The 57671-nt window shown below is 42.2% G+C and carries 59 protein-coding genes, 2 pseudogenes and 1 other annotated feature (2 of these 62 cut by a window edge); of the genes and pseudogenes, 12 read left to right on the top strand and 49 right to left on the bottom strand.

Annotated elements, in window-relative coordinates:
- The 5 genes from uvrA to IRY55_RS07725 form a co-directional block, all read right to left on the bottom strand.
- A protein-coding gene (gene uvrA, locus IRY55_RS07705) for an excinuclease ABC subunit UvrA (RefSeq protein WP_194562730.1) crosses the window boundary here: on the bottom strand, positions 1-1823 show its 5' portion. 1060 nt of this gene lie to the left of the window's left edge; 1823 of the gene's 2883 nt are visible here — the first part of the coding sequence; the start codon lies at positions 1821-1823; its stop codon lies off the left edge, out of view.
- Positions 1824-1829: 6 nt separating this feature from the next.
- Positions 1830-3812: an excinuclease ABC subunit UvrB gene (gene uvrB, locus IRY55_RS07710; RefSeq protein ID WP_194562731.1), complete on the bottom strand. Its 1983-nt coding sequence runs from the start codon at positions 3810-3812 to the stop codon at positions 1830-1832.
- Between the two features lie 175 nt (positions 3813-3987).
- Complete coding sequence (locus tag IRY55_RS07715) at positions 3988-4218, bottom strand: IDEAL domain-containing protein (RefSeq protein WP_194562732.1); 231 nt, start codon at positions 4216-4218, stop codon at positions 3988-3990.
- A gap of 121 nt (positions 4219-4339) precedes the next feature.
- The gene (locus IRY55_RS07720; protein WP_194562733.1) at positions 4340-5548 is read right to left on the bottom strand and encodes an ABC transporter permease; all 1209 of its coding nucleotides are present in this window, start codon (positions 5546-5548) and stop codon (positions 4340-4342) included.
- Positions 5541-6281 carry an ABC transporter ATP-binding protein gene (locus IRY55_RS07725; protein ID WP_194562734.1) on the bottom strand — a complete coding sequence of 247 codons (741 nt, stop codon included), beginning with the start codon at positions 6279-6281 and terminating at the stop codon, positions 5541-5543. Before IRY55_RS07725 ends, IRY55_RS07720 begins: the two co-directional genes overlap by 8 nt.
- A 126-nt stretch (positions 6282-6407) precedes the next feature.
- Here IRY55_RS07725 and IRY55_RS07730 point away from each other — a divergent pair, with 126 nt between their 5' ends.
- From IRY55_RS07730 to IRY55_RS07750, 5 genes are all read left to right on the top strand, one after another.
- On the top strand, positions 6408-6827 hold the full coding sequence (locus IRY55_RS07730; protein ID WP_194562735.1) for an HIT family protein: 420 nt from the start codon (positions 6408-6410) through the stop codon (positions 6825-6827).
- Between the two features lie 187 nt (positions 6828-7014).
- Positions 7015-7380 (top strand): YtxH domain-containing protein, encoded by a 366-nt coding sequence (locus tag IRY55_RS07735; RefSeq protein ID WP_194562736.1) that lies wholly within the window; start codon positions 7015-7017, stop codon positions 7378-7380.
- Between the two features lie 156 nt (positions 7381-7536).
- Positions 7537-8127 (top strand): HTH-type transcriptional regulator Hpr, encoded by a 591-nt coding sequence (locus IRY55_RS07740; RefSeq protein ID WP_194562737.1) that lies wholly within the window; start codon positions 7537-7539, stop codon positions 8125-8127.
- Between the two features lie 66 nt (positions 8128-8193).
- Complete coding sequence (locus IRY55_RS07745; RefSeq protein WP_194562738.1) at positions 8194-8379, top strand: hypothetical protein; 186 nt, start codon at positions 8194-8196, stop codon at positions 8377-8379.
- Between the two features lie 114 nt (positions 8380-8493).
- Positions 8494-9348 carry a peptidylprolyl isomerase gene (locus IRY55_RS07750; RefSeq protein ID WP_194562739.1) on the top strand — a complete coding sequence of 285 codons (855 nt, stop codon included), beginning with the start codon at positions 8494-8496 and terminating at the stop codon, positions 9346-9348.
- A gap of 43 nt (positions 9349-9391) precedes the next feature.
- On the opposite strand, the gene yhaM is transcribed toward IRY55_RS07750, so the two are convergent.
- From yhaM to IRY55_RS07775, 5 genes are all read right to left on the bottom strand, one after another.
- Complete coding sequence (gene yhaM / locus IRY55_RS07755) at positions 9392-10327, bottom strand: 3'-5' exoribonuclease YhaM (protein ID WP_194562740.1); 936 nt, start codon at positions 10325-10327, stop codon at positions 9392-9394.
- Between the two features lie 62 nt (positions 10328-10389).
- Entirely contained in the window at positions 10390-11646 is a 1257-nt protein-coding gene (locus tag IRY55_RS07760; protein WP_194562741.1) for an ABC transporter permease, read from the bottom strand.
- Complete coding sequence (locus IRY55_RS07765; RefSeq protein WP_194562742.1) at positions 11639-12538, bottom strand: ABC transporter ATP-binding protein; 900 nt, start codon at positions 12536-12538, stop codon at positions 11639-11641. The genes IRY55_RS07760 and IRY55_RS07765 overlap by 8 nt, the downstream gene beginning before the upstream one ends.
- A 48-nt stretch (positions 12539-12586) precedes the next feature.
- Positions 12587-12793, bottom strand: a complete 207-nt coding sequence (locus IRY55_RS07770) for a helix-turn-helix transcriptional regulator (RefSeq protein ID WP_194562743.1) — start codon at positions 12791-12793, stop codon at positions 12587-12589.
- Between the two features lie 6 nt (positions 12794-12799).
- On the bottom strand, positions 12800-13168 hold the full coding sequence (locus tag IRY55_RS07775) for a hypothetical protein (RefSeq protein WP_194562744.1): 369 nt from the start codon (positions 13166-13168) through the stop codon (positions 12800-12802).
- Positions 13169-13325: 157 nt separating this feature from the next.
- On the opposite strand from IRY55_RS07775, the gene IRY55_RS07780 reads away from it, so the two are divergent.
- From IRY55_RS07780 to IRY55_RS07790, 3 genes are all read left to right on the top strand, one after another.
- Positions 13326-13511 (top strand): YhzD family protein, encoded by a 186-nt coding sequence (locus IRY55_RS07780; RefSeq protein WP_194562745.1) that lies wholly within the window; start codon positions 13326-13328, stop codon positions 13509-13511.
- 26 nt (positions 13512-13537) lie between these two features.
- Positions 13538-13942: a methylglyoxal synthase gene (gene mgsA, locus IRY55_RS07785; protein ID WP_268920780.1), complete on the top strand. Its 405-nt coding sequence runs from the start codon at positions 13538-13540 to the stop codon at positions 13940-13942.
- Positions 13943-14027: 85 nt separating this feature from the next.
- The gene (locus IRY55_RS07790; protein WP_328799640.1) at positions 14028-14954 is read left to right on the top strand and encodes a PD-(D/E)XK nuclease family protein; all 927 of its coding nucleotides are present in this window, start codon (positions 14028-14030) and stop codon (positions 14952-14954) included.
- A 52-nt stretch (positions 14955-15006) separates the two neighbouring features.
- Here the strand turns inward: IRY55_RS07790 and trpA are convergent, their stop codons facing one another.
- The 7 genes from trpA to IRY55_RS07825 form a co-directional block, all read right to left on the bottom strand.
- Positions 15007-15771 carry a tryptophan synthase subunit alpha gene (trpA, locus tag IRY55_RS07795; RefSeq protein ID WP_194562746.1) on the bottom strand — a complete coding sequence of 255 codons (765 nt, stop codon included), beginning with the start codon at positions 15769-15771 and terminating at the stop codon, positions 15007-15009.
- Between the two features lies 1 nt (position 15772).
- A complete protein-coding gene (gene trpB / locus IRY55_RS07800) occupies positions 15773-16963 on the bottom strand; it encodes a tryptophan synthase subunit beta (protein WP_408015150.1) in 1191 nt (396 codons plus the stop codon).
- Positions 16963-17580 (bottom strand): phosphoribosylanthranilate isomerase, encoded by a 618-nt coding sequence (locus IRY55_RS07805; RefSeq protein ID WP_194562748.1) that lies wholly within the window; start codon positions 17578-17580, stop codon positions 16963-16965. Before IRY55_RS07805 ends, trpB begins: the two co-directional genes overlap by 1 nt.
- A complete protein-coding gene (gene trpC, locus IRY55_RS07810) occupies positions 17567-18346 on the bottom strand; it encodes an indole-3-glycerol phosphate synthase TrpC (protein ID WP_194562749.1) in 780 nt (259 codons plus the stop codon). Before trpC ends, IRY55_RS07805 begins: the two co-directional genes overlap by 14 nt.
- Positions 18343-19359 (bottom strand): anthranilate phosphoribosyltransferase, encoded by a 1017-nt coding sequence (trpD, locus tag IRY55_RS07815; RefSeq protein WP_194562750.1) that lies wholly within the window; start codon positions 19357-19359, stop codon positions 18343-18345. Before trpD ends, trpC begins: the two co-directional genes overlap by 4 nt.
- A gap of 2 nt (positions 19360-19361) precedes the next feature.
- A complete protein-coding gene (locus IRY55_RS07820) occupies positions 19362-20735 on the bottom strand; it encodes a chorismate-binding protein (RefSeq protein WP_194562751.1) in 1374 nt (457 codons plus the stop codon).
- A gap of 60 nt (positions 20736-20795) precedes the next feature.
- Positions 20796-21011: a binding site (T-box leader), on the bottom strand.
- Positions 21012-21123: 112 nt separating this feature from the next.
- Positions 21124-21330 (bottom strand): hypothetical protein, encoded by a 207-nt coding sequence (locus IRY55_RS07825; protein WP_194562752.1) that lies wholly within the window; start codon positions 21328-21330, stop codon positions 21124-21126.
- A gap of 134 nt (positions 21331-21464) precedes the next feature.
- Here IRY55_RS07825 and IRY55_RS07830 point away from each other — a divergent pair, with 134 nt between their 5' ends.
- Together IRY55_RS07830 and IRY55_RS07835 are read left to right on the top strand one after the other, a co-directional pair.
- On the top strand, positions 21465-22691 hold the full coding sequence (locus tag IRY55_RS07830; protein ID WP_194562753.1) for a hypothetical protein: 1227 nt from the start codon (positions 21465-21467) through the stop codon (positions 22689-22691).
- Between the two features lie 201 nt (positions 22692-22892).
- Entirely contained in the window at positions 22893-24602 is a 1710-nt protein-coding gene (locus tag IRY55_RS07835; protein WP_194562754.1) for a putative bifunctional diguanylate cyclase/phosphodiesterase, read from the top strand.
- A 24-nt stretch (positions 24603-24626) separates the two neighbouring features.
- Here IRY55_RS07835 and IRY55_RS07840 read toward each other — a convergent pair whose 3' ends face one another.
- The 9 genes from IRY55_RS07840 to IRY55_RS07880 all read right to left on the bottom strand — a co-directional run bounded on the left by IRY55_RS07840 (position 24627) and on the right by IRY55_RS07880 (position 35049).
- Positions 24627-24803: a hypothetical protein gene (locus IRY55_RS07840; RefSeq protein WP_194562755.1), complete on the bottom strand. Its 177-nt coding sequence runs from the start codon at positions 24801-24803 to the stop codon at positions 24627-24629.
- A 250-nt stretch (positions 24804-25053) separates the two neighbouring features.
- Complete coding sequence (locus IRY55_RS07845) at positions 25054-25506, bottom strand: OsmC family protein (protein WP_194562756.1); 453 nt, start codon at positions 25504-25506, stop codon at positions 25054-25056.
- 57 nt (positions 25507-25563) lie between these two features.
- Positions 25564-26316, bottom strand: a complete 753-nt coding sequence (locus tag IRY55_RS07850) for an EAL domain-containing protein (protein ID WP_194562757.1) — start codon at positions 26314-26316, stop codon at positions 25564-25566.
- A 346-nt stretch (positions 26317-26662) separates the two neighbouring features.
- Entirely contained in the window at positions 26663-29272 is a 2610-nt protein-coding gene (gene acnA / locus IRY55_RS07855; RefSeq protein WP_194562758.1) for an aconitate hydratase AcnA, read from the bottom strand.
- 13 nt (positions 29273-29285) lie between these two features.
- The gene (locus tag IRY55_RS07860; RefSeq protein WP_194562759.1) at positions 29286-30419 is read right to left on the bottom strand and encodes a PrpF domain-containing protein; all 1134 of its coding nucleotides are present in this window, start codon (positions 30417-30419) and stop codon (positions 29286-29288) included.
- 90 nt (positions 30420-30509) lie between these two features.
- On the bottom strand, positions 30510-32474 hold the full coding sequence (locus tag IRY55_RS07865) for a methyl-accepting chemotaxis protein (RefSeq protein ID WP_194562760.1): 1965 nt from the start codon (positions 32472-32474) through the stop codon (positions 30510-30512).
- Between the two features lie 309 nt (positions 32475-32783).
- A complete protein-coding gene (locus IRY55_RS07870; protein WP_194562761.1) occupies positions 32784-33131 on the bottom strand; it encodes a hypothetical protein in 348 nt (115 codons plus the stop codon).
- Positions 33128-34054 (bottom strand): ribokinase, encoded by a 927-nt coding sequence (locus IRY55_RS07875; protein ID WP_194562762.1) that lies wholly within the window; start codon positions 34052-34054, stop codon positions 33128-33130. The genes IRY55_RS07870 and IRY55_RS07875 overlap by 4 nt, the downstream gene beginning before the upstream one ends.
- 11 nt (positions 34055-34065) lie before the next feature.
- Positions 34066-35049, bottom strand: coding sequence for an asparaginase (locus IRY55_RS07880; RefSeq protein ID WP_194562763.1), 984 nt, complete (start codon positions 35047-35049; stop codon positions 34066-34068).
- A 39-nt stretch (positions 35050-35088) separates the two neighbouring features.
- On the opposite strand from IRY55_RS07880, the pseudogene IRY55_RS07885 reads away from it, so the two are divergent.
- A pseudogene (locus tag IRY55_RS07885) lies at positions 35089-36012 on the top strand (RNA-guided endonuclease InsQ/TnpB family protein); the annotation flags it as partial.
- A 244-nt stretch (positions 36013-36256) separates the two neighbouring features.
- Here IRY55_RS07885 and IRY55_RS07890 read toward each other — a convergent pair.
- The 10 genes from IRY55_RS07890 to IRY55_RS07935 all read right to left on the bottom strand — a co-directional run bounded on the left by IRY55_RS07890 (position 36257) and on the right by IRY55_RS07935 (position 45492).
- Positions 36257-37756, bottom strand: coding sequence for a CoA-acylating methylmalonate-semialdehyde dehydrogenase (locus IRY55_RS07890; RefSeq protein ID WP_194562764.1), 1500 nt, complete (start codon positions 37754-37756; stop codon positions 36257-36259).
- A gap of 304 nt (positions 37757-38060) precedes the next feature.
- Positions 38061-38732 (bottom strand): hypothetical protein, encoded by a 672-nt coding sequence (locus IRY55_RS07895; protein ID WP_194562765.1) that lies wholly within the window; start codon positions 38730-38732, stop codon positions 38061-38063.
- Positions 38733-38792: 60 nt separating this feature from the next.
- Positions 38793-39092 carry a hypothetical protein gene (locus IRY55_RS07900; RefSeq protein WP_194562766.1) on the bottom strand — a complete coding sequence of 100 codons (300 nt, stop codon included), beginning with the start codon at positions 39090-39092 and terminating at the stop codon, positions 38793-38795.
- Positions 39093-39156: 64 nt separating this feature from the next.
- Entirely contained in the window at positions 39157-40191 is a 1035-nt protein-coding gene (locus tag IRY55_RS07905; RefSeq protein ID WP_194562767.1) for an Rpn family recombination-promoting nuclease/putative transposase, read from the bottom strand.
- Positions 40192-40634: 443 nt separating this feature from the next.
- The gene (locus tag IRY55_RS07910) at positions 40635-40781 is read right to left on the bottom strand and encodes an AbrB/MazE/SpoVT family DNA-binding domain-containing protein (RefSeq protein ID WP_194562768.1); all 147 of its coding nucleotides are present in this window, start codon (positions 40779-40781) and stop codon (positions 40635-40637) included.
- Positions 40782-40906: 125 nt separating this feature from the next.
- Entirely contained in the window at positions 40907-41098 is a 192-nt protein-coding gene (locus IRY55_RS07915) for a hypothetical protein (protein ID WP_194562769.1), read from the bottom strand.
- Between the two features lie 93 nt (positions 41099-41191).
- A complete protein-coding gene (locus IRY55_RS07920; protein WP_194562881.1) occupies positions 41192-42901 on the bottom strand; it encodes an acyl-CoA dehydrogenase family protein in 1710 nt (569 codons plus the stop codon).
- 16 nt (positions 42902-42917) lie between these two features.
- Entirely contained in the window at positions 42918-44396 is a 1479-nt protein-coding gene (locus IRY55_RS07925) for a class I adenylate-forming enzyme family protein (RefSeq protein ID WP_194562770.1), read from the bottom strand.
- Between the two features lies 1 nt (position 44397).
- Positions 44398-44778, bottom strand: a complete 381-nt coding sequence (locus tag IRY55_RS07930; protein WP_194562771.1) for a MerR family transcriptional regulator — start codon at positions 44776-44778, stop codon at positions 44398-44400.
- Between the two features lie 108 nt (positions 44779-44886).
- Positions 44887-45492, bottom strand: coding sequence for a hypothetical protein (locus IRY55_RS07935; RefSeq protein ID WP_194562772.1), 606 nt, complete (start codon positions 45490-45492; stop codon positions 44887-44889).
- Between the two features lie 240 nt (positions 45493-45732).
- Between IRY55_RS07935 and IRY55_RS07940 the strand changes: the two genes are divergently transcribed.
- Positions 45733-47490 (top strand): hypothetical protein, encoded by a 1758-nt coding sequence (locus IRY55_RS07940; protein WP_194562773.1) that lies wholly within the window; start codon positions 45733-45735, stop codon positions 47488-47490.
- A gap of 44 nt (positions 47491-47534) precedes the next feature.
- Here IRY55_RS07940 and IRY55_RS07945 read toward each other — a convergent pair.
- From IRY55_RS07945 to IRY55_RS08005, 13 genes and pseudogenes are all read right to left on the bottom strand, one after another.
- Positions 47535-47648, bottom strand: a pseudogene (locus IRY55_RS07945) (flagellin); the annotation flags it as partial.
- A 358-nt stretch (positions 47649-48006) separates the two neighbouring features.
- Positions 48007-49170, bottom strand: a complete 1164-nt coding sequence (locus IRY55_RS07950; protein ID WP_194562774.1) for a flagellin N-terminal helical domain-containing protein — start codon at positions 49168-49170, stop codon at positions 48007-48009.
- A 163-nt stretch (positions 49171-49333) separates the two neighbouring features.
- On the bottom strand, positions 49334-50512 hold the full coding sequence (fliB, locus tag IRY55_RS07955) for a flagellin lysine-N-methylase (protein ID WP_194562775.1): 1179 nt from the start codon (positions 50510-50512) through the stop codon (positions 49334-49336).
- 66 nt (positions 50513-50578) lie between these two features.
- On the bottom strand, positions 50579-50794 hold the full coding sequence (gene csrA, locus IRY55_RS07960; RefSeq protein WP_194562776.1) for a carbon storage regulator CsrA: 216 nt from the start codon (positions 50792-50794) through the stop codon (positions 50579-50581).
- A complete protein-coding gene (gene fliW, locus IRY55_RS07965; RefSeq protein WP_194562777.1) occupies positions 50795-51226 on the bottom strand; it encodes a flagellar assembly protein FliW in 432 nt (143 codons plus the stop codon).
- 121 nt (positions 51227-51347) lie between these two features.
- A complete protein-coding gene (locus IRY55_RS07970) occupies positions 51348-51911 on the bottom strand; it encodes a DUF6470 family protein (RefSeq protein ID WP_213086687.1) in 564 nt (187 codons plus the stop codon).
- Positions 51912-51960: 49 nt separating this feature from the next.
- Entirely contained in the window at positions 51961-53007 is a 1047-nt protein-coding gene (flgL, locus tag IRY55_RS07975) for a flagellar hook-associated protein FlgL (RefSeq protein WP_194562778.1), read from the bottom strand.
- A gap of 18 nt (positions 53008-53025) precedes the next feature.
- Entirely contained in the window at positions 53026-54726 is a 1701-nt protein-coding gene (gene flgK / locus IRY55_RS07980; RefSeq protein WP_194562779.1) for a flagellar hook-associated protein FlgK, read from the bottom strand.
- A 14-nt stretch (positions 54727-54740) separates the two neighbouring features.
- Positions 54741-55244, bottom strand: coding sequence for a flagellar protein FlgN (locus IRY55_RS07985; protein WP_194562780.1), 504 nt, complete (start codon positions 55242-55244; stop codon positions 54741-54743).
- A gap of 27 nt (positions 55245-55271) precedes the next feature.
- Positions 55272-55532, bottom strand: coding sequence for a flagellar biosynthesis anti-sigma factor FlgM (flgM, locus tag IRY55_RS07990; RefSeq protein ID WP_194562781.1), 261 nt, complete (start codon positions 55530-55532; stop codon positions 55272-55274).
- Positions 55533-55690: 158 nt separating this feature from the next.
- A complete protein-coding gene (locus IRY55_RS07995; RefSeq protein ID WP_194562782.1) occupies positions 55691-56101 on the bottom strand; it encodes a TIGR03826 family flagellar region protein in 411 nt (136 codons plus the stop codon).
- Positions 56101-56715, bottom strand: coding sequence for a ComF family protein (locus IRY55_RS08000; RefSeq protein ID WP_194562783.1), 615 nt, complete (start codon positions 56713-56715; stop codon positions 56101-56103). The genes IRY55_RS07995 and IRY55_RS08000 overlap by 1 nt, the downstream gene beginning before the upstream one ends.
- A protein-coding gene (locus IRY55_RS08005) for a DEAD/DEAH box helicase (RefSeq protein ID WP_194562784.1) crosses the window boundary here: on the bottom strand, positions 56712-57671 show its 3' portion. 411 nt of this gene lie beyond the right edge of the window; the window shows 960 of its 1371 coding nt (coding positions 412-1371); its start codon lies beyond the right edge, outside the window; its stop codon occupies positions 56712-56714. The genes IRY55_RS08000 and IRY55_RS08005 overlap by 4 nt, the downstream gene beginning before the upstream one ends.

The raw sequence follows: 57671 nt of genomic DNA on the forward strand, positions 1-57671 counted from the left end.
TTTCCTTCGCGTCGTTCAGCGGGCACTGGGATAAATCTTTCTCCTTTTAAATATTGACCCGTTAAAGAGTTCGGGTCATTCATCACTTCGTCAGGTGTCCCTTGAGAGACGATTTCTCCTCCCGCAACGCCCGCTCCTGGGCCGATATCGATTAAATGGTCTGCCGCCAGCATCGTGTCTTCATCATGTTCGACGACGATTAATGTGTTGCCGATATCACGCATGCTTTTCAACGTATTAATTAAGCGATCATTATCGCGTTGATGAAGACCGATCGACGGCTCATCTAAAATGTAGAGCACACCTGTTAAACGTGAGCCGATTTGTGTCGCGAGTCGAATTCGCTGCGCTTCTCCTCCTGACAATGTGCCAGCTGCTCGACTCAATGTTAAATAATCGAGTCCGACATTGCGTAAAAAGGACAAGCGCTCTTCGATTTCTTTCAAAATCAGTTTCGCAATTTGCGCATCTTTTTCAGACAATTGTAAGTGATCAAAAAACGCACTCGCTTCGGTAATCGAACGTTCTGTTACGAGGCCGATATGTTCTCCCGCTACTTTCACCGCTAATGATTCTGGTTTTAAACGGTAGCCATCACACGCTGGACAGTTATGAACCGCCATATACTTCTCCATCTGGTCGCGTACATAATCGCTCGATGTATCATGATAACGACGAGCGACATTGCGCAACACACCTTCGAAATAGATGGAATTGTCACGCGTATTCCCAAACTCATTCGTATAGACAAAACGAATCTTTTCTTCTCCTGAACCGTTCAAAATAATATCTATCGCTTCATCGGATAACTCTGATACAGGAACGTCAAACGGAATGTCGAAATGATCACAAACCGTCTTTAATAAAGAAGGGTAATAATTCGAACTCGTCGGTTCCCACGGCGCAATCGCATGTTCTTCTAATGTTTTTGACCAATCAGGAATGACGAGTGACACGTCAACTTCCAGTTTCGTTCCGAGACCGTCACAGTCGGGACATGCCCCGAACGGACTGTTGAATGAAAACATGCGCGGTTCTAATTCTCCGATTGAAAATCCACAAATTGGACAAGCGTGATGTTCGCTAAATAAGAGCTCTTCTACGCCGATGACGTCGACGAGTACCGTTCCTTCTCCGAGCGCTAAAGCGGCTTCTAACGAGTCACTTAAACGAGACTCGACGCCTTCTTTCACGACGATCCGGTCGATGACGACTTCAATCGAATGTTTTTGGTTTTTATTTAATTCAATTTCTTCTCCTAAATCGTACGTCTCTCCGTCGATGCGTACACGGACATATCCTTTTTTACGCAAGTCGTCTAATAAACGGACGTGCGCTCCTTTACGCCCTTTTACGATCGGTGCGAGCACTTGAATCCGGCTTCTCTCTTCTAACTGCATAATGCGGTCGACCATCTGTTCAATCGTTTGAGAAGAAATTTCGATGCCGTCATTCGGACAGACCGGCTTTCCGATACGCGCATATAATAATCGTAAATAATCATAAATTTCCGTCACTGTCCCGACAGTAGAGCGAGGGTTGCGGCTCGTCGTTTTTTGATCGATTGAAATAGCTGGTGATAATCCTTCAATGACATCGACATCCGGCTTATCCATCTGCCCTAAAAACTGCCGGGCATACGCCGATAAACTTTCAACGTAACGACGCTGTCCTTCCGCATAAATCGTATCGAATGCGAGCGATGACTTCCCCGAACCAGACAAACCCGTCATGACGACGAGTTCATCTCTCGGAATATTGACATTAATATTTTTTAAATTATGTGCTCGTGCACCTTGAATGACAATCTCTTTATTTTTCATGTACAACTACCTTCCTGACTGCAATTCTAATAACGCGTCGCGCAATTGAGCAGCCCTTTCGAAGTCGAGCGCTTTCGCCGCTTCTTTCATATCTTGTTCTAACGTCGCCATTAAAGCGTTTTTCTCATCTTTCGATAATTTTCCGCCTTCTGTAAGACGTGTAATGTAATCTTCACCGTCTTCCGCCACTTCTGTCGCCCGGATGACGTCACGAATTTCTTTTTGAATCGTCTTCGGTGTAATACTATGTTTTTCGTTGTATGCGATTTGAATTTCACGACGACGCGCCGTCTCGCTGATCGCTTTTTCCATTGAATCGGTCACTTTGTCCGCATACATCACGACATAACCGTTCGAGTTACGTGCTGCTCGACCGATCGTTTGGATGAGCGAGCGTTCCGAACGTAAAAATCCTTCTTTATCTGCATCTAAAATCGCAACGAGCGATACTTCCGGTATGTCAATTCCTTCACGCAATAAGTTAATCCCGACGAGTACGTCATACGTTCCGAGACGTAAATCTCGTATAATTTCAATTCGTTCCAATGTTTTAATTTCAGAATGCAAATATTGCACTTTAATGCCGAGCTCTTTTAAATAATCCGTTAAATCTTCACTCATTTTTTTCGTCAATGTCGTAATTAATACACGCTCATTTTTTTCAATGCGCGCATTGATCTCTCCAACGAGGTCATCGATTTGACCATGAATCGGACGCACTTCAATGACGGGATCCAACAAGCCCGTCGGTCGAATAATTTGTTCCACCATCTTCGGCGTATGTTCTAATTCATAAGGGCCTGGCGTTGCGGAAATATACATCGCCTGATGTATGTGTTGCTCAAACTCTTCAAACTTCAACGGGCGGTTGTCGAGCGCGCTCGGCAAACGGAACCCATGATCGACGAGCACTTGCTTACGCGCTTGGTCGCCGTTATACATCCCACGTATTTGGGGCAAAGTAACATGACTTTCATCGACGACGATGACGAAATCATCTGGGAAGTAGTCAAGCAATGTGTACGGTGTCGCCCCCGCTTCACGCAATGTTAAATGGCGTGAGTAGTTCTCGATTCCCGAACAAAAGCCCATCTCTTTCATCATTTCTAAATCGTAACGCGTACGTTGTTCTAAGCGTTGAGCTTCCAACAACTTCCCTTCTTCATTTAATACGGAGAGACGTTCTTCTAATTCTTTTTCAATGTTGATGATTGCTTTTTCCATCTTTTCAGAACGGGTAACGAAATGAGAGGCTGGATAAACAGCAATATGTTCACGATCCCCGATAATTTCTCCTGTCAGTGCATCCACTTCTCGAATGCGGTCAATTTCGTCTCCGAAAAATTCGATTCGAATACAATGTTCATCGCGAGATGCCGGGAATAGTTCGACGACATCTCCACGTACACGGAATGTTCCGCGTGTAAAGTTTATATCGTTGCGCGTATATTGAATGTCGACTAATTTACGAAGCATCTCATCGCGCCCGATTTCCATTCCGACACGCACAGAAAACACGAGCTCCTTATATTCTTCTGGATTCCCGAGTCCGTATATACAGGAGACAGAAGCGACGATCAATACGTCTTGCCTTTCAAATAATGCACTCGTTGCAGAGTGACGTAATTTATCAATTTCATCGTTAATGCTTGCGTCTTTTTCTATAAAAGTATCCGTCTGCGGCACATATGCTTCTGGCTGATAATAATCGTAGTAACTGACGAAATATTCGACCGCATTATTCGGAAAAAACTCTTTAAATTCACTATATAGTTGTCCTGCTAATGTTTTATTATGAGCGATGACTAAAGTAGGTTTATTGATTTCAGTGACGACATTCGATACGGTAAATGTCTTTCCCGTCCCAGTCGCTCCGAGTAACGTTTGATGCTTTTCGCCGCGCTCAATCCCAGCGACTAATTCACGGATCGCGTGCGGCTGGTCCCCTGCTGGTTCATAAGGCGACACTAATTCAAATCGTTCTGACAATCGAATCACTCCTTCATTTCCATAGCTCTATTTTAACACACTTTTTACGAACGTACGTTTTTTAACTCTTCCCTCTTTACGAATAAAAAAACATCAAAAAAACGGTTGAATCTCCCCTAAGATTCAACCGTTCTCTATGTATGAGGCTGCTTTGCTTACACAAAACAGCACTCCTTCATTCCTTCTCTAATGTCCCCAGTAACTCACTGTATTGTTGAAAGGCTTCGACATCTCTGTCGTCCAATGCTTGATCGATCAATCGTTCAATTCTTGCAATCGTCTGTTCTTGATGGACCGATTGTAAAAATAAATCCGTGTAAATATCCGAAAGCAATTGATTCGTTTCTTCCTGAAATTGTCTCTGCGCAGTAGTCGGTAATTGTTTGTAAAAATATTTATTTTCCATTCCCATCACCTCTGTCAGCTTTTTTCTATTATAGAAAAACTTACTCCAAAATGCAATCTATTTTTCTGAATATTTCGTTTTTAGTACAAACAACCTACCATTAATAGGTAGATTGTTCGTGTCAGGACTTCGGTCTTGTCGAAAACATCGTCATTGCGCTAATCGCTTGCAACAGAACGAATAATAATAAGCCTTCTACCATTTTATCCCGTACAAAAAATGCGATGATGACAATAATAAATATTTGAATCGTTCCGAGTTGGAAAACAATTTTTTCTACTGCATCTCGGCGCCCTTTCTGTTCGATTGGAAACAGTCGGTCCATTTTGAAATGTTTCGTCTGGCTTAAATACGCTAGTAGCTGACTGACGAGCGCAAATTGCAAACTTCCAACAAACACAATCATTAAAAGTTGCGACTCAATGAAAGCAACACCGAATGCCATAAGAACGAATAGCCTTAAATAAAGCCTAAATAATTCGTCTGTTCTCACAAATGTACGGCTCAATAAATATTGAAAGCTTTTTTCTTTCTCGAAAGGCTTCGACGCCGTCATTAAAAATGACGCATACGCTCGACGATGCACTTTCCCTTGAATGTGCGGAACATCTGTAAATAAATTCGCAAACCGATAAAAACGCATCATTCGATTTTTTTCAAGTTCGATAAAATGATCGAACGGAAACGGTTCTGTCAATGCCCGCTTTTTCCAAACTCCCTGTGAACTATATCCATATACGACAAGAACAGCCGCTGCCACGACATACCAATTCATTAACAAGGCGTAAATGAGCCCCCAACTTAATGCGTAATGAATAATGTACAACACGTACATGTTGCGCCCACGGTGACTATGGCGATAATACCATTCTCCGCGTGTCAATAAAACGTGCCAAGCGAATAATATAGCGAAAAATATAAATATTTCGAGTGGTGCAAATGCGTACTTCGTATTAATAAGCGGAAGTAAAACGATCGCCGTGACGATAGGCAAAATAAATTTCGTTCCCGTCGTCCAGCGAAGCGAAGCGTTCGTATACGTCGTCAACTGGTGTTCTAACGGTAAAAAATAGACGGCGTCGGCCTCTCGAAACAATGTCGCCGGATTGCGAAAGATGAACGTGAGTGCTAATAAAGTTGTCGCGATAAGCGCCACTGGAAATTGTTCGGGTATGACTTTTAACCATTCACTATAAGCGAGTCCACCCGCCCCTAAAGCAAAGACAATCACAATCATTAAATGCCCTGTGAAGACGTACTTTAAATATTTTTGAGTCTCCATTTGATATTCAGCGAAGCGGCGTTTCCAAATGCTTTGTAAACTATCCATTAGCCTGCTCCTTCGTCATCGCAATGTACAGGTCATCCAATGAAGCTCCCTCCATGCCAAAGCTCGCTCTTAGATCATCCATCGTACCGAACGCCTTGACACGACCTTCATGTAAAAATACAATTTTGTCACAATACTTCTCCGCAGTCGACAACATATGCGTCGACATTAACACCGCTGCTCCTCCACGTTTTCGCTCTTCAATTTGTTCGAGCAATGAATGAATACCGAGCGGATCAAGTCCGACAAATGGTTCGTCGATAATATACAAAGCAGGATTCACTAAAAATGCACTCATGATCATCACCTTTTGTCGCATCCCTTTCGAAAAATGCGCTGGAAACCAACGAAGTCGTTTCTCCATATGAAATTCCTCCAACAATGCCTTCGAGCGGACGGTATAATCATCTTCCGATAAACCATATGCCATCGCTGTCAACTTCAAATGCTCTTCCAAAGTCAATTCTTCATATAAAACGGGTGTTTCTGGTATGTATGAAAATGACTGACGATACCCTTCCATGTTTCCTTCTAACGTATGACCTGCAATTTCAATCGTTCCGGCATGTTGACGCAATAAGCCAATAATATGTTTAATCGTCGTACTTTTCCCCGCTCCGTTCAAGCCAATCAAGCCGACTAACTCCCCTGCTTCTACTTCAAATGCCAAATCATGTAAGACAGGTTTCCGCGTGTAACCTCCTGTCACATCTGTTAATTTTAAAATTGCCATGAGATCCCCTCTCTTCCTTTCTCCATTTTAGCAAATCTAAACAGAAAGTTACATTGATACAAGGACGCTTTCCATGTTTTATGCTACACTGAAAGGAGATAAAAACGACTAAAAGGAGTGGTTATGATGGTTTCTTGTATTTTCTGTAACATTATTAACGGTACGATTCCGAGTGAAAAAGTGTACGAAGATGAACATGTTTATGCGTTTATGGACATTACGCCTGTCGCGAAAGGGCATTTGCTCCTCATTCCGAAAGTTCATCGTGAAAACGTTTACGACATGACGGAAGACGAAGCAGCTCATTTATTCCGCGCTGTCCCGAAAATTGCGAACGCTTTAAAAGCAGAGTTTCAACCAGCGGGTATGAACTTATTGCAAAATAATGGTTCACATGCTGGACAGACCGTGTATCACTTCCACTTACATTTCATCCCACGTTACGATGAAAAAGACGGCTTCGATTGGACATGGAATCCACAAGTCGATACGTTTACACCTGAAGTACTCGGCGATCTCGCTTCTCAATTACGCGAACGTTTGTAAAAAATGAAGTGAAGAAAGAAATATCCATGTAACACGGTTATTTCTTTCTTCACTTTTTTAATTATACAAACATAATAAAAAAGTCCATATCATTCGTGCGTTTCCTTAAAAATGATTTGATTGTCATCTTATAACATGCTTTAATAGATAATAATTCATTACTTGAAGAAAGGCGTTGACTTACATTATGAAACAATCCAACTTTTTACTCGGTGTACTTGCAGGTTCGATTACTGCATCTGTTGCAGTGCTATTAACAACTTCTCAATCAGGCGAACAATTGCGCAATAATTTCAAAACGAAATCGTGCCATTTACAATCTATGGCAGAGGATATTAAAGTGAAAGCGAATGAACTTGTCGGATCGATCCAACATTTAACAGCGGAAGCGAAAAATAATTTGCCTGAAACAATCGAAGAAATTAAACAATCTGTCATGACATGGCAACAATCAACAGAACCAAACAAAAATAACTTGACGAAGGAAATTGATTCGATTCAACGCTCTATCGAACAACTCGAACAACAAATTGCCAAACAGCAAAATCATTAAGTTTTTTCGAAGCTATTTCCTAAAAATAGCTTCTTTTTTCTAAACTATTGAGAAAATAAAGATATTTTTGAATTATTTTTGAATTCGAACTTCTTATCTCTTTGTTTTTTTGGTATAATGTAAGGAATATTTCAATTTAGGAAGTGGGTGTTTTCAATGACAGAACAATCCTTCTCTCAAAAGGAGGCTATGATCTACAGCCAACGTATCGCACAAATGGCCAAAGCGTTATGGAAAGCGGTCGAAAAAGATTGGCAGCAGTGGATTAAACCGTATGACCTTAATATTAATGAACATCATATTCTTTGGATCGCCTATCATTTGCAAGGAGCGACGATTTCTGACATCGCTAAATTCGGTGTTATGCACGTTTCGACAGCTTTCAATTTCTCAAAAAAGCTCGAACAACGTGGATACTTACATTTCTTCAAAAAAGACGACGACCGTCGTAACACATACGTCGCTGTAACAGATGAAGGAGAAGATTTAATTTTAACGATGAACGTTCATTATCATGATACGAGACATCTCGTATTAGAAGGTTCACTCCCGATTAAAGATTTATATGGAAAATTCCCAGAATTTATCGAAGTGATGTCCGTAATTCGTAATATTTACGGAGATGACTACATGGAGATTTTCGAAAAAGGTTTTAAAAATATCGATCAATGTTTTGAGGAAGAGAACGGACAGTTATTAGCTACTCCTTTACCTAAAAATGAATGCGCTTCCGAAGTGAATTCATAACCTATCTTTCTTCTTTTCTGCTATGATAAGAAGAATAGCTTTTCTGATGTAAAGGAGGTCATACGATTGATCTTAGCATTAACGGTCTTTGCAGCATTGTTTTTTTTATTCCAAATAAATCGAATGACATACGCGCTAATTGTCGCACGTGAAATTGATGAAGCAAAACAACCGCGTGTTTATAAAACAGTTAATCTGTTAATTTTAGCTTTGATGATTTTGTTTTATTTGCAAGTGTATTACAATATTTAAATGAACACTGAGCGCTTGTCGTTCAGTGTTTTTTTATCATTGGAACATTTTTGTTTCCGAAACGTTTATATGGTATAGTACTACTGTCTTATGAAAAGTGAGGAGAGAATAGTTATGAAGAAATTTGTCTTAGCTGGTGTATTATCAGCTAGTTTAGCAGTACTCGCAGCATGTGGTGGAAGCGGCGATGCAGAAAGTAAAGTCATCGCAACGACAGCATATGGCGACATTACAGAACACGATCTTTACGAAGAAATGAAAAACGCGGTCGGTTTACAAGCTTTCCAAGAAATCGTTTTAAACAAAGCATTGAGCGAAAAATTCCCTGTCACAGATGAAGAAGTAGAAGAAGCAGTGAAAGCTCAGAAAGAAATGATGGGTGACATGTTTGAAATGTCTTTAGCGAACGAAGGCTTGACTGAAGAAACATTCAAACAACAAATGAAACCACAATTAATGAAACAAAAATTCCTCGCTTCTGTTGAAGTCGATGAAAAATCAGTGGATGAAGCAGTGGAACGTGCTAAAAAAGAAATTCACGCACGCCATATTTTAGTAGAAGATGAAAAGACAGCGAAAGATCTCATTAAACAAATCGAAGACGGTGCAGACTTCGAAAAATTAAGTAAAGAACATTCAACAGAACCACAAGCTTCTGAAACAGGTGGCGATCTTGGATGGGTCCAACAAGGCATGATGGTACCCCCATTTGAAAATGCGCTATACAGCATGAAAAAAGGTGAAGTATCGAAAGAACCTGTGAAGTCAAACTTCGGCTACCACATTATCGAAGTTCTCGACATTCGCGATACAGAAGAGCCAAAACCTGAAGAAGAAATTCGTGCAAAAGCAAAAGAAACATTAGCAAACATCCAAACAGAAGAACGTCTCGCTGAATTAATTAAAGAAGCGAAAATCGACACTAAAGACGATGCATTCAAAGATGCGTTCAAAGGAATGAACGAATAAAATAAAAGCGTTATTCGAGAATGAACTCGAATAACGCTTTTTCTTATAGTGTCGGCTTATAAAATGAACGATTGTCGAGTGCGAATACACGCTCTGAAAATGTTCCTTCTTCCGTCGCAGCCATCATTGTGCCAAACATTTGCATTTTCGCATCGATATTGTCGATGTAATGTAAAATTTCCGCTTCCATTAACATCGGACGCTTCGGACTGCCCCACTCTTCTTTGCCGTGATGCGATAAAACCATATGTTGGAGGAGCATCACTTCTTCTCCTTCAATGTCTAACTCTTTCGCCATGAGTAAAATTTCGCTCACCATAATCGAAATATGACCGATTAAATTTCCTTCTACTGTATACTGCGTCGCAATCGGACCAGATAATTCCGTCACTTTTCCAACGTCATGTAAAATGATACCGGCATACAATAAATCTTTGTTTAAAATTGGATATAGTCGTGCAATTTGCTCTCCTAATGTGAGCATCGAGACCGTATGATCAATTAAACCTGACACGTAATCGTGGTGATTGCGCGTCGCTGCAGGATAAACGAGAAACTCGGCTTCGTATTTTTTAACGAGCGCCTTCGTTAAACGACGAATCGCATCATTATCCATCGCATCGATAAAACGTGTGACGATCTCATATAGTTCTTCTTTCGGGCGTTCCGCAGACGGCAATAAGTCTTCCAATGTCACACCGTCTGACTCTTTCGCAGGACGAATGCTTTTTACGCGCAATTGGGTGCGACCGCGATAATCGTGAAGCTCTCCGCCCACTTTGACGATATTTCCCCCCGCATACGTCACCGCATGTTCTTCGGACGTATCCCATAACTTCGCTTCCACGTCCGCTGTTTTATCTTGTAAAATAACCGTCATATACGGTTTGCCTTGTTGCGTTACTGCTTGAATCGACTGCTTAATGAGTAAAAACATTTCAATCGTATCACCTACGCGATAATCGATTAAATTTTTCAATAGGATCACCTTCAACTTCGAAACGAATGTTCGATATTCTTACTCCTATTTTAACATACGAACTACTCTTTTCCGAGGTCGATCGCTTTTTTAATATCTTTCAATGAACGAGACGGTCCATACATGAGGACACCCCCACGATACACACGGGCCCCGAACGTTCCAAGAATGAAAATCGTCACGAGCATAATTCCGACCGATAATAGCGGAACCCAAAATGGAAGATCGAGTAAACCGACGCGTAAAAACATGACGAGCGGTGTGAAAAATGGGAAATACGAAGCCCATGTGACGAGTGCCATCTCTGGATTGTTCAAACCAGTTACCGCGATGATAAATGCAATAACAATTAATAAAGTCATCGGCATAATTAACTGCTGCACATCTTCCGTACGGCTAACGAGCGAACCAAGAAGTGCCGCAAGTGTCGCATATAAAAAGTACCCGAGTACGAAAAAGACGAGCGCATAAATTAATGTCGTTTTGCTCACTTCTGAGAAGCTAATGAGATCGGTAAATGTGCTCGCCGTTTGATTCGAACGGATGGCGATAAACCCTGCAACTCCGAGCGTCACCAATTGTAATAATCCGAGCATGCCAATCCCGAGCACTTTCGCAAACATATGTTTTACAGGCGAGATGCTCGAAATTAAAATTTCCATGACACGTGAAGATTTTTCAGTCGCTACTTCTGTCGCAATCATGCTGGAATACATAATAACTGCGAAATAAATGACGAACATTAATACGTAGACGAGAATCGTCGCTTGCACATATTCCTCATCTGATTTTGCGGTTGGGGATATGTTTTTAGATTCCATTTGAACCGGTGTGAGTAACTGTGAAACTTGTTCTGTGGATAAGTTTAATTGTTTCGCTTGTGCTTCTGTTTGTACCGCTTGTAAAATGGTTTCAATTTCAGTCGGTAATTGAACGTCGATAATACTCATCGATGAATACGTCGCTTGAATGACTTTTTGTTCATCTTGACGCACTTCTAACAATCCTGTAAATTTCTCTTCTTTTAACTCTTCTTCTAATTGTTCTTTCGACTGACTTTCGTCACGCGCGAACATAAAGGTATGTTCTCCTGACTGGTGCGTTTGGATAATTTGTTCATACAGTGCTTCATCTTCCGTTACAAGAAAGACGACATCTGTTTCATCTCCACCTGTTAATGACGTAAATCCATCGATCACACGGTTCAAATTCGCCATTAAAAAAAGTGCTAGCACCATAATAATCGTCGTAATGATGAACGATTTCGTTTTTGCCTTTGTCATAAAAGCTTGTTTAAAGACGAGCCAAAATTCACGCATGGGCATTCCCTACTTTCTCGATGAAAATATCGTGGAGGGATGGTTCTTCCATGACGAATTGACGAATCGGGCCACGTTTCATCGCTTCTTCTAACAATTGTTGAGCGACGATATCGTCTGAAATTTGGAATACCGCCCCTTCGATCGATGGCGTCATCTTTTCCACTCCTGGCATAACGGCTAATTCACTTAAATCAAAGTCTGCATGAATGCGCACATCTTGCTTCCCGTAGCCACGTTTCACTTCTTTTAACGAACCTTGTACGAGTTGCTTGCCGTGCGCCATAATCGATAATTGCTCACACAATTCTTCGACATGGTCCATTCGGTGACTCGAAAATAGAATCGTCGCCCCATCATTGCGGAAGTCGAGAATCGCTGCTTTTAACATTTCGACATTGACGGGATCCAATCCAGAAAACGGCTCATCCAATATGAGCAACTTCGGATTGTGCATTAACGAAGCGATCACTTGAATTTTTTGCTGGTTTCCTTTCGACAGTTCTTCCACTCGTTTCGTACGATATTGTGGAATTTCAAAACGGTCGAGCCAATGCGTTAATGCTTGTTTTGCATCCTGCTTATTCATCCCGCGTAATTGCGCTAAAAAAATGAGTTGCTCTTCCACTTTCATTTTCGGATAAAGACCACGCTCTTCTGGCAAATAACCAATATGGGGACTCGTCGCGTATGAAATCGTCTCCCCTCGCCATGTAATATGTCCTTCATTTGGCGTAAGTAGTCCGAGAATCATACGGAAAGTCGTCGTTTTCCCTGCGCCGTTCGCCCCGAGCAAACCGTACATCGTTCCTTGTTCAATTTCGATATTTAACTGATCGACAGCTGTAAATGTGCCGAACTTTTTCGTCACTTGATCAATTTGTAATGTCATAATCTTCGCCTCCTTCTTCTCTTATACGGAATCATTCGTGCATGCGTTTCATTTTTCGAGTTCTTTTTCAAAATCGAACAATTGCTCAATCGTACAACCGAACAATTGCGAAAGTTTGTAAGCGAGGATGAGAGAAGGATTGTAGCGCCCTCGTTCGATAGAGTTGATCGTCTGGCGCGACACGTCTAACCGTTCACCTAATTCATCTTGCGTCCACCCTTTTTCGATGCGACGTTCTCGCACACTGTTCTCCATTTTCTTTCACACCTTTCGAACGGCGATTACTTGAGTGATGGCAATCATCGCAATATAATACGCAATCATGCTTTTCACTAACAACAGTAATGATAAATCAATGTCCCACAATAAAACAACAGTCAATAAAATGAACAGCCCAAGTCCGATACTCGTTATAAAATATTTCCCAGCGAGTAAACGGATATACTGTGCTCGTTCGTCTTCTCGTTTCACATGCGGCCACGTGTAACAATAACAGAGCGCTGACAAAAAGAGCGCGAGAAATACAAATTCATCTCCTCTCGGGAATATTCCACCTGTGACGGATGAGGCGATGATTAAAATGCTCGCAAAACCGAAAAAAATTGCGAGAAATTTCCACGGATTTTTCATATACACTCTCTCCTTCTCTCATTTTTATACGTAAAGCTTACTTTACACGAATAATTATGTCAAGGTTCCTTTACACGAAAAAGAGAAATAAGTCGGTTGAGATACAAATTTTTCTGAAAAGATAGTATAATGAGGAATGAAAGGAATGGTGATGGAAATGAAAACTTACAAACTTACAGCATATGAGGCGGATGGAACCGTATTGTTCGACGAATCAATCGAAGCAGCGAACGATTCAGAAGCGAAACAAAAAGGGGAACAATTTATCGCTGAAAATAATTTAGAAGAACGTACACATCGTCTCGCTTCACCTACGGGTAAACTCATTTTATTCCATTCGTAATACATCTTTTTTCGGAGGGACTTTCATTGAAAATCGCACTTATCGCACATGATCAGAAGAAAGATGAAATGGTCAATTTCACGATTGCTTACGAACACATTTTTCAAAAGCACGAATTATTTGCGACTGGCACGACCGGTCAACGTATTATGGGAGAGACAGAACTTTCGATTACACGTCTACAATCTGGTCCGCTTGGGGGCGACCAACAAATTGGCGCGATGATCGCTGAAAATGGACTCGATCTCATTTTATTTTTCCGCGACCCGCTCACTGCACAGCCCCATGAACCTGATGTAACGGCGCTTTTACGCCTCTGTGACGTTTACGGAATTCCGCTCGCAACGAATATTGCAACAGCGGAAATTTTACTCCAATCATTAGAATCTGGACTCATGTCGTGGCGTGATCTCGTCCATAAATACAAATGATGCGAAAGAGTGTTAGACGAATTTGTTCTAACGCTCTTTCTTTTGCTTTTTACAACATTCTTATAAGGAGGCGTTTATTTTCGAGATTAAACAATATCCAGAATTTTCGTGGTCGCTTGCGCGTCAGCAAACATTTCAAACGTGCCACCGCCAGTATGCGTATCATTATTACTATTCGCATAACGGCTGGCTCCAATACAATGTCGACGAAGAAACGAAACATGTGTATCGCTTAAAAAAGATCACATCTTTACCATTACTCTTTGGAACCATTGTCCACGATTTGATTGCAAAATCACTCCAACATTTTTTTCAATCTCGTCTTCAACCTTCTTTACGTCAACTCGTAGAAGAAGCGAGACATTTATTAAATGAGGCCTATTTAGATTCTACAATAAGACGAGAAGCATGGTTTGCACGCCCGAGCCGTTATACGATGTTGACGGATTTTTATTACGGAGACGGCTTTGACCCAGAGCAAGTCGCTACGTATCGTGAACGTCTAGAACCAACATTCCGCAACTTTTTACAAAGTGAAACTTGGCGCATGATTGAACGGGAGCCTGAACGTTTTGAGTTTAAACAACTGGAAGATTTCGCGACTGTTTCGATTTTCGATACGAAAGTATTCGTCGTTCTCGACTTATTACTGTTCGATCGAGAATTAAATCGCTATATCATCATCGACTGGAAAACGGGAAAACCTTCTTCCAATGACTATCAACAACTCGTGTTATACAGTATCTATGTGCTACTCAATTACGGCGCTTCTTTAGATGACATCGACTTATGCAATGAATATTTAAAAGATGGGACACGCGCCGTACATCAGCCTACCCAACTCGAATTACAACATATGACGGATGTTTTTCAAATGAGTGTGGAAGAGATGTTGCACTACGTCGCCGATCCTTCGATAAACGCACCGCTTCCGCTCGAATCGTACGAACGGACGACCGATGAATGGAAATGTCGTCAATGTAATTATCGTGAAATTTGTTTGCCGACATGATGAAATTAAAAAATGTCTGAAATCTCTTTTGATTTCAGACATTTTTATGCATTTAAGCATATGCGACAAATAGTTGCTCGAGCGCTTCTCGATCTTGTTCGTATAAAGCGCGGACGATCGCACTGCCGACGATCACACCGTCCGTATGAGCATTCATACGCTCTACATCTTCCGCTGTCGTAATGCCAAACCCTGCATAAACAGGCAAGTCCGTCATTGCTCTCAACGTATCGAAATGGTCGAGTGGCGAATCGTTCAATTGATTTTGATTTCCTGTAACTCCGTTAATCGTCACCGCGTAAATGAAACCTTCCGCTTCTTGAACGAGTTTTTCGATTCGCTCTTTCGGGCTCGTCAAAGCGACGAGTGGGATCAGTGCAATATCGTGCTGTTGAAATGGCCCTGCTACGAGGTCGCGCTCTTCGTACGGCAAGTCGGGGATGATTGCACCGCGAATGCCGACTTGTTGAGCACGTTTCGCAAAACGCTCAATTCCATAGGCGAAAATCGTGTTCACATAAGCCATCGTTAAAAGCGGGATGCGAACGCGTGTAAACGTCGCGACCGTTTCGAGTATTTGATCTAATGTCACACCCGCTGCGAGCGCTCGCTCTCCTGCCTCTCGAATGACGACACCGTCTGCGACAGGGTCCGAATACGGGATACCGAGCTCAATGGCTGTCGCCCCGAGGTTTTGCAAACGGACGATTGTTTCTTCTAACTGTTCGAGCGGACCGTCTCCTGCCATAATATACGGAACGAATGCTTTTTCGTTTTGCTCTTTTAACTGTTTCATCTCTTTCGTTAATGTCGTCATCTTACTTCCCTCCTAATCGCGCGAAGACTGAGTCGATATCTTTGTCGCCACGTCCTGATAAGCTGACGATAATCGATTTTCCTTCGCCCATCTCTTTCGCTTTTTTCACGACATATGCAATCGCATGTGAACTTTCGAGTGCCGGAATAATTCCTTCAATTTTCGACAACAATTGAAACGCTTCTAACGCTTCTTCATCGGTCACCGAATCATACACGACACGCCCGATATCGTTCAAATGACAATGTTCCGGGCCGATCGCTGGATAATCGAGTCCTGCCGAAACAGAATACGTCTTTCCGACATTGCCTGCCTCATCTTGCATGACATACATGTACGCCCCGTGCAACATCCCTTCTGTTTTTGTCGCCATCGCAGCGGAATGCTTCCCTGTTGGAATGCCGAGTCCACCGGCTTCGACTCCGTACATTTCGACCGTCTCATCCTCGACGAATGGCGCAAACATGCCGATCGCATTACTTCCGCCTCCGACACAAGCGATGACTGCATCGGGCAATTTCCCCGTACGTTCTAAAAATTGTGCGCGTGACTCATTACCGATAACACTTTGGAATTCACGAACAATTGTCGGGAATGGATGGGGTCCTAAAGCTGAACCGAGCACGTAATGCGTGTCATCAATATGTGTCACCCAGTAACGTAACGCTTCATTTACCGCATCTTTCAACGTGCGTGAGCCGTCTTCAACCGCGACGACTTTCGCTCCCATTAATTCCATGCGGAATACGTTCAATTTTTGTCGTTCCACGTCGACCGCTCCCATAAAGACCGTACATTCCATACCGAATAATGCACATACCGTTGCCGTTGCGACACCGTGTTGACCTGCGCCCGTTTCAGCGACAATTTTCTTTTTTCCCATACGTTTCGCAATTAAAATTTGTCCGAGTGTGTTGTTAATTTTGTGCGCCCCTGTATGGTTTAAATCTTCACGTTTTAAATAAATGTCCGCGCCACCCGCGTACTCTGTTAAACGTTCCGCAAAATAAAGAGGCGTTTCGCGTCCAACATAGTCTTTCAAATAGTAGTTTAACTCTTCATGAAACTTCGGATCCTTCATCGCTTTTTCAAATGCTTCCTCTAATTCATTTAATGCCGTCATTAATGTTTCTGGGACGAATTGTCCTCCGTATTTTCCAAATCGGCCTTTTTTCTCTATCGTTTGTGTCATCATCTATTCTCTCCTTCACTCATCTGTCGAACGGCACGAACAAATTCGCGCATTCGCTCCTCATCTTTTCTACCTTCTCGTTCTACTCCGCTCGATACGTCGACACCCCAAGGGTTCAATTGTTGAATCGCTAACCCGACATTCTCTGCGTGTAAACCACCTGCGAGAATATATTCGCTCGGTACCTCTTGCATAAGCGACCAATCGAATGTCTCGCCTGATCCGCCACGATACGCTCGACCTGGCGCGTCGTAAACGAAACGTTCACACGGGAAATGTTTCGATTGTTCAATGTCGTCCAACGTCCGAACCGAAACAGCTTTCCATACAGGAACGGCTAGACGTTCACTCAATGCGACTTCTTCTTCTCCGTGCAGTTGCACAATGTCGAGTGACACTTCTCGTATAACCTCCTGTACAAACGTTTCGCTCGGATTGACGAACACTCCGACGACTTTTATTTCTTTTCCGACATGCTCGCGTAACTTTTTCGCTTGCTCGGTGTTCACTTGCCTCGAACTCGGAGCGAAGACGAAACCGATGTAATCGACTCCGAGTTCACTCGCATACGCTACATGTTGCACTTCTTGTAAGCCGCATATTTTAATTTTTGTCATGGAGCGTCACCTGCAATTGTTCGATTGTACTCGCGACATCTTCTGCGCGCATTAACGTCTCTCCGACGAGAACACCTGTCGCTCCTGCATCTCTCACACGCTCGACTTCCTCACGATGTTTTAAGCCGCTTTCACTTATGAGAACACGTCCTTCACCGAACGGAAACTGCTCTGCAATTTGTTCCGTCGTCGCTAAATCAACTGTGAACGTTTTTAAGTCGCGATTGTTCACACCGATCAACTTCGCATCGATCGCTAATGCCCGCTTTAACTCTTCTACCGTATGCACTTCGACGAGTACGTTCAATCCGAGCGATGTCGCATACGTATACAATCGCTGCAACACTTCATCATCGAGCGCTGCTACAATTAATAAAATGACGGACGCCCCCGCATCGTAAGCGACTTGAATTTGCACTTCATCCATCATGAAGTCTTTGCATAGAACAGGTACATCTACTGCTTTCGCCACTGCGCGCAAATCATCGAATGACCCTTTAAAATACGTCTCATCTGTCAACACACTAATCGCAGTAACGCCCCCTTGCGCATAAATGGACGCTTGTTTCACTGGATTGACCGTTTCATGAATCATCCCTTTTGAAGGGGATGCCCGTTTCACTTCCGCAATAATATTCATCCGTTCACTTTGTTCGAAACGGTCGACGAGTGACACGATGTTACGTGGTTCATGTTGGAATGGATAAGCACGGAGCGCCGCAACTTCTTGTCGCTTCGTCTCCATAATCTTTTGTAAAATCGTCATCGTGCGACCTCCTTCACGCGGAAACTACGCGCTCGTTCTAACGCTTCATACGCACGACCTGAGCGAATCGCTTCATGCGCTAAAGCGATGCCGTCTTCTACCGATTGAACGACTCCTGTCGCTAGCAATCCGAGTCCGACATTTAAGACGACTGTATCGCGATGTGGGCTCTGTTCATTTTGTAAAATGCGCTCCGTAATGCGAGCGTTATATGTTCCGTCGCCACCGCGAATCGCTTCTAGTGGCGCTTCTTGTAAACCGAACTGCGTCGCGCGAAAGACGTAAGGAACGATTGCTTCTTCCGTCACGAAAACGAGTTTATTTTGACCCGTTAATGCCGCTTCATCTAATCCGACATCATTCGTAATGACGAGCCCTTGCAATCCTAATATTTGCATCGCTTTCGCATATTCCATCAACAATTGTGGGCGTCCAACACCGATCAATTGAGCGCCGACAGGAGATGGGTTCGTAAATGGCCCGATTAAGTTGAACAATGTCGCGTGTTCGATGCGACTTCTCACTTCCCCGATTCGTTTCAGACGCGGGTGCACATTCGGTGCGTGTAAAAATGAGACGTTCGCATGCTCCGCCATCTCGATATGTTGTTCGACCGTCATTTGAAACGGAATACCGAGCGCTTCAAGTACGTCTGTACTACCTGATTCACTCGAAATTTTACGGTTACCATGTTTCATCACTTGCACGCCGAGACTCGCTAAGACGAAAGCGGATGTCGTACTAATATTGAACGTATTCGCTCCGTCCCCACCCGTTCCACAATTGTCAAAATACGTCGCTTCAGATGGGAATTCGACCGCATGACTTCTCATGACACGCGCCATACTCGCCATCTCTTCCGCGACTTCCCCTTTGTTGTACAAGGCACGCAACATCTCTTCCATCACTTGTAAATCACTCGACTCATTAAAAAAATAATGCGCGACCCGTTCCATCTCTTCTGTCGATAAATGAATGCCTGCTTTCACACGTTCTAACTCTCTCGTAATCATGCTCATCTCTCCTCTACTAAGCTCAACTGCACTAACGACTGCATTTTCTCTTCTGTCTCAACGAACTCTCTCGCTGCACTCGACTGGCTGACAATCCCCGCACCTGCTTGAATGTACGCTCGACCCTCGGTAATCATCATCGAACGTATCGCTAAGGCGAAATCAAGCTCGCTCGCATAACTCATATAGCCGATTGCTCCTCCGAAAAATCCGCGCTTCGTCGTCTCTAACTCATCGATCATTTGCATCGCGACTGTTTTCGGTTCACCTGTTACCGTTCCAGCTGGAAAACTTAAACGTAATGCATCGATCGGTTCGTCTCCTCGGCGCAACGTCCCTTCTACTTCGGACACGATATGCATGACGTGCTCGTATTTCACAAGCTCTTTCTCCTTCGTCACATGAATCGTCTCCCGTTCGCAAAGTTGCGCTAAACTGTCGACCGCTTGCTCGACTAACATGTCATGTTCATCCAATTCTTTCTCGTCTTGCAATAGCTCTTCTGCTAATGCCTCATCTTCTCTCTCCGTCGCTCCTCGGCGACGCGTTCCGGCAATCGGGTTCATAATCGCTTGTCCCGCATGCACTTTCACTAAACTTTCAGGCGATGCACCGAAAAACTGATGCGTGCCGTAATCGAAATAAAATTGATACGGGGAAGGGTTATTGTCGATTAAACGTTCATACAATGTGAGCGGATCCCCTTCTATCGTCGTTGCTGCCCTTCTCGATAACACAACTTGGCTCACCGCTCCATCCGCAATCGCTCGCTTAATCATTTCGACATTCGCTTCATACTCTTCTTTCGCTTCCGAAGTGAACTGGCCAATTGCTACGTCTGTTTCGTCATGTTGCACATTCGCAATTTGCGCTTCAATCGCATCGAGTGTCGCAATCGGCGTCACACCGAACTGCTTCGTCTGAACGAGTGTAATCGTCCGTTTCAATTCATCGATTGCGATAATCGTTTCATATTGATTCATCCAAACGTCCGGCGCTTCTAAGTCGTCGTGTTTCGGATGAACGGGTTGATGCCCTACTTCATACCCGATATACCCAAGCAATCCGCCAAACATCGGAATCGATGTCGTATTTTTCACTTTCGGCATAACATCGCGCAACAGTTCAAACATATCACCTTCATGAATGAAAACATCGCCCGTCGCACAATGAATCTCCTCTAATCGATTACCGTACCCTTTAAACTGCTTCATCGCATGAATGCCGATGTATGAATACCGACTGACCGTTTCGTGTACCCCACCACTTTGGAGAAGACAACTGTTCGGTTGTCGCAATGTTCGGTAAATTTGAAGTGCTGTCGTATTGCCTAATTCAATCGTTCGTTCTTCGAATGTAATATGTGCTTTGCTCATCTCTACTCGCCTCGTCTCATCTCATTTAAAATACAAAAAGTCCCCTGCCTGCATATGCAGACAGAGGACGAATAAACCGTGTTGCCACCTCAATTGGAAAAATACATTCCCACTCAAAACCTCGTTAACGGAAGGTACCCGTCTCCGTTCGGATGGAATTCCATCTTTCAGGAGCTTTCGTAAGTCCATTCATGATGACGCAATGATTAGCTCACACCGACCGCTAACTCTCTCGACATTCCATTCATCACTACTCTTCTTACTCATCAATGTATCCACTATGCTCATCTCTACTCAACTACCGTGTGGTGACTTCGCTCTCGAAGTCGTCTGCCACTTTTGAAGTTGTACCAAATTGTAAGACATTTCAAAATCTTTGTCAACTATTTTATTCAACATCGCCTTTAAAAATATATTCGGCCCAATACGCTTCATCAAAATGATAAATATAAAGTGGCTCTTCTTTAAATCGCACTAAAAAATCAGATGCTTGGAACTTCTCCTCGTACCCGACGCCATTCATTTTACGGCGCAGTGCGTTTTTTACACCTTCTATAAAATCTAAATCAATCTCACTCCAACGGACTTGTTCCATCCCTATACCTCCAACTCTTTTTTCTCCATTACTGTACCATATTTCGCACGGTTATTCTGCTTTTTCAATTGTAGCTATTCATCTCAAATTCATGTAACATTTAGTATAATAGACTACTGACTATATAGACTGAGGTGAGAACGATTAAAAGATTCACACTCGTCTTTTTTTTAAGCGCCTTACTCATCATAAGTGCGTGTACAAAAAATGACACTCCTCCAGGAGAAGAGGAAAACAATCAAGAAGAAGAGGTAATCGAAGAAGAACATGCTTTTGAAATCGACCTCGATGTAAAAATAGAAGGTCTCATTCAAGTAGCTAACGATAAAGTAATCATCGATGGAAAAACGAATGCACCCCCTGGATCACGCATCCATTCGTCTGCCCAAAATCAAAATGTTGCAATCGCGAACTTCATCGACGTCGTTGAAGTGAAACAAGACGGTACGTTCCACTTTGAATTTGAACAGACGAACGAAGATGTTCACGGTATGCTAACATTGTCCGTAAGTGACCCAAAAGCTCTTGAAGCATATGGCTATCATTTCGAAAATGTCACGAGCAGCCAACGTTATGAAACGAATCAAATGGACCATTACGAAATTCGGGCATACTATCGACTGCCTGCAAATGCCGAACAGCCTTATCAGTTCGAGATCGAGCAGCCCAAATGGGAACGCCCAGAAGATTACGGAGAACGAGCGATTTGGCTCACGACCGAAGCGACCGTGAACGAGCATTACATTATGATTAAAGGCGAATCGAATTTCATTGAAGGAACGATGCTTCACGCGAATGTCCTCAATGAAAAAGGAATGATCGAGCCATTATCATTCGACCAAGCGGTGACGAAACCGGACGGCACATTCACTTTTTACATTCCGTATCAACAACTAAAACCAATGACGGTTGTCATCGAAGCGAAAATGAGTCGCAATGCGAGCGAACGACCGCTACAAGTGTACGGGAAGTCTGGCGAACTATGGGAAGGCGACTTCATAAAAAAGGACAAAAAAGAAACGATTATCGAAGCGAAAGTCCGCCTTCCGCTACCTACAACTTCTCTCTCCATGCCTTTTACGATGGCATTTCAGGATGAACGTACAATCGTTACATTCGATACAAGAAAACTTATAGACCAAGAAACGAACAATTGGCAACTCGATGCCGAGAAACAATATGAAAATATGATTCAACATTTTTGTAATATACCTGAAACTACTTTTACCATTGAAGTAAACGAAACGCTGCTACCTTTTTTCCAAGAAGCCACTGCATGCGATACAATTCTTTGGGAAATATCACATCATCCTACACTCATTCAATTTACAGTTGAACAATCGATCTCTTTACACGATTAAATTCATAAGCGAACGTATTCTTTTATCCAGAATATGTTCGCTTTTTATTTTTTACAATACTATATAGATATATGCTTAACGAAACATTTTTTTACTGTTATATAAAATAAAGACCGATAAAATAATAATTTTTATTGATTATATAAAAAAATTGTGTATTAATAATACATATAGCTAAATTTTCAAAAGGTGGTGAAATGGATGCGCACGAGACAGACAGATTGGCTGGCCATCATTCAAGCCGAACATATTCAACAAATTGAACACATTGAAAAAGCTTTGAATGCTTCTGTCATTTTAGCGAAGTTAAATGCAGATGGTACTTTTGCACAAGTGAATGACTTCTTTTGTGAGATTTCAAAATACTCATCAAGTGAACTCATCGGCGCTCCTTATACATTATTGCGATCAGGCTTTCATCCATCAAATTTTTTTACAAAAATTCGCCAAACCTTAAACCAAGGAGAACTGTGGACCGGAGATATTTGTCATCGGGCAAAAGACGGTACATTATATTGGACAAAAACGACATTCGTCCCCATTTTAAAAGATCATCTACTCAAGCATATTATGACCGTTCAAACAGATATCACTGATATGAAAAATATCGATATGTTAAAGGAAATCGCTTATTATGATGATTTGACTGGCTTAGCAAACTTCCGAAAATTCAAGATGGATTTTTCCGCATTGCAGCACGCCTCTAAACCTCTTCCACATATGTGTTCGCTCATGCTCTTCTCTTTAAAAGATTACAAACTAACGATGAAACGTTTCGGCTTGTCTAATGCCCAAACATTTTTACAAGAAGTAGCTAAGCGATTAAGAGAAATATCGGAAAAATTCGACTATACGGTGTTCAAGTTGGAAGAAGAACAGTTCTTAATCTTCTTGCCACATACGCATCAATCCAATGAATACGAACACATCATCCATGAAATTTATCGATCATTCCGCCAACCTATTTTAATTCAAGGTCATTATTTCAAAGCAGAACCAATTATAGGCATTATTCATTTTCCAGAACACGCCCAGACATTCGACTTATTGCTTGACCGGCTAGCACTTACTTCTTCGTATGCTGAAAAACAATCTGATCGAAAAGTAGCCATATACCACGCACAAATGGAAGAGGAACATAAATACTTTTTACTGCTTGAAAGCGCCTTACGTCGTGCGCTTGAGCGGGATGATCTAGAACTTCACTATCAACCAAAAATCGATTTATATCATCATCAAGTCGAAGGAGTGGAAGCGCTATCAAGATGGTATGATCCCACTTTTAAGCAAGTCCCACCAAACGTCTTTATTCCACTCGCTGAACGTCGAGGATTTATTAACGACTTAGGTGAATGGTCGCTCCGGATTGCAGCGGAACGAGCGAAACTTTGGAATGCGAATTTGGACAGAAATTTAATCGTCGCTGTGAATATTTCACCAACTCATTTTATACAACCTAATTTTTTAGATCAGTTATTCCAAGTGCTCGAAAAAACAAAAGTCAATCCAAAACATTTACAACTTGAAATTACAGAAGATGTCGTCATGGAAAAAAGTGTAGAAATGCATACAACCTTAAAGACGATTACAGACATAGGAATTTCTTTAGCCATTGACGATTTTGGCACAGGATACTCTTCATTCGGAATGCTCAATACATTTCCCATCGATTCTCTCAAAATCGATCGGTCATTCGTCACCAATATCCAAAATGATGCAAAAAAAGCGGCCATTTTAGAAGTCATGATTAAACTCGGTCATGCACTAAAATTAGATGTCGTCATCGAAGGGATTGAAAACGAAGAAGAATTAGCGATTCTTCAACCATTCGCCCCAAAATTTGCCCAAGGGTATTACTTCTGCAAACCTTTACCTGCAAATGAATTCGAGCGATTTATACAAAAAAAGTAGCCGTTACGTCGGCTACTTTTTATTTTAAATGGTAGGCTGATGATTTTCATGAATGGCAAGCTCATATCCTACTAGGTTACTTTGCGACAAATGCAAAGTTTCATTCTTCGTGTTTTTCGCTGAAAAATAAATGCCAATTGCTAAAAGTACTGCAAGAACTAAAACGATCACGAAAGCTTTACCAGCTGCGGACGCGTTCATTTTACCTCTCTCCTTTCACAAAGTATTCATATTCAACACTATAACCATATCATGATTCCATTTTATTCACTACTCTCACGTACTTTGATATCTTCTTTGAGATAAGTTTATTCTGCTTCGAACTTATTTTATCTACTTAAATCATTGCTCATACCATTTTCTTTGTCGTTCATTCCTTTTTCTCTTCCTTGAAGAAATGAATATAAAAAAGAGTATGTTCTTAAATTCCTTGAACATACTCTCATTTCTTTTAGTTTTTAGCTATCCAATCTCCGTCTACCGTTACGCCAGACCCTTTAATCATTGCCATGACAGGACAACGGCTTTCGACTTTTTCTTTTAACTCATCGATGCGTTCTTGTGACTCATCTGTTGTAATCGTTACATTTAACGTGACCGTTTGAAAGTTCGGTGTAACCCCATTCATTCCCATTAACCCTCGAATGTCAAGTGTTCCTTTCGTATCTAAATCTACCGCTGAATACGTCAAGTTCATCTCTTTCGCAATCATGGATACCATGACAGATACACAACCATTCAAACCAGCTAATACAAATTCTACTGGATTTGGTCCTGCATCAACCCCTCCTAAATTAGCAGGCTCGTCGATTAAAAATGAATCGAACTCACGAATATGTATTTCCGTTTGCACACCACCTGTCCAAGCACCTTTTACTGCTACTTCCAATATATTTTTTGACATATTGCCACCTTCTCTTTCTAAAATAATTTCCTGTTAATTTTATCAGTATTTTTCCATTTATAATAGTTTTTTGAACATTTCATCAAAAGGCAAAGGATCGCTATAATAAGGTCCTTGGAAATAACGAATCCCATATTGTTCTAAAAACAATTGCTGGCTTTCTTCCTCAATCTGTTGAACAATCCATTGACACCTCATCTTCTCAAACATCGCTTGTAATATTTCTTTTAATAAAGGTTCACCTAGCAAACGTTTTTTCTCTATGATATGGCGGCTAATGAGGATATAATCTGTTAAAATTTCTTCATATTGTACACGAAGTTCATAGGACATTATTATTTGGAATCCTAATTTATGTAATGTGAGTAATCTCTCTGGTAAATGAATGCCGTATCCAATCACTTTCAATAGGATATCTTGACTATCGATCGCATGCCTTTCTAAAAAGCTCCGTAATAAATCAATGCCATCTTCCCTTTCCAATTGCGCCGATAATACAGGAATGATGAGTCGCGTTGGCTTTCCAATACTTTTAAAAAACTGAATCCGTCGCGAAACACATGCAAAAAAACGATGAGCTAACTGTTCGTATTCAGGCAATTGCTTAATTAACGGTAAAAACTGCATCGCTTCTAAAACACCGTAACGCTCATGATGCCAACAAATCGACAAATCAAATAATAAGACCGCATCCATTTTTGCATCGACAATGGGATGATAATATATTTTAAATTGATCTTGATTTAAACCATCGATGAGTAGACGCTTAATTTCAGGTTGCACAAGATGAAGTAATGTTTGATTTTTCATCAGAATCCTCCTTTTTCATTAATCGAGAGGTATAAACTGTAAACAAATAATTGAAACTATACTCCTATGCATAACCATATTCTATACGAAAACAATCTATTTTTTAACCTTTTTCTTTAAAGTTTATTTAATTCTTTTTTATTGTTATATATACATAACTTCTGCCATCAGGATTAGTTTTATAAATTCTTTCAATGTAGGTCTTTAGACTCCATTATGCACTTACACTCACACGTTTCATATGTATTTTATTTCATTTTTTTGAAGTTCATAAATTTTTAACTTGAAATAATAGTATTCCAAAGAAAAAGCAAATACTGATTGCACTCAGCATTTGCTTTTCTCATTAATCCATATATTCGTCTAATACAGTCGGTAAAATACCACCATTCCGGTAGTAGTTCATTTCCACTTCGCTATCGAGACGCAATATAACGTCAATAACACGGTCGTCAATATGAAGTTGTACGTAGTCTCTTGGCTTTACCGCTTTGAAATCAATAGGACAACGATATATTTCTTCTCCTGTTAATTGATGAGTTTCAGCATTTTCTCCTTCGAGAAATTGTAAGGGAAGTACGCCCATGCCAATTAAATTACTGCGGTGAATGCGCTCGAAGCTTTCCGCTAGAACGATGCGAATTCCTAATAAATTTGTTCCCTTCGCTGCCCAATCACGACTGCTTCCAGTTCCGTACTCTTTTCCTGCGATGACGAGAAGCGAGGTTTGTTCCTTTTGATAACGCTCCGCCGCTTCAAAAACCGGCAACACTTCCCCTGTAGGAATATGACGCGTCCAACCGCCTTCACGACTAACGAGTTGATTGCGTAAGCGGATATTTGCGAATGTACCACGCACCATGACGTGATAATTTCCGCGACGTGAGCCATATGAGTTGAAGTCTTTCGGATTGACGCCTTGCGCTTCTAAATAGCGCGCAGCAGGTGTTCCTTTAGAAATCGTTCCGACAGGTGAAATGTGGTCAGTCGTAATCGAGTCTCCGAGTATAAGGAGCGGACGCATCCCTTCTAAAGTTAACGTATCGAGACGTTCTACTTTTTTGAAGAAAGGAACGGGCTGAATGTAAGAAGACATTTCTTCCCATTCAAACAACATTCCTTCTGGCGCTTCAATCTCATCCCAACGTTCATTGTCAAAAATACGTTCATACTGTGTTTCAAATAAATGTTCGTGCACGTACGTCTCAACGTAGCGGGCGATTTCTTCCGCAGTCGGCCAAAGATCCGCTAATGTGATCGATGTGCCGTCCGCATATTTTCCAAATATCGCTTGCGTTATATCTTCTCGTGTATTGCCGAGCAACGCATAGGCAACGACAAGTGGCGGTGAGGCTAAAAAGTTCGCTTTCACGAGCGGATGAACCCGTCCTTCAAAATTACGATTTCCGCTAATGACGCTGGACGTGACGAGATCGTTCTCCGTAATCGCTCGTGCTACGTCGCTATCGAGTGCTCCACTATTTCCGCAACAAGCCCCGCACCCGTAACCATCAACGTAAAAGCCGAGCTGTTCTAAAGACTCCAAAACACCTGACTCTTGTAAATAACGCGTGACGACGGTCGAGCCTGGAACTAAACTCGTCTTCACATAATCCGGAACGCTCAAACCGAGTTGAACCGCTTTTTGAGCGACGAGTCCTGCTGCCAACATGACGCTCGGATTCGACGTATTCGTACAGCTCGTAATCGACGCGAGTACGACATCACCATGCTTTACATCGCTTTTACTCTCCAAACTTGTCACACCGTACCCGCCTCGTACGACATCCTCTTTCAACAAGGTGTTAAAACGCGTATGCACATGTCGTAACGCGACGCGGTCTTGCGGACGTTTCGGACCGGCAAGCGACGTTTCAATTTCCGCTAAATCGAGCTCGATTGTCTTCGTATAGTTCGGCACATCCCCCGTGCGATAGAGTAAATTCGCGCGATGATACGCTTCGGAAAGAACCGCTTCTTCCTCACGATTCGTCTCACGTAAATAGCGAATCGTCTCATCATCCGTCGGGAAAAATGACATCGTCGCTCCGTACTCTGGTGCCATATTCGAAATCGTCGCACGGTCCGCAAGAGGTAAATGATCAAGTCCTTCTCCGTAAAATTCAACAATTTTACCGACGACATTTTCTTTACGCAAACGCTCGGTTAACGTAAGTGCCAAATCGGTTGCGAGTACACCTTCTGATAACTTCCCTGTCACATGAACCCCAATCACTTCAGGCAAGACGAAATATATCGGATGCCCGAGCATTGCCGCCTCCGCTTCAATTCCGCCGACGCCCCAACCGATCGTGCCGAGTCCGTTAATCATCGGCGTATGGGAGTCTGTTCCGACGACCGTATCTAAATAAAGTTCGCCATCTTGTGCGACGACCGAACTGCCTAAATATTCAAGGTTCACTTGGTGGACGATACCGTTTGCGGGCGGTACGACACGAAACTTTTGAAACGCTTTTTGCGCCCATTTAATAAAACGATACCGCTCCATATTGCGCTCGTATTCAATGTTTAAGTTGCGAGCGAACGCCCCTTCAAATCCACTCTCTTCAATGATGACGGAATGATCGACAACAAGGTCAACCGCGATGCGTGGATGAATCGTTTCGTATGCCCCGTTCATTTCTGAAACCGACTGACGGAGTGACGCTAAATCGACGATAGCAGGTACACCTGTAAAGTCTTGTAAGACGATGCGTGACGGTTTGAACGGCACTTCGACTTGTTCGTGCTGCGACGTTTGCCAATTCGTATAATGTTGAATATGTTCATCTGTAATGTACACGCCATCCCATTGACGAAGCGCGCTTTCCAGCAATGCTCGAATCGCATACGGTAAGCTTTTCACTTCTGGATGTTGTTCAGCTAAGCGTTGCAATGACGCATATGTATACGTTTGATCCCCTAGTTGTAATGTTTGAACGACTTCTTGTTTCATTTCTTTCTCCCCTTTACTGATCATTCGGCACGTACACTTCGCCTTTCATAATGCGACGTGCGGTGCGGTCTAGTCCGACGTATACGACGTCGTCACGTGACGCATTCATTTGAAGCCTCACTTCCGCTCTCCCTTCAGGATGCCCGATTGGAATGAGCTCTCCTTCGATTGAATGTGCGAGTTGTTCGACGATCGTTCCTTTCAATGACGACGCAGCCGCTAAATTGTATAAACCACTCCCTGCATACGTTCGGTGAATTTTTTGCATCGATACCATTTTCGAATAAATAACGATGTCCGACGCATTCGTCACGTCCCCTTTCGAATTCGTATACGTGATGGGCTCATGGACGAGCGCAATTTTCGGAATCGTTTGAGAATCGAGCGCTTCTTCCATCGTCTTCGTTAAACCAGATGCGATGGAAGCGGCAAGTCGAATTTCTTCTAACTTTTCGATTAACGGACGATCTTCTCGAAGGTCACTTAACAATCGCTCTGTCGTCAGTCCGAGATCTTTCGCTCGCACGTAGACGAACGGGTTGACGATATCGACGACGGACACTTCATACGTTTCATCCCCGACTTTTAGTGAATGGACGGGACCAAGCGGCATCGTCGCACCGAGCTTCGAACCTCCTGGATGCATCATTTTCACTTCGATGCGTCCGCCTTTTTGCTTCACGCCAGCCATATCATAATCACCGACGACCGCATATTCGCCGTCCTCGACAGGCACTGTCATCGCGATCACTCGATTAATATTCGTATTAAAAACACGCACCTCTACCGATGTCGCACCTTCCGGAAGATCGACATACCCTTCATCGACGACATACGCTCCGACTGCCCCCATCAAATTACCACATGTTCCGTGCGCATCGACATGATCGTGCTCGATGCCGATTTGATAAAACGTGTAGTTCATGTGAACGCTTTCATCATTAGGCGGACTCATGACGACTACTTTACTCGTATGCGACGTCCCGCTTCCTAACCCGTTAATTTGGTTATTGTTTACAGAATCCAGGACGTTTAAAAAAATGCGATGCTGTTCTTCCTCCTCTTTCGGTAAATCATCCGAATGGAAAAACACCCCTCGACTCGTCCCCCCACGATACACACTCGCTTTCACACGCATTTGTGCCATACACTCTCCCCCTTTTCTTCCATTTCATTCTATTATATACAATTTGGCTACGAAAAAAAGAGTGACTCCGTAGAAGAGCCACTCTTTTGATTAATCTACTTTAAAACGTTGCACGATATTTTCTAAATCGATACTTAAATTGCTTAATTGCTCTGCTGATTCACTGACGATAATCGTCGAACTTAATTGTTCTTCAGCTGATGCGTTAATTTCTTCCGCAGCTGCCGCAGATTGTTGCGCAATTGCTGAAATATCTTCTACGCGTGTCACGACACCTTGTTTCGCTTCATCCATTGCCACGAAATCATCATTTAATGCTTCGATTAAAGACGTTAACTCACTTGTCGCCTTTTGGATCGTTTGGAATGCAGTTTCGGTCTCGGTGACGACGTCTGTTTGATTTGCTGAATATTCGCGCACGCGGTCGATTCCACGGTCGACAATTTTCGACTGCGCAATGACTTGATGGATGGTCTGTTCAATTTCCCCAGCACTTACTTTCGATTGTTCTGCAAGTGCGCGCACTTCATTCGCTACGACTGCAAATCCTTGCCCTGCTTCTCCGGCACGCGCTGCTTCAATTGAAGCATTTAAAGCGAGTAAATTCGTCTGTTCCGAAATTTTTTCAATCGTGTTAATGACATATTCGATTTTCAAGATATTTTCAACGAGAGAATGAACAGTTTCTGCTACATTCGTCACTTCGTTATGAGATTCTTTCGCATGGTTGACAAGCGAATGTAATGTCTTCACTCCTTGAGTAGAAGATGTAGCTGAGTCTTCGCTCAACTGCTTCATCGCACTCACCGTACGCTCGACTTGTGCAAAATTATCTTCTAAATGAATCATAATTTCATTCATTTCATCGAGTCGTTCTGCTTGTAGCGTAGCACCGTGCGCCATTTCATCCATTGCGGATGTTGTTTCTTCAGTAGCTGCTGTCACTTCTTCAGATGTTGCGCTCAATTGTTGAGAGGAACTGGATACTTGCATCGCGGACTGTTTCACTTGGCCTAAAATTGAACGCATTTCATCGATTGTTTGATTAAAGCTCGTCGTCAACTCACCAATTTCATCATTCGTTGTTCGTTCAATTTGCACCGTTAAGTCACCATTCGCAATGTGAGAAACTCCTTCTTCTAAACGTTGTAATGGCTGCGTCATTCGACGTGCCACGAAAATAGTAATGACAATTGCCATTAAAATAATGACCACACTAATGAAAATTAGCGTTTTGCGAATATCTGCTAAACTCGCATACAATTCCTTTTCACTATAGGCTACCCCTACTTTAAAACCACGCACCTCGTCATAAAATAATTGACGATCTATACCAGATAAATTGTATTTCTCGAGACCCACTTCTTGCGTCATAATCGGTGCTAATGCATCATAATCATACACAGATTCATCACGTAGACGTGGGTGAACGAGAATAACACCCGTACGATCAACTACAAACGGAACTCCTCCATATGCAAAATGAATCGCTTCTAAAGTTTCGGTAATATTCGTTAAAGCCACTTCAAATGCAAGAACCCCTACAATGGTATTCCCATCTTTCACGACTTTTGCGACAGCGAGTGCCCAATCATTCGTATCCGCATGACGATAAGCATCTGTAATATATACTTCATCTGGATGCTCCATCGCTTGAACGTACCATGGTCGGTCCAATACATTCACTTGAACGTCTGTAGCAGGGACACGAGAAAATTGTCCCGATGTCGTAGCAAAAAAGATTTCACCGATTTCTTCTTCTGTTTTCAACAATTGTTGGAACTGTTGCTCTATTTCAGGCGTAATGCCCGTTTCTTCTTTTAAAGCTGTCACCACTTTAGGGTCGACAACTAAACGTTCTAAAATTCGTTCATAATTTTCAAATAACTCGTTCAGCATATATTTCAGTTGAGCATTATCTGAAAATCCTGTTTCTTCCACTTCTTTGTTCACTGTTTTCGTCACAGTGCGCGCTGTGAAAAATTCAACGCTAATCATACTTAATACAATAATCGATACAAAAATGATAATTAATTTATTTTGAATCTTATTCATATTACCCCTCTTTCATCATACATGCGACACTTAAAAATACTTGCAGTTCACATAATTAAAAACGATTTCTAATACTTTCATATAATAAAAATCAATTTTTGAAATATTTTTGATACAATGCTCATTGTTAATATATACCGTTTCCTAAACCTCTTCCATAGTTCAAAAATACTATTTTAATGTAAAAATACCTAGAAATAGAAAAAGCGACGCAATGATTTGCGACGCTTTCTGTTTTGTTATACATTTTCCATCTCTCCGCGGATAGACACTTTCATTCATAATTATTTTAGAAGTATATCGTTCTCGCTACGACTTCATACGTAGTTGTCGCTCGTACGCTGGATCTAAAATGCCTTCTCTTCCATCATGAATAATCGGTAAAACGATCCCTTTTTGCAATGTTTTAAATTCTGTTGGACGCATGAAGGAGCGGACGTATAATTCCGTATATGGTGCTTCTACTAGTTTGACGAGAATACGGATTTCTTGTGCAACATCCCCTTGACACATCGGTCCGCCTCCTCCAACTTGAATTTCGCCAAGCATTTCCGCTTGTGCAAGTCGTCCTTTTTTCATCATTGTACGTTTTTGCATCATTTGCCAGACGAGCGTTCCTACGATGATGAGTAAAATGACGATGATCGCAAGCTTCATAGGCTTTCCCTTCTCTCTTGAAACCGCTCCACTTCTTTACGTGTCGGCATCCCTTCTTGCACACCGCGCTTTGTCACTTTTAATGCTGCGACCGTATTCGCAAAGTGAGCCGCTCCCACAAACGATAATCCTTCAACAAGTCCCGTCGCAAGTGCCCCCGCAAAACAATCTCCCGCTCCAATCGTCTCAACCGCTGCAACGCGAATCGGTTGGATTTCTGTTACACTTACTCCTTCGCAGACGAAGAGTGATTCAGACCCTCTTTTAAAAATCGCTCGTTCAATGTCGTACTGTTTCAATGTTTGCATCGCTCGACGGGCTGTCTTTTCATCATGTACAGAAAAGCCGACGACTTGTTCCGTTTCAACTTCATTCGGTACGATGCAGTCTGCAGCATGTAATAATGATTTGGTAAGGCGAGCGACGGGAGCGGGATCTAAAATGACAACCATGCCGAGCTCTTTCGCCACTTCCATTGCACGCAATACGCTCGCTTCCGGTGTTTCCAACTGAACAAGCAATATTTGGGCTCCTTCAAAATGACGCACTGCCCGCTCGACAGATGGGACAGATTTTTCTACATTTGCGCCTGGTACGTATAAAATCGTATTATCGCCTCGCTCCGTCAACAAAATCGCCGTCTGTCCTGTACGAACACCTCGCAAACGTTCTACTTCAGTGTGGTCGACGCCATTTTGCGCAAGACCTTCCACTAAACGCTCTCCGTACGCATCTTCCCCGACAGCACCGATCATCGCAACACGACGACCGAGCCTCGCTGCCGCAACTGCTTGATTCGCTCCTTTTCCACCTGCATACTCTTCAATCGATGAACCTTCTAACGTTTCCCCTTCTTGTGGAAAATACGGAATATGCGTTACGACGTCCATATTTAAACTACCCATTACACAAATTTCAACCATATACGTTCCTCCTAATACTGTTCAAAATACGTTTGAATCGTTGCGACATCTTTCGTTTGATGCAACGCTAATTTTAATAAAATACGTGCTTTTTGAGGAGAGAGCGTATCCGTCGTCACAAATGGAATGTGCGCATACGCATCGATTGGAATGACGACTCCCGAACCGACACGACTACTCATCGCCACGACGACCCCTGCCTCAACAGCTCGCTCAATCGCCTCTTCTTCTAGCGGACTACAACGCCCCGCTCCTGTCCCCGCAATGACGATTCCTTCCGCTCCCGCTGCGACGAGCGCGTCAATCATGATACCATCTGCCCCTGCATAGGAATAAACGATATCGACTCGTGGAAGCGCGTCAAACGACTCATTTGCCCACATACTTTGTGCAGTATGCTTCCGAACCGGTCGATGTAAAAGACGGACGCGGTAATCTGGATCGACGGTTCCAAGCGGGCCCGCATTCATCGACTGAAACGTTTGCAGACGATACGTATTCGTCTTCGACACATCGCGCGCACTCCACACTTCATTATTCAATACGACGAGCACGCCGAAACCATTCGCTTCAGAAGATGCTGCTACTTGTATCGCATTTAATACGTTCATCGAGGCATCGGTACTCAAGCCTGAAAATGGACGTTGTGCTCCTGTGACCACAATCGGCTTCTCACTCGGCACCGTCATGTGTAAAAAATACGCTGTTTCTTCCAACGTATTCGTTCCGTGCGTAATGACGACACCGTCATACGCTTCTTCTAAAATGGCAGTCACACGTTCTCTCAACAATACCCAGTGGCGGTCATCGATAACCGTACTGCTGAAATTGGAAAGTTGCTCTACATCGACTTTCGCAAAGCGTTGTAACTCTGGTAGGGATGCTACGATGTCTTCCCCACGATAATGACCCGATACGTAATTGCGCACGTCAAGTCGATCGTCATGATGCGCCGAAATCGTACCACCTGTCGCAATCACTTTAATTCGTTTCATGTCCATCTCCCCTTTTTCTTTTCATATAAAATCGGCCAGGTATTCAAGACAAAAATTTTAAATCAAGCAAAACTTAACGATCTACATTACAAGCAATTACATGGACACGAATGGTCTTTGATTGAATTTAAACTTCCAGAATATGACCTTGTGTGGAATCGAGATTATTCACTAACCGGAAATCAATTTAGCGTAAATACATTAGATGGTCGTATCAAGCTAAAATATGAACGTAAAGCCATGAAGAAGTATTTTAATGGCACTTGGAAATTTGGTACTGCTAAGTTAGTGCATAAATTTCAAAAGTGGTTTTTGCATATTCCCGTGACGAAAGATTTTTCAGAACTTGATTATACCGACGTAAATAATATTGTTGGCATAGACTTAGGAATTAACTTTCTTGCAACTGCTTATGACAGTCAAGGGAAAACTACATTTTACAATGGAAAAATTGTAAAACATAAACGTGGTAAGTTTAAAGTGACTCGCAAACAACTTCAAAAGAAACAGACTCCATCTGCTCGTAAAAAACTAAAACAAATAGGGTCAAGAGAAAACCGTTATGTAACGGATGTAAACCATCAAGTTACGAAGGCACTCGTTGAGAAATACCGTAGAGGTACGATGTTTGTTTTGGAAGACTTGACAGGTATTCGTTCCGCAACTGAAAAAGTACGAGTAAAAAATCGCTATGTTTCTGTTTCTTGGGCTTTCTATCAATTCCGGCAATTGCTTGAATATAAAGCTCAATTAAATGGACAGAAGGTAATAGTCGTAGACCCAAAATACACTTCTCAAACGTGCCCTAAATGTGGACATGTTGAAAAAGCGAATCGAAACAAGGAATTACATTTGTTTAAGTGTAAAAACTGCCAATACGAATCAAATGATGACCGTGTTGGCGCAATGAATCTACACCGTAAAGGAATTGAACATATTGGTGTAGTTACCGCAGGAGTATAGCTCTTGCGGTAGGGGCGAAGTCAACCGTCCTTGTGTTCCACCACACGAAGGTAGGAGGTCTTAACAACCATTCGCACTACTGGGTAGGAACAAGCGTAATTGCACTCTATGAGGGTAGAGGCACTGCTGTAATTTGGTAGACGCAAGCCCCCACTTCAAACAGACCGCAAGGTCGTTAAGTGGCGGGTTGTTGACTATACACAAAAAGCCTTAGCACCGATGTCGATGCTAAGGCTCGTAACATTTAGTTACTTGGGAAAGCGAAGCTCATTTCTTTGTCGTCAGATTCTTTTAACCAACGCTCTGAAATTGTTTTCGTTTTCGTGAAGAAGCGTGCTTGGTCTGGACCGAACATGTGGCCATCTCCGAAGCGTGACGCTTTGAATCCAGCGAAGTTGTAGTATCCAACTGGAATTGGAATTGGAACGTTAACGCCAACCATACCGACTTCGATTTCTGTCGTGAATTGACGTGCGGCGTATCCGCTATTTGTAAAGATCGTTACCCCGTTACCGAGTTCGTGATCATTAATAATTTGAATCGCTTCATCTAAATCTTTCGTGCGGACGATATTACGAACCGGTCCGAAAATTTCATTTTCATGGACATACATGCCTGGTTTCACATGATCAAACAATGTTGGCCCAATGAAGAATCCTTTTCCTTCTGTTGTAATCGGCGCTTTACGACCATCGACAACGAGTTCAGCACCTTCTGCTTCCCCTTTATCGATTGCAGCTAAAATAGAATCTTTCGCTTGTTGCGAAATAACTGCACCGTAGTCCGAGTTTTCCGAAGCAGGTCCTACTTTTAACGCTTCGACTTTCTCTTTAATTAATGGTAAAAGACGGTCTGCTGTACCTTCTCCAACTGCAACGAGTGTTGAAATCGCCATACAACGTTGTGACGCTGCACCGTATCCCGCGCTGACGAACGAGTTCGCCACTTGCTCGAGATCCGCATCAGGCATAACGACCATATTGTTTTTACCGCCACCGAATGCCGAGACACGCTTACCGTGCTTTGAACCGACTTCGTAAATGATTTTTGCGACAGGTGTTGAACCGACGAATGAAATCGCATGCACTTTCGGGTTTTCTAAAAGCTCGTCAACCGCTGTTTTATCACCGTTCACGACTGTCCAAATGCCATCTGGTAAACCGGCTTGCTTCCAAAGTTCAGAAATGAACAATGCTGTCATCGGAACTTTTTCAGACGCTTTCAAAATGACTGCGTTACCGACTGCTACCGCCATGCTCGTTTGCGCAAGTGGTACCATGATTGGGAAGTTGAACGGCGCAATCGCTGTGACAACTCCGAGTGGATAACGTGCAGAATACGCGTTAATATTTCCGCCAACGTTAACAGAATACTCCCCTTTTACTAATTGTGGAGCACCGATTGCTAAGTCAACCGATTCTAAACCACGCATAATTTCGCCTTCTGCATCGTCCATCGTCTTTCCAGACTCTTGACAAATAACTTCAGCGAGCTTCGTTTTATTTTCCATCATTAAATTACGGAAATTCATTACAATATTCGCACGACGCGCAACGCTCATATCGCGCCAAGCTGGAAATGCGGCTTCCGCTGCATCGATTGCTTCTTTAACTTCATCTCGTGATGCGAATGGTACTTTCGCGATCACTTCCCCAGTTGCTGGATTGTAGACGTCCCCAAATCGTCCGCTTTTACCAGAAACTTTTTCCCCACCAATAAAGTGTGTCAACTCTTGTACTGTCATGTAGATCTCTCCCTTATCAAATTCTCTTTTCAGATTATTCTAACATTTATAGCCAGAACAAGTAAAGAATTCCGACTTCCCAATCCGCCTACAAAAAAGCGCTTACAAAACATAAAAAATAAAAAAGCAACTTCCCTTACAGCGATAAATGCTTCTATCTGAATAGGTATTCATTTCCTCTCATATAATATATCATATTCTTTTCTGCAAGTATACCCCAATTTTTAACTCTTACAAAATCAACATTATTATAAATACAAAAGCATTCCTTGAATATACAAGAGTAAAGGAATGCTTTCATTTATTATTCTTCTTCAACTTGTTCTTCCGAGTCAGGCTGCAACACTTCCCCTAAACGCTCGCCAAGCTGATCGGTTATGTCAGAAATGCGTTTGTCGAGGTTTGCGAGCTTTTTCCCTTTTGCTTCTGCCGTCGGGTCGACATCCCAGAAACGATGCGCATCTAGTTCGAGTTCAATTTTAATCGTATTGCGCTCGCCGTCGAGTATGCTTTTAGACTGGTTCAACAATTGCATTTGATCGAGTGAAACCCCATGTTCAATAAGCCTGTCTGTCGTTTCCTCCGACTTTTTCTCTTGCGGTTTTTCCTTTTCCTTCTTTAATTCTTCCAATGCTTGCTCTCGCTCTTTCATCTGCTGCTTCAGCATGTTCATCTCGACGTCTTGAATTTGCTTGTCGATTTCTTTCAACTGTTCTTTAATGGTCGACAATTCCATACCCTTTTCCAGCGTCCGTTCAATCAAGTTGCTACGCATTTCTTGAATTTGCTCCCGCTTCTTCATCAACTGATCCATCACATTCGATTGACTTTTTGAAGAATCAAACAATTGACGCGCTTGAGCTCCGATTTGAATACGATCCCCTTGCTTCGGCTGAAACGTCACCGTCTTCTCCGTCACATACGGATGACTCACCCTCTGCACACTTGGCTCTCTATGACTTAAAACAACCTTCACCCCGTCACCCCCTTATCCTAAGTCTATTATACCTAAATTTTACCTTAAAAGAAAAATAATTCAATCATTTTTGTTGTATTCCCTTTGGAATGATTGAATCATCTCTTGGACATCCTTTTCACTATAGCCAGTCAACATACTCAACGTGGTGACATCTAGACCATTGCGATAACCATTGAAAATAATATTTTTATTTGCTTCTATTATGCCTTCTTCTTTACCTTTCGTCATCGCATAGCGCATTTTAGATTCTACATCTAAAATGGTTTTGAGTCGTGAAGTGTAAGCCATTCTCATTTCAGGAGTGGCGCTCAATTCGTCCCATGCCTCGAATGCTTCCATTAAACGTTCATCTTTCATTGCTAATCTCCCCTATTCAATAAACTCGAGATTTTGTTATGCATGATTGACAATCGATTACCGCTTACTCCGTTTCTTTTTCAAACGATTCTATGATTCTTTCAACCTCTTGCTCGCTATATCCTGTCAACATGCTTAACATAGCGACATCTAGTCCATTGCGATAGCCATTGAAAATGATATTTTTATTTGTTTCGATTGCTCCTTGTTCAATTCCTTCTTTTATGCCTACTGCTCTACCTTCTTTCCTTCCTTGTTCTTTCCCTTCTTTTATACCTTCTGCTCTCCCCTCTTCTTTTCCTTTCGTCATCGCATAGCGCATTTTAGATTCTACATCTAAAATGGTTTTGAGTCGTGAAGTGTAAGCCATTCTCATTTCAGGTGTTGCACTCAATTCGTCCCATGCCTCGAATGCTTCCATTAAACGTTCGTCTTTCATTGCTAACGCCTCCAATTCTTTATAAATTTCATCGTACACACGCTGCTTCCTTGCATCGACCATTCCTAACAATAAGAGCCATCGCACTAAAAGATCATCCCACGGATCAAGGGTTTCCTCATGCCACGCTTGAATGAACTTCTTCATCTCGATAAAATGAAATTCAAGTACGTCATCTTCAGGATGAAGTCGTTTCAGTACCGTATCTTCATATAAGTGATACGTACTGTGATAATAATCCGTTTGCGAAAACAATGTAAAATCACAAATGTTAATCGTAATGGTCGGGCGCAAATCTTGATACATTTCGCCTCGGCGTAACTGTTCGGAAAACAATCGCGACCAATAATATAATGTGCGCTTCACCATGTCATTTTGATTCGACAGCTGCATCTCAATATTAATGAAATCACCCGTTTGAGTGCGGACGACGATGTCTAAGCGCGATTGCTTATCCTCTACAAATTGCCCGCCGACTTCTTGGTCGATAAAAACAATCTCTCGGATCGTAGCGCGACCAGTTTTTTGTAAAATCGCATTCAAAAATACGACGGTAATTTCTTTATTTTTCTCGCTTCCAAACAATTGTTTAAATGCGTAATCTATTTTTAAATCCATTAACTTCTCTAATGGCATTCGCCGTAAAGCACGTTTACTCATCTCATCATCTCCTCTGTTGCATTTGGGATGACTTCGATTTTCTCACTCTTTTTCAGACAAAAACCACCTATATCTCTTTCAAACAGCCATATATATCCATATTATACCACGAATATAGATTGTGAGAATATCAATGAAGTCCATTCCCAAACGAATGAATATCCAAATTAGCCGATTCTATCATTTGGAATCACCACTTTAATCGAGGAACAAAAAGGAACACTTGTTCTTATTACAAAAAATTTAAAACAAATGGGCAAGAGTAAAACGGTGCTTTTTAAAAATAAGTCCTAAAATTAAATTTTTGCATTCAAAATCATCTGGTTTCGCACTTATATCTATTAATCTAAAAATGAGCCACACTATGATTTAAAAGATTTTTCTAGCAAAAAACATGAAACCAAACAATGTTGGCTTCATGTTTCATATAACGCATATTCGATTTAATGAGTGACGACAGGTATGAGTACGAGGGAGTCGTTTTCGATTTGAATTTCGAAAGCGTATGTTCCTTCTGGTAACCGGTCGAGCAGTTGTTGGGGCAGGCGAATGCCATAGTCGTCGCCGATTTTTTCAAACTGGAATATCATAAAAAATCTCCTCTCCTACGACGGACGAGCCGTCGAATTGATTTCTTCACGACTACGATACCATCCGCTCTATACATCATTATGTATATCACTTGAAGTTACTCAATATTTTGAGATTTTCGAACTTACGAAAATGCGCCACTCATATAAAGAATAAAAACTCCAATCAATACAAGGATGAATCCAATCGTGTATTGCCAAATCATACTGCGGTCGCCAAAAATGAAACGGACAATCACCCAACTACGTCCAACGATGACGAGGATAAGACCGAGAGAAAAGATGAGGATACCTATCCATAATAAATATTGTTCCATACACTACTCCTCCTTTGTTTTCATCATAAAAGAACCGCTCTCCTTCCACAACAAAAACGGAAAGAAAGGATTCTCCCCTTCTTTCCGCTCGTATTATGCGTTTGAAAACACATTCCAAAATGTTTCTTCTTGAACGATCGGTTGCCCGATTTTTCGCAACTGCCATGTTTGTTCGAGGTAAACATTTGTTAACACTTCGTATTCCTCACCATGACGCTCTGCCCATTCTAATGCAATAACCGATTCATAGATGGCATTCATATCGCTCGACATTTGCTTAGAATAAAATGTTTGTTCTTCATAGGTTAAATCGGCAAAGCGATGTAATGCTTCTTGAACTGATGCCCATTGTTGTAACACGATTGATGTTTGATCGCTCGGTGCCATTTTTTCAAGTCTTGCGTTCATTTGTTCTATAAACAATTGATGCGCTTCGTATTTATTCACAAGACGAACGACTTCTAGACCTAAAATATTCGCTGTCCCTTCCCATACCGATAATACTTGCGCATCTCTCAGCAACCTTGGTGTCACAAAATCTTCAATATACCCGTTCCCTCCTAACATTTCGATCGCTTCATGAGCGAAGTGAATCGCTTCGTATGCTGTTTCTTTTTTCATCGTGGCAATATTTAAACGATTCAACACGACTTCTTCCGGCGTTCCTTCACCAGCCGTTACTTTTTCATACAATTGAATCATGTCGAATAAAGCCGCTAATTCAACATGGAGCTTTGCTTTCATTTTCAAAAGTGTGTCACGCACCATTGGATAGTCCGTCAAATATCCCCCGAACGCACGGCGCTTCGTCGCATATTGGAAAGCCTCATCTAGGGAACGCTTCATAATTCCGAGAGAAGCGACTGCATTACTCACTCGCGATAAATTTAACGCTTCCATCATATAATAAAAACCTCTCGTCGGGTCTCCTACGACATATGCCTTCGCCCTGTGCAATTCGACTTCTCCAGAAGGAACGGCTTTCACGCCTAACTTATCTTTTAAACGACGAATTGAAATACCGTTTAATGTGCCATCTTCATTACGCCACGGTACGGCAAATAGCGTGAGTCCTTTTGAACCTGTTGGCGCTCCTTCTCTTCTCGCTAGCACCATTGCGACACCGCACATTCCCGCATTCGAAGCAAAATATTTTTCGCCATATAACGAATAAGTCCCGTCGCTTTGCTCGATTGCCACAACTTCATTCGCTCCGACATCCGACCCGCCTTGTCGTTCTGTTAAAAAAGTCGCTCCTTCATAAAGGGACACTTCTCCTGTTGAACAGACATGAGGTAAGAAACGATTTTTAACGGCTTCATCTGCGTAATGATCCAGTAAATAAGCGGTTGCTTTCGTTAAAGTGACCGGACAATAAAATCCAGGTTCCGCTTGAGACAATACATAGCCTTGAGCGAAACTATACGTATAATTTCCTTTCCGGCCTAACTCTGGAATCGGTTTGTGCACATATCCGACAATCCCTTCATTATACGTTTCTTCAACGGTTTGACGATACCCTTCGTTCACGATCACTTCTGAAATATCGTCGCCATATGCGTCGTACTTCAACAACTGTGGTTCTCCTTCACGGTCTGTAAAACGAGCACGTTCATCGATTTCATTCGCACAACGTTCCCCATACGTTTTTAAACGTTCCTCTGCATATTGATAAAAATCTTTCGGTAAATAATGGTATAAAATGCGTCGTAACGATTCATCTTTCGTATAAAAACTTTCTTTACGCTCTCCATATTGTGGCTTCTGTTCAATCACTGGAGGATGTTTCGGATAGTTCGCCATCATTTCTTCCTTCATGTCATCGCTTCCCTTCTTTTAAAGCTTGTTTCAAAATTTTCCCTGTCGCATTGCGTGGGAGTTCCTCGATTCGTTCGTACAATCTCGGAATTTTAAATTTAGCGAGCGTTTCACTTAAAAACTGTTTTATTTCGGTTTCATCGATTTCTTCTGATGAAACGTAGAAAGCTTTTACCGTTTCACCCCACTCTGGATGGGCGACTCCGATAACCGCCACCGCTTCAATCGCAGGATGCTTCATCATTTCTTGCTCGACTTCAAATGGATACACATTCACCCCGCCCGAAATGATAATATCTTTCGCTCGGTCAACAATCCACATATATCCGTCTTCATCGACTTTCGCTAAATCCCCAGTTCGCAACCAACCGTCCAAAAAGACCGCTTCTGTTTCTTCAGGACGATTCCAATAGTTCTCCATCACACCGAGACCTCGAATGACAATCTCGCCAATTTCATTCGGTGCTACTTCATTTCCTTCGTAGTCTACAACTTTCAATTCTGTAAATAAACTCGCTCTTTTTCCGATACTTCCAACCTTTTCAGCTTGTTCTTCTGGGAATAATAGCGCCCCGCTCGGACCTCCTTCTGTCAGTCCGTATACAGCCGTTAAATGATTTGTTTGGAATTGCTTTTGAATATATACAATCTCCGTTTTACTGACGGGCGCACCTCCATACACCCACCATTGCATCGACTGTAAATCATATGTTTTTTGTTCTAACACTTTTGACGCTAACAAGTACACGACAGGCGGTCCGAAAAAGTGCGTCGTCCGTTCGCGTTCTACCGTTTCTAAAAATACGACAGGGTGAAATTCCTCCCGTACGACGAGCGTTCCGCCGACAAGTACAGTCGATACGAAAAATAAATTCAAAACGGCAGAATGACTAAGTGGCAACATAATGAGCGTCCGGGTATCATCATTCATTTTCATTTCGATGCAAATCATATGTGCGACAGCTAGCACGTTGCGATTCGTCAACAATACGCCTTTCGGTTGTCCCGTCGTGCCGGATGTATACAATAGTGTACAAGGTGTTTCTTCGGTCGTTGTCGTCTCATTCGTCCAACGCTCACCACTAGAAATCGCTTGATTCATTTGAGTCGTGGTAATTGATTTACCAGAATAATCTGATAAATCAATCGCTTGTTTGGCATGTTCCGTTAAGATGAGAGCACAAGCCCCGCTATCTTCTAAAATGTACATTACCTCGCGTGATGTGAGTTTGACGTGGAGCGGTACGATAATGGCACCTAATTTTAAAGCCGCAACATATGCGACCGCAAAATCATAACCATTCGGTAAAAATAAGGCGACCCGGTCCCCTTTCGTAATTCCTTCTTGTTGAAATAAATGAGCGACTGCACACGCCGCATCATTCCAATCCGCATACGTATATCTCTCATGTTCCGTGACAAAAGCTTCCTTGTGCGCAAATTTCCGTGCATTCATTTCCACATAATACGGAATATTCATCTCATTCTCCTCCTTTGAGCTCTTCTAATTTTTCTCGAAAGGTTCGGTCTAACCAAGACAACTCGCGCCGAATCGTTTTCAACTCCTCAATCATCGAATCAATCTCTTCCATCTTCTCTTGTCCATATTCAATTGTCCGCTCCAATTGAGCACGTCCGGTACGATCCACATCAAATAACAAAATCATTTCTTTGATCTCAGACAATGTAAAATTAAATCGCTTCCCCCGCGCAATCAACTTCAACTTTGCCAATTCCTTTTTGTCATACCTACGCTGATTCGTCTCGGTACGAACAGGTGTTAAAAGGCCAAGTTCCTCATAATACCGCAACGTACGAGGCGTCAGCCCAAATGCTTCACAAACTTCGCGAATCGTCTTCATCTCTCCACCCCTCGATAGTTGTAATGTAACATTGACGTTAACGTAAACTTCAACTATTTTCATCTATTTTTTAAAAAATAAAAAAGCGCTACCGAAGTAGCACTCTCTTTATTGAATCGTCGGACGTGTAAATTGTTCGTCAAATGCTTGTCCTGTTACACGTTGCACCGTTTCAAAATATGGGATGACGAATTTTTCGATCGTTGTCGCAATTGCTACGCTATCTTCTTTCTCCATCGCTGTTTGTAAAGTCGGTAATTGAGCTTCGAACTGTTCCTTCGCTTGCACAAGGTCCGCCCAATCGTTCACATCGATAATCGACTGTTCTACCACTTCCGTCATCGACAAAATCCATTGAATGCCACCTAAAATATCATTTACATTCGCCCAAGCTTCCGCGTTGATGTTCTCACTCTTTAACGCTTTTACTAATTGTGGCGTATGTTCGGATGCGCGTTTCACATACTCTTCTCCCGATGCTAATAAGCCGATAACAAACTGTTGCGCTTCGACAGCTAACACTTCGATTGTCTGGATCGATGAAAGACGGTCGTGTAATACTTGCTCGACGTCGTCTTGTACGACTTCTCCGTCAATCTTCAACCCTTCAAAATAAAAGTCCTCCCCTAACAACGCATTAATCGTTGCGATGACGTCATCTGTCGTCAACTTCTCTGTTAATTGCTCTACTCGTTCACCTAATCGAATCTCCATGGTCGTCCTCCTATGTATTTCATCTTCTCTCTTTATATCGGCTTCTCTCATCCTACTTTCCATCTCTTTAAAAACTAACTATGATTCAAATTATCCATTACACTATTTTTTCCCTTAAAAATTAAATAACATATATAGGACAATTCGAGATTAATTCAGTACAAATTACTTTTAAAGGGAACGTACGTTCTTTTTTTATGTTATAATAAAGATATCCTAAATAACATTTGAGGTGATGAGATGGAAATATTTTTTGCCCGAATGATAGGGAAATTGTTAGGAGATGGCACGATTATTAAACAGGGGGGAAGACGACCACGCTTTCAGTTTATGCATCGTGTGGAAGATGTCGAGTGGACGCACTATTGCTACGAACAATTGCGTGACTATATTCCGCTGAACGAGCCGACGTACGGACGAGTGATAGAAGAGCGATTGCGAAAAGGTTATAGCGAACGCTACATGGTACAGTCGTTCACACACGAATGGGTCGATCAACTATATGACATTTGGTATCCGAACAAAATGAAAGCGATACCAATCAACCATTTAGAAAGATACTTCACAGCAGAATCGCTCGCTTGGTGGTATCAAGATGATGGGCATTTGAAGAAAAATAAAGACGGCGTTGTGGAAAAGCTTGTATTGTCGACAGAGTGCTGGACAGATGAAGAACGTGAATTACTGAAGTATATATTAAATTTAAAGTTCAACTTACTATTCTCAGTAGATGGCCAGAAGCGATTGTTACTGTACGATCAACTACAAATCAATTATTTTTTACAACTCGTCGAACCGTGGATGCAGCCTGTCATGATTCGAAAAATGAAAACAGCATCACCGTATAAAACAATCGCGAAGCGCACGACTATTAAATTATCAGCACATTATCAAATATTAAAGCCAACAGCGCACATTAATGACTTGTTACATCGATATGTGAAACTACCGATTACGTCATCCGAGCAACAACGATGGATTCGTAAAAGAACAGAGCCTGAAGAAATGAAATCATACCAAATTTCAATTGATTCCGCACTACACAATGAAATAATCAAGAAACGTTCAATGACAGGATTAACACTAAACGAAGTCGTCGAAGAAGCATTCTTTCAACATCAACAACGATATCCACAAGTAATTCGATTGGAAGAAGATATCGGACTTACTCAAAAACAAGTGTTAATCGGTTCGATTTTAGGTGATGGTATGTTAGAAGACAGTCCGACACTCACATACGGCTTAAAATGTAATTACCATGAACATTTTGGCATGAACCAACTGGAATATCGCCAATGGAAAGTGAATGTCATGGCACCTTACTTTCAATTCAAATCAGATGGCTCTTACATTCGCTCTGAATCGCATCCGTTATTTAAACAGTGGCGCCTGCTATTTTATAATGACGTACGCGAAAAAGTGATTCCGTTACCACTCATTGAAAAATATTTATCTCCACACTTACTCGCAACATTATACATGGACGACGGTTCATTATTAATTAGCCATCGCATTAATCATCGTTTGAAAAAAATCTATGTAACGCCACATATTGCACTGTATGTTCAAAATTTCAAAAAGCATGAACTCGAAGCACTTTGTCGGGTCATCAATTCAACTTACCGAATCGGCTTCACATTGTCAGGATGCCCCGATGGACACCGAAATTATATTAAAACATCGCGTGTACAACAAACGATGCAATTTTTACAAACGATCGCACCTGTTACGACAACATGCCCGAGCATGGCATATAAAACGAATTGGACGTATCGATTTGAGAAAGAAAAAATGAAATGGAAAGAACAATATCCGAATTACGAAGTCATCGTCAGCTCATCCGAACGCTCAAAAGCCTATTCACAGGAAGAAATTGAAACGATGATTCAAATGAAACGAGAAGGTGCGACCGATCAAGTGATTGCAGATACCATCCAGCGAACGTACTGGTCCGTCGTATACAAATTGCGAGAGTTAAGAAAAGAAGAGCGACTGTAAACAGAAAAAGAGACTTCCGATCGGAAGTCTCTTTTGTATACGAATTAACGTAATAATTGTAATACGCCTTGTGGTTGTTGGTTTGCTTGAGCTAACATAGCTTGAGCTGCTTGAGTTAAGATGTTGTTCTTTGTGAACTCCATCATTTCTTTCGCCATCGTGCGACATACACTCTCATGTATGACTAGACTATCTCTTCACCCGTTCAGCATATTGTGGTTGCTGAGTTAGGGGTTGGGCGCTTCGAATGTCCTTTCGTCTCCACGAAAGTCCACCCTACAGACTTCATCGTCATAGCTTGTGCCGTAGACGGTATGTCTTAGTCGTTGAACGTTCCCCACGGTTTCCCGACAGGGGCTTCGCTGCTGATTGCCTCCTCTTCTCTCTTTTCAAACCGTCGCGCTTGTCGTTTCCAACTACGCTGTGGTGAGAGAAGCTCTACCAAGGTGTTCCAGCAATTCACCCAATGATCCTCACAGACCGTTACCAGTCTGGACGACTATGTCCTTGTGAAGCCTATGCGGCTTGGACATGATCAACGTCACGGATACGTGATTCCGCTGCTGTTAAGTTCTCAGCTGACGCTCCGAGGTTGTTGATTGTGTGCTCTAAACGGTTTTGAACCGCACCAAGGTCAGAACGTTGTGTAGATACTTTGTTGATTGCTTCATTAATCGCTGTAATAGCAGCAGATGCTTGATCGCGATTAGAAATATCAACGCCCCCGATTGTGAATTTTACTCCTTCATCAAGATCGTCTGCTAAACCTAATGCTGCTTTATCAAATTCAATTTCTTCTCCACCTGCATTTACTACACCTTGGATTTTTACTTTATTGTCTTCATAAGTTCCTACTTTAACGCCATCTTTTAATACATTTTCGCCACTGATTTCATATGTGCCAGCTGCAAGTTTTTTAACGTCATCTGACGCTGTTAAACGAAGCTCTGCTTTACCACCGTTAACTGTAATCGTAGCTCCTTCAGTTAATTCTGTCGCTTTTGCAAATTCAATTTCTGTTCCGGCAGTGTCAGCCAAAGTAATTTTGTTATCAGTTACTTTACCAACTACGTTGTCAGAAGCATCTAAAACGTCTGTACCTTTTACTCGGTATGAGCCATCTTTTAATGCCGATGCATCAACATCAGTTTCTGCTACAACTGAATTCGTTAAACCTAATGCTGCTGCATCCATTTTTTTAATACTTACCTCGATACTTTGTCCTTCGTTTGCACCAATTTGGAATTTTTTGTTTGAGAATGATCCATCAATTAGCTTTTGCGTGTTAAACTCTGTACGTCCAGCAATATCGTTAATCTCAGCTGTTAATGCTTCCAACTCTTCTTGCATTGCTTGACGGTCTACTTTGTCCATATTTGTGTCACTTGCAGATTGGACTGCGAGCTCACGCATACGTTGAAGGATAGAATGTGTTTCGTGAAGCGCACCTTCTGCTGTTTGGATGAGTGATACGCCGTCTTGTGCGTTTTTCTCAGCCATGTTTAAACCTTTGATTTGTGCGCGCATTTTTTCAGAGATTGCAAGACCAGCTGCATCGTCTCCTGCACGGTTAATGCGGTAACCTGAAGAAAGTTTCTCGAGGTTTTTCCCTACGTTCGTGTTGTTGAATTGCATTTGGCGGTGTGTGTTAATTGCCGCGATGTTGTGATTAATTCTCATGATTAATCTTCCTCCTTGAATGTTTGTGTTTTCTCAAGCGTCCTTGCTCGAGTGTGAGTGGATATTTCCCTCACTAATACTCTGTATCGGAGTGAGTTTTATTTTGTTTACCTTTTCGATTACTTTTTCCCTAAAAAAAATATTTATTGTCTAATTTGTGACACTAACTGTTGAGTAGTTGAATAAGATGAGGCAATTGATTAATCTCCATATCTTCTATAATGGCAACTGTTAACTTTTTAAACGAGGCATTATGTTCAATTTCTCGCTCAAATGCATATACCACTTCCACGAATACGTCAGCAATGGACTGGTTGCGAACATATGCCACATATTCCACTAAATTTCGCATCACGATATAACTACTAATCATTTGTTGATAACTTTCTACTGCTGTTTTTTGATTGAGTGGCATCACATTATAAAAAAGATGGTTCACTAAATAGTTTTCATACAAATGAGGATACTCTCTTTCATGCCGCATGGCACGTTGATCAATTTCATTTACAATATTGATGTGCAAATTGTTTAGAATCGGTGCGATTTCTGCTACAAGTTCGAACATCTTCGTTCGTTTAGCAGATTTTTGTTGCGCTACGTCTAATATGTTGATGACATACTGCATGAGCATTTCTTTATTTCCTTGAATATTCATAAGTGCCTGAACATACTCAGGTGTATTTACTTTTATTGTGAACGATTCTATCGTCTGCTCCACATGCTTTGAATCAGCTATATCCTCATCTATCGCTTGATAAAATAGGCCGAGAATAATAAGTCTTGTATGTAGTGGAATCGTTCTCATTTGGATTAATTGAATTGAAAAAACTCGAATGTCCCAAAAAGTTTGTTCAGGAACTTGTGATTTGTCAAAGTGATTCGAAAATTTGAAAAGGTGATCTCTTTCACTTTCTTCAAATTGTAATCCATCTACTTCATCTACTAATAACCTCACAACTTCTGGACAAGATGGAGTTGACGATATTTCGTATGCACTTCTTAACTTATTTTGAGCACGCGGATAAATCGAACATGTATGGGACAGTGCTTGCTCCCCTAATTGTTTATGTACCTCACATAACATATCTTCACCTAATAATGGACACTGATGATGAGTATCTAACTTAAACTGGGCAAACGTGTTGCCAGAAGTAGACGTTCGATTACGTTTTATATTTTCCTCTAATTTTTTCTTCAAAGGACTCATCGGCAGTTTCTTATATTTCATATATGTTTCTCGGTCAACTGTAACGTTCCATCCTGCACAACACGTTGCTTCACAAGCTGGACCAATACACGAAAACTTATTTACATATGTCGGTTGGATTATTTTATATCCCATCGTCATTCTCCTTTTTGACAAAACATCCCCTGTTACGAGCAATTGGTATACAGGGGATCCGTTTCGTTATGATTGTTGATTGAATAAACTTGATAAATCTGTTGGTATCGCTTCTTTGTTTGTGTCGGTTACTTGTTCTAACAACTCTCCACGGACGAGTTCGACGGATTTTGGGGCGTCGATGCCGAGCCTTACGGTGTCGCCGGAGATGTCGATCACTTTGAGCGTGATGTTGTCACCGATTTGGATCGTTTCGCCTTTTTTGCGTGCGAGGACGAGCATTTACTTCGCCCCCTTGTCGATTGGATGGCGCATGTCGTATGAGGTGTCGTTTAAGATCATTTGCTTCCCTTTTTTCGTTTTCACGTTGAAGACGAGGGGTGCTTGTAAGTTGAGTGTTGATTGGTTGAACGGCTCTTTTACAGTGACGACCGTTAAGACGAATACTTCTTCTTCCGATTCGATACCGAGTAAATCGATTGTCGGTTCGTCGATGCGAATGTCGTATTCGTCAATTAATGTGTACGGGTTGGCGACGACGAATGCGACGCCTGGTGTGTCGGTCGATTGTAGCACTTGGAACATGTCGTTCCCGTCAATCGGTAAAATGGTAAATGAATGATTGTCTTCGAATCCTGGTAAGCCTTGGGGAAATTCGTAAATGAGCGCTCCCTCTAATGAGACAGATCCGTGAAATTTCGTTTCGATTTGCATGCGTCATTGCTCCTTTATTCCTTTTCTTTTAGCATATCATGAATGCTCATATCGTACTACTTGCAATATGCGTTGTCACAATGTCTTCATATGAAAAAAGCCCACTATGAAAGTGAGCTTTTTAAGCGCGAAAATCGATGCGCACTTCGCCGTAATCTTCCATGACACCTGACACTTTGCCTGGCGTGTATTCATGGATCGGCTTATTCACTTGTACGTCAAGCGTTGGCTTTTGTGGTTCTACGTTAATATCAGTCTTGCCAGGCTCGATTGAATATTTCACTCCGAAACGTCCGAGTAAGAAACGAACGTTAATATCAGCTGGCGAAGGATAGGCATTGTTTTTTGCGATATTTTGAATCGCTTCTCCACCATCTTCAATGCGCATCATTTGCGTTCCTTCTGAAGCGCGACGAGCCATCCCTTCTTGAACGGCACTCAACCCTTCTTTCGCAAATTCATCCATCGCCCGTAAAATATTTTTGCGTTCCATTGATGCCCACGCTTCCGTCTGGTCGATTGTCAGCGTCGGTTGCGTGCGACGAATGTCGAGTATTGCGGCAGGTTGCGTCTGTTGAATCGAAGCTTTCGGTTGTTCGATCGACTGTTGCGGTTTGTCGATTTGTAAGCCGAGTTTCGCAGGACGCGTTTCAATTTGAATTTGTGGAATGTTTATTGGATTCACTCCTTATGGAACAGAAGCGCTCGTCATAAGACGAACGCCCCTTGATCACTTATCGTAAAAAGTCGACGAGCGTCGGTTGGATAATACGCGCTCCGATAGAAAGTGCCGCACGGTGAATCGACTCTTGCGTCATTAAATCGGTAATGACGACTTCGTAGTCGATGTCTTCGTTTTGCGACATTTGCTTTTTCGCTGCCATCTCTTGAAGGTCGAGACGGTTGTCCATTAATTCCGCACGATTTTGACGAGCTCCGACAACGGCACGGTCTTCTAATACTGAGTTCAATGCATCGTCCATCGATTTAATATGCGTATCTAAATCAGCTTGATTATCTGGATCTTCAATTTGTTTAATCATATCTGTAAATCGTTTGTCAATATCACCAAATAATTTATGACCAATCGTATTGACCTGTAATTCAACACCGTCAAACACTTCAATTTTCACTTCACGTTGTACACCATTATCTGGTTCAGCTTTTAAACGATAATACGCCACTTCTTTAGTTGGATTATTTGGATCAGTTGATGGCTCTGGTACACCCTCATTATTTAAAACAACAATTTCACCGTTTTTATCATACGCTTCGTATAAGCCTTTAAATGAATCTGCAGATGAATAATCATTCGCAATTTTTTCTTTACTTAAAGCGCCATTAATAAACAAAGGACTACCCGTTTTCGTTCCAGAGAAAATATACTTATCGCCAACTTTAGAATTCGCAATATCACGCATTCCTTCTTGAAGTTGCTTTAATTCTTGCGCGATTTTTTGACGATCATCATACGTCATCGAATCGGTTGGGACGTTGACCATGAGTTCACGCGCTCGTTTTAATACTTCTCCTGCATTGTCGAGTGCGGCATCTGTGCTGTCTAACCAGTTGTGGACGTCGCCGACATTTCGTTTGAACTGTTCGACTTTCGCTACTTGGTGACGGTACGCAATCCCTTTCATCGCGACGACCGGATCATCAGACGGACGGTTTACTTTTTTTCCTGTATTTAATTGGTCTTGCAATTTTCCCATTTTATTATAACTGCTCGATAAGTTACGAAGCATGTTGTTCGAAAGCATCGATTGAGTTACACGCATTGCTTAGTCAGCTCCTTCTTATAATCCTACTCGGCCCATGCCGTTAATAATTTTGTCTAATGTCTCATCTACCGCCGTCATCATACGAGCAGAAGCATTGTACGCTTGTTGGAAACGAATCATATCCGTCATCTCTTCGTCGAGCGATACACTCATGACAGAAGCACGACGGAATGTGACAGACTCCATCATCGTCGCCGCGTTAAATTCGTTACGTGCAGCTTGTTGTCCTTTCACTCCAAGTTCTCCACTCATTCCTTCGAAGTACATTTGGACAGATGAACCATCTAGCCCAGGTAACAATTTATGTTGCACATCAGATAATGCTTTCGCATTCGCTCCGTTACCTTCCTCACCATCATTCTTGTTTTCAGATGCTGCTCGCAATAACGACACATCGTCTTGAATTAATTTATTCACTGTAATATTACCTGCCGTAATATTTTTATAATCATCATCTTTTAATGACCCAGTCTCTTTTTGTTGCTTTTCACTCAATTCTTTTGTTAAGAAGAAATCTTTAGATCCTTCGAATTTGTCTTTGTCTTTATTTTCAACAGCTTGATTTTTAGGATACCCATTACCATGTTGCTTGTTAAATGCTTTCGCAAATTCTCGAGCGAGTTGGTCGAGTTGGCGCATATGGTCAGGGTAAAGACCTTTTATATTTTCAAGTTTAGCTTCTACTCCTATCGCTACCTTTTCCTCAACATAACCATACGAATCGATAATACCTTTTAACTTTCCGATTTTCGGCAACTCTTTATAATCTATTCCCGACTTGAAATCGTTAAATGTTGCATTCGTTAATTTTCCAGCTTTATCATATTCAAAACGTTCATCAATTGATTTTTTATCCGATACTTTCAGCGCATTGAATGGATGAGTATTGACATCTTCGTTTCCTTTTACTTTCGCATATTCCGCTTCCACATTCACGCGTTCTACACCATTCACTAACTCCACATTCGAGCCAGCGATTTTGATTGTGACCGCTCCTTCTGCAATATCGAGCGCTTTTCCGCCTGATGGGGTGTAGCTCACTTCGACTGGCATGTATTCGCTCAGTTCGTCGATGAGGACATCGCGTGCATCGTATAAGTCGTTCGGCATGTAACCGTTCGGTTCGATTTCTTTAATTTGTTTGTTCAATCCTGCGATTTGGTCGAGGATCGAGTTAATTTCTTTCGTCGACACGTTAATTTCGTTATGCAAGTTCCGTTGAATCTCTTTCAATGAAGAGTCCATATAATTGAGCGATTCTGCTACCGCTACCCCACGGTCTACCGCCACCGCACGCGCGCCACCGTTTTCCGGGTCACGCGATAGATCTTGGAGCGACTGCCAGAACAAACTCATCGAACGCTGTAAGCCGAATTCTGACGGCTCGTTTAACACGTCTTCCATCTGTTCAATCGCTTTCGAACGAGATTCCCAATACCCGAGCTTGTTCGACTCTTGACGGTATTGTTTGTCGATAAATGCATCGCGCACACGTTGCACGCTTCCCGCTTCTACTCCCGTCCCGATGAATCCAGGCATTTGCGGTGTGTTTAACCCAATACCAGGATATCCCGCAGTCGGCTGCATATTGACCCGCTGACGTGAGTATCCTGGTGTGTTCGCGTTAGAAATGTTATGCCCTGTCGTATAGAGCGCTGACTGTTGAGTAAAGAGACCTCGCTTACTCGCTTCAAGTCCCATAAATGTAGAACGCATAAATCGTTTCCTCCTTAAGCTTGTGTATCGAAGGCGCCTTTCGCACCTGTCGACGGCCGAATACCTTGTACTTCATTTTTCGAATAGTTCATCGAATGAGACGGTGGCGCTGGTCGCACCATGTCGAGTGACAAATTAATAAACTGCAATGACTGGAAGGTTAACTGTTGATTCAAATCGTTTTGATACTTTAAATCTTGGACCGCTTCAATCAATATATCCCGACTCTTCTCTAGTTGTTCGCGTTCTGCTCCTTCAAGCACGTCCAACAACATCGAAATCGTCACATCGGCTACTCGCTTCCCGCTTCGCTCCGCATACAACTGATGCACGAGCTGTTCGCGTGCCCCGTCCAATTGGACAATCGCTGCCAAATGGGACTGTTCTTCCTTCAAGAGTGCATCGAGCGCGAGCACTTCATTGCTTTTAATGACGCTCGTTTTCTCTAATGCTACTTTCAATAAACTGCGATGGAGCCGTTCTAAATTCCCCATAATCGTGATCAGTTGATTCATCATCGTCCATCGCCTCCTTCATATCTATCATTATCGACGATACTGATTTAATAAATTCACCGCAAGCTCGCGAGTATCTACTTCATAAGAACCATCTTGTACTTGATTTTTTAAATTTTCCACCTTTTGTTGACGCACTTCTTCAAAGCTCGTCTTTCCTGATAAATGTTTCGCTGTATGTGAAATTTCGAGTCGATCGTTCACCGCTTGACGATTTCTAATAAGATCACTCTTTGTATCTTGTGCGCGGTAAGGATTTACCCCATATAAATGTAATTTTTGAATTTTCATGAAAAACTCTCCTTTCCTCATCCCTAAACGCTGAATGTAATCCCTATCTATATAATCGGTCTAAATCTTTAAATGTTTATCTGAAATATGAAAAAGGATTATCCGAAAGACGTTCGAACTATTCAAAAAGAGAAATGAGCATAAAGCCCATTTCTCTTTTATAGTTTTCGACCATGATATGTCACATGTTCTTGTGTTTTTAACGCTTCTCGCAAATCTTCAGCTGCTTCGATTTGCGCAAGTTCATTTTCAATCTCATCTTTACACTTTGTGCATAACTTCCCGTCTTGTGCGATTGCCCCACAGCGATCACACGGATAGCCTAAGTTTGGGAACATCGCAGGTTGCAGACGGCCACGACGCACCCAACGATACAATAAATCTGCCTCGATATCGAATTTTGTCGTAATTTGTTCAATCGTCGCTGCACGATTTTCGCGTCGGCGTAAGTAACGATACACCTCTTCATAAATCTTCTCTTCTTCTTGGAAGCATGTCGCACATACTTCACGCAATCCATTGTAGTTGAAAAACTGGCCACAGCTAGGGCAATCTCGTATCTCTGCCATTATGCTCTCTCCTTTTTCACCGGACGACTTAAGACGAACGCATCGATGCGCTTCGCTCCCGCTTCACGCAACACAGTCGCCGCTTGTTGTAATGTAGTTCCTGTCGTAATCACATCATCGATTAAAATACAATGCGCACGAACACGTACTCCTTCACGCACTCGTACGATTCGGTCCACTCGTTGCCGCTCTTCTTTCGAAAGGCGACTTAACTCACCATCATATACTTTCTCAAGTAATGATTGATAAGGCACTTGAGCCACCTGCAACAAATGTTCAATCGGTTGAAATCCGATTCTTTCTACCTTATGTACATGAGAAGGAATCGGCACAATGCTCGCGCGTCGCTCTTTCCGTAACGATGTCAGTAGAGGACGAAATAATTGTGCTAACCGAATATGTCCGAATCCTTTATACGAGTATATCACGTCTTGCATCATTTCGTTATACCTATAATGAATTACGATAGAATCAATGCCTAAAAGAGAAAATGACTGTTCATAAGGCTGAAATTGAGCGGCGCATGTTTCACATAAAGGTTGACGGTTTTGATGCAAAATGTATGACCAACGCATCAACTCTCGCAACGCTCGGTCGCAAAGTAAACATCTCATCGCGCTTCCTCCTTCGCTCGCTCATGAAGGCGATTCAACTTTTTCATTTCCCGCTCCATCGCTTTCATCGCCCGCGTCCATCCCGCATGAAAAAGCACAAAGTCTCCCGTCGGGTAGTCTTTACTGCGTCCCACACGTCCGCCAATTTGAATGAGCGCCTCTTTCGTAAAAATCGGTTGCTCTGCTCCTAGTACCGCCACTTGCACTTTCGGAATCGTCACACCTCGCTCTAAAATCGTCGTCGTACAAAGCCCGACTCGCTCCCCATCACGCAATTGTTGGACGAACTCTTTCCTCTGCGCGCTTTCCGAATGGACGACTTCAATCGTCGGATGAATCGTTTGCACGAATTCCCGCACGCCTTCCATCGCCTCAATCGAATGAAAAAACAATAAAAATGGGAGCCCGGCGTCAATTTGAGCGCGAACCCACTGTCCGACGACACGAGGCAATTTCCCTTTACTTAATGCTCTCTCGTAACGCATAAGCATGCGAAATGTCGGTAAAGGGAGAGGGTGTCCATGGAAGCGCGACGGGATGATCGTCGTGTTCCCACGATATTCTCGTTCTAATGCTTTCGTCGGTGTTGCGGTAATCGCATGAATCGGTGCCCCTTTTTTGCGAACCGCTTCGACATTGCGGCGTAAAATAATATCGTACGTGTACGGAAACGCGTCTGCTTCATCGACGAAAATCGCATCGAATGCTTCATCATAGTGAAAGAGTTGATGCGTCGTTGCGAGTGTGATCGCATGATGAAACGGTTGACCCCGATCTTCCGCTCCCCCGTACAACACTTGCATCGGCACACCACGAAACACTTTTTCAAAACGAGGAGCGAGTTCTAAAATGACATCGACGCGCGGACTGACGACAGCGATTTGTTTTCCTTCTTTCAAATACGCATCAATCGGCGCAAAAATCATTTCTGTCTTGCCCGCTCCGCAAACCGCATA

The organism is Savagea serpentis (assembly GCF_015351395.1).
Classification (GTDB): Bacteria; Bacillota; Bacilli; order Bacillales_A; family Planococcaceae; genus Savagea; species Savagea serpentis.

What these genes read in the sequence shown, in the direction of transcription:
- IRY55_RS07715 (WP_194562732.1), bottom strand. Translation starts at nt 4,218, where the DNA reads ATGGAAAATAAATATTTTTACAAACAATTACCGACTACTGCGCAGAGA.
- IRY55_RS07720 (WP_194562733.1), bottom strand. Translation starts at nt 5,548, where the DNA reads ATGGATAGTTTACAAAGCATTTGGAAACGCCGCTTCGCTGAATATCAA.
- IRY55_RS07725 (WP_194562734.1), bottom strand. Translation starts at nt 6,281, where the DNA reads ATGGCAATTTTAAAATTAACAGATGTGACAGGAGGTTACACGCGGAAA.
- IRY55_RS07730 (WP_194562735.1), top strand. Translation starts at nt 6,408, where the DNA reads ATGGTTTCTTGTATTTTCTGTAACATTATTAACGGTACGATTCCGAGT.
- IRY55_RS07735 (WP_194562736.1), top strand. Translation starts at nt 7,015, where the DNA reads ATGAAACAATCCAACTTTTTACTCGGTGTACTTGCAGGTTCGATTACT.
- IRY55_RS07740 (WP_194562737.1), top strand. Translation starts at nt 7,537, where the DNA reads ATGACAGAACAATCCTTCTCTCAAAAGGAGGCTATGATCTACAGCCAA.
- IRY55_RS07750 (WP_194562739.1), top strand. Translation starts at nt 8,494, where the DNA reads ATGAAGAAATTTGTCTTAGCTGGTGTATTATCAGCTAGTTTAGCAGTA.
- IRY55_RS07760 (WP_194562741.1), bottom strand. Translation starts at nt 11,646, where the DNA reads ATGCGTGAATTTTGGCTCGTCTTTAAACAAGCTTTTATGACAAAGGCA.
- IRY55_RS07765 (WP_194562742.1), bottom strand. Translation starts at nt 12,538, where the DNA reads ATGACATTACAAATTGATCAAGTGACGAAAAAGTTCGGCACATTTACA.
- IRY55_RS07770 (WP_194562743.1), bottom strand. Translation starts at nt 12,793, where the DNA reads ATGGAGAACAGTGTGCGAGAACGTCGCATCGAAAAAGGGTGGACGCAA.
- IRY55_RS07775 (WP_194562744.1), bottom strand. Translation starts at nt 13,168, where the DNA reads ATGAAAAATCCGTGGAAATTTCTCGCAATTTTTTTCGGTTTTGCGAGC.
- IRY55_RS07780 (WP_194562745.1), top strand. Translation starts at nt 13,326, where the DNA reads ATGAAAACTTACAAACTTACAGCATATGAGGCGGATGGAACCGTATTG.
- trpA (WP_194562746.1), bottom strand. Translation starts at nt 15,771, where the DNA reads ATGACGACATTAACGAAAGAGATGAAACAGTTAAAAGAGCAAAACGAA.
- trpB (WP_408015150.1), bottom strand. Translation starts at nt 16,963, where the DNA reads ATGACACAAACGATAGAGAAAAAAGGCCGATTTGGAAAATACGGAGGA.
- IRY55_RS07805 (WP_194562748.1), bottom strand. Translation starts at nt 17,580, where the DNA reads ATGACAAAAATTAAAATATGCGGCTTACAAGAAGTGCAACATGTAGCG.
- trpC (WP_194562749.1), bottom strand. Translation starts at nt 18,346, where the DNA reads ATGACGATTTTACAAAAGATTATGGAGACGAAGCGACAAGAAGTTGCG.
- trpD (WP_194562750.1), bottom strand. Translation starts at nt 19,359, where the DNA reads ATGATTACGAGAGAGTTAGAACGTGTGAAAGCAGGCATTCATTTATCG.
- IRY55_RS07820 (WP_194562751.1), bottom strand. Translation starts at nt 20,735, where the DNA reads ATGAGCAAAGCACATATTACATTCGAAGAACGAACGATTGAATTAGGC.
- IRY55_RS07825 (WP_194562752.1), bottom strand. Translation starts at nt 21,330, where the DNA reads ATGGAACAAGTCCGTTGGAGTGAGATTGATTTAGATTTTATAGAAGGT.
- IRY55_RS07835 (WP_194562754.1), top strand. Translation starts at nt 22,893, where the DNA reads ATGCGCACGAGACAGACAGATTGGCTGGCCATCATTCAAGCCGAACAT.
- IRY55_RS07840 (WP_194562755.1), bottom strand. Translation starts at nt 24,803, where the DNA reads ATGAACGCGTCCGCAGCTGGTAAAGCTTTCGTGATCGTTTTAGTTCTT.
- IRY55_RS07845 (WP_194562756.1), bottom strand. Translation starts at nt 25,506, where the DNA reads ATGTCAAAAAATATATTGGAAGTAGCAGTAAAAGGTGCTTGGACAGGT.
- IRY55_RS07850 (WP_194562757.1), bottom strand. Translation starts at nt 26,316, where the DNA reads ATGAAAAATCAAACATTACTTCATCTTGTGCAACCTGAAATTAAGCGT.
- acnA (WP_194562758.1), bottom strand. Translation starts at nt 29,272, where the DNA reads ATGAAACAAGAAGTCGTTCAAACATTACAACTAGGGGATCAAACGTAT.
- IRY55_RS07860 (WP_194562759.1), bottom strand. Translation starts at nt 30,419, where the DNA reads ATGGCACAAATGCGTGTGAAAGCGAGTGTGTATCGTGGGGGGACGAGT.
- IRY55_RS07865 (WP_194562760.1), bottom strand. Translation starts at nt 32,474, where the DNA reads ATGAATAAGATTCAAAATAAATTAATTATCATTTTTGTATCGATTATT.
- IRY55_RS07870 (WP_194562761.1), bottom strand. Translation starts at nt 33,131, where the DNA reads ATGAAGCTTGCGATCATCGTCATTTTACTCATCATCGTAGGAACGCTC.
- IRY55_RS07875 (WP_194562762.1), bottom strand. Translation starts at nt 34,054, where the DNA reads ATGGTTGAAATTTGTGTAATGGGTAGTTTAAATATGGACGTCGTAACG.
- IRY55_RS07880 (WP_194562763.1), bottom strand. Translation starts at nt 35,049, where the DNA reads ATGAAACGAATTAAAGTGATTGCGACAGGTGGTACGATTTCGGCGCAT.
- IRY55_RS07890 (WP_194562764.1), bottom strand. Translation starts at nt 37,756, where the DNA reads ATGACAGTACAAGAGTTGACACACTTTATTGGTGGGGAAAAAGTTTCT.
- IRY55_RS07900 (WP_194562766.1), bottom strand. Translation starts at nt 39,092, where the DNA reads ATGAAAGATGAACGTTTAATGGAAGCATTCGAGGCATGGGACGAATTG.
- IRY55_RS07905 (WP_194562767.1), bottom strand. Translation starts at nt 40,191, where the DNA reads ATGAGTAAACGTGCTTTACGGCGAATGCCATTAGAGAAGTTAATGGAT.
- IRY55_RS07910 (WP_194562768.1), bottom strand. Translation starts at nt 40,781, where the DNA reads ATGATATTCCAGTTTGAAAAAATCGGCGACGACTATGGCATTCGCCTG.
- IRY55_RS07915 (WP_194562769.1), bottom strand. Translation starts at nt 41,098, where the DNA reads ATGGAACAATATTTATTATGGATAGGTATCCTCATCTTTTCTCTCGGT.
- IRY55_RS07920 (WP_194562881.1), bottom strand. Translation starts at nt 42,901, where the DNA reads ATGGCGAACTATCCGAAACATCCTCCAGTGATTGAACAGAAGCCACAA.
- IRY55_RS07925 (WP_194562770.1), bottom strand. Translation starts at nt 44,396, where the DNA reads ATGAATATTCCGTATTATGTGGAAATGAATGCACGGAAATTTGCGCAC.
- IRY55_RS07930 (WP_194562771.1), bottom strand. Translation starts at nt 44,778, where the DNA reads ATGAAGACGATTCGCGAAGTTTGTGAAGCATTTGGGCTGACGCCTCGT.
- IRY55_RS07935 (WP_194562772.1), bottom strand. Translation starts at nt 45,492, where the DNA reads ATGGAGATTCGATTAGGTGAACGAGTAGAGCAATTAACAGAGAAGTTG.
- IRY55_RS07940 (WP_194562773.1), top strand. Translation starts at nt 45,733, where the DNA reads ATGGAAATATTTTTTGCCCGAATGATAGGGAAATTGTTAGGAGATGGC.
- IRY55_RS07950 (WP_194562774.1), bottom strand. Translation starts at nt 49,170, where the DNA reads ATGAGAATTAATCACAACATCGCGGCAATTAACACACACCGCCAAATG.
- fliB (WP_194562775.1), bottom strand. Translation starts at nt 50,512, where the DNA reads ATGGGATATAAAATAATCCAACCGACATATGTAAATAAGTTTTCGTGT.
- csrA (WP_194562776.1), bottom strand. Translation starts at nt 50,794, where the DNA reads ATGCTCGTCCTCGCACGCAAAAAAGGCGAAACGATCCAAATCGGTGAC.
- fliW (WP_194562777.1), bottom strand. Translation starts at nt 51,226, where the DNA reads ATGCAAATCGAAACGAAATTTCACGGATCTGTCTCATTAGAGGGAGCG.
- flgL (WP_194562778.1), bottom strand. Translation starts at nt 53,007, where the DNA reads ATGCGTGTAACTCAATCGATGCTTTCGAACAACATGCTTCGTAACTTA.
- flgK (WP_194562779.1), bottom strand. Translation starts at nt 54,726, where the DNA reads ATGCGTTCTACATTTATGGGACTTGAAGCGAGTAAGCGAGGTCTCTTT.
- IRY55_RS07985 (WP_194562780.1), bottom strand. Translation starts at nt 55,244, where the DNA reads ATGATGAATCAACTGATCACGATTATGGGGAATTTAGAACGGCTCCAT.
- flgM (WP_194562781.1), bottom strand. Translation starts at nt 55,532, where the DNA reads ATGAAAATTCAAAAATTACATTTATATGGGGTAAATCCTTACCGCGCA.
- IRY55_RS07995 (WP_194562782.1), bottom strand. Translation starts at nt 56,101, where the DNA reads ATGGCAGAGATACGAGATTGCCCTAGCTGTGGCCAGTTTTTCAACTAC.
- IRY55_RS08000 (WP_194562783.1), bottom strand. Translation starts at nt 56,715, where the DNA reads ATGAGATGTTTACTTTGCGACCGAGCGTTGCGAGAGTTGATGCGTTGG.